Raw genomic sequence first — 57391 nt, 5'->3', positions numbered from 1 at the left:
CTGGGGGACGTCGTCGCCCTCCGTGCCCTCCGGCGCGAGACCCATCGACGCGCCCACCCCGTTGAAGTCCCCGCCCAGCTTCAGCGTGGCCGAGGCCAGCGTCACGGACCGGTCCGTGAACAGCTTCTCCCGCAGCAGGCCCGAGACGGACATGGGCGCGACGCGCAGGGAGGCCCCGAAGCGGTCGTGGCGCTCGTACCAGACGACGTCCCACTCGGAGCCGTTGCAGATGCGCTCCGCCACGTCGTGCACGGACTCGACGGAGGCCAGCGCCTGCTTGCGCACCGCGTCCTCGTCCTGGACGGACTTGTCACGGGTGGCGCCGATCGCGGAGATCACCGTCCGCGCGGCGTCACGCAGCGCCATCAGGGCGTAGCCGAGGTCCTCCGGGATCTCCTCCAGGCGGCCCGGAAGGGCCAGCTCCATGAGCCGCTCGAAGCCCTCCGCGGCGGTCTGCAGCTGGTCGGCCGCCTTCTCGTTGACGAGTTTGGCGGCCCGGCGCACGGCCCGGTTGACCTGGCCCGGGGTCAGCTCCCCGGTGGCGACGCCGGTGACGCGGGAGACCAGCTCATGCGCCTCGTCGACGATCAGCACCTCGTGCTGCGGCAGGACGGGGGCCCCCTCGATGGCGTCGATGGCCAGCAGCGCGTGGTTGGTGACGACGACGTCGGCCAGCTTGGCGCGCTCGCGGGCCATCTCGGCGAAGCACTCGGCTCCGTAGGCGCATTTCGTGGCGCCGAGGCACTCGCGGGAGGACACCGACACCTGGGCCCAGGCCCGGTCGGACACACCCGGAGTGAGGTCGTCGCGGTCCCCCGACTCGGTCTCGTCGGACCAGTCCCGCAGGCGCAGCAGGTCCTGGCCGAGCTTGCTGGTGGGCGCGGCCGCCTCGAACTGGTCGAAGAGGCCTTCCTCCTCGTCCTGCGGGACGCCCTCGTGGAGGCGGTGCAGGCACAGGTAGTTCGACCGGCCCTTGAGCATGGCGAACTCCGGCCGCCGGCGCAGCAGCGGGTGCAGCGCCTCGACCGTGCGCGGCAGGTCCCGCTCGACGAGCTGGCGCTGGAGGGCCAGCGTGGCCGTGGCCACCACCACGCGCTCCCCGTGGGCGAGCGCGGGCACGAGGTAGCCGAGGGACTTGCCGGTGCCGGTGCCGGCCTGGACCAGCAGGTGTGAGCCGTCGTCGATCGCCTCGGCGACGGCTTCGGCCATGGTCACCTGGCCGGTGCGCTCCGTGCCGCCGACGGCGGCGACGGCGGCGTGCAGGAGTTCGGGGAGTGAGGGCTTCGTCATAGCGCGACCACCCTACGGCGCGGCACTGACAATCGGATGCCCGAGGCGGGCGGCGGGGAGGGGATCAAGACCGTGGATTTCCTGGTGGCGGAGGGGCAGACGGGCGGGCAGTGGCAGAAGGTGACGGCTCCGGGGCGGGAAAGTGACCGGATCGGACCGATGGCCACCCACGGGGTTTCATCGACGATCGGATGTGTGACGTTCTCGGATCATCAGGGCCGCCCGCTTGGCGGGCAGATCCAGCTCCGCCGAGAACCGGAAGCCGGCGCTCAGGAAGGCGGCGACGGAGGGGACGTTGCGCAGGTCGGGTTCGGCGACGACGCGGTCGCACGCGGGCGATCCGTCGAGGACGAGTTCGGCGACGGCTTCGAGCAGCGGCCCGCCGAGCCCCCTCCCGCGGTCGGCCGCACCGCCGATGAGGAGGTGGACCCCGATGTCGTGGGGCCTGGCCGGGTAGTGCCGGGCCAGTGGGTCGAGGTCCGCCCGGTAGATCTCCCAGTAGCTCATGGGCCTCCCCTCCAGCACGCCCAGGCACGGAACGCTGTGACCGCCGGAGGCGCACTGTTGACGCAGGTGCCGCTCGGTCACGGAGGCCGGTCCCGCCAGGTCCCAGAACGCCGCGACGGCCGGGTCGTTCATCCACCGGACGATGAGCGGGAGGTCCCGCTCGATCCGCACGGGGACGAGCCGGAACGCGCCCACGCGCGTGACGACCTCTCCCCGGTCGCCGACGGCGACGGCAGGGCGCACACCGGGTCCGGCGTCCGTTCCGGCACCACGCACGGCGGTCTCCTCTCGGACGGTTCAGGACAGCAGTGGGTTGGCGACGGTGACGTAGACGGACTGGGTGTCCACCGGGCCGACGAGTTCGTCGAGCCCGTGCAGCCGGGTGAGCAGGTTGGCCTTGCAGCGCAGGACGGGTGAGTCGAGCAGCCGGGCGGGCAGGGAACTGCGGGCGGCCGCCCGCCGGGCACCCGGGACCCGGCGGGCCTCGGCGTCGGCGGAGGGGCGGTCGGCGTCGGCGAGGAAGCGCCGGAAGGCCGCGAGCAGCAGACGTTCGTCGGCGAGCCCTTGGGAGCCGAACGCGCCGATGAGTCCCAGTACGTTGTTGATGCCCAGGTAGTAGCAGAAGCGCTCGTCGGTGACGTCGTCGGAGACGAAGGTGTCGCTGCGCCCGCCGATCCCGGGGAGCCGGGCGTCGAGGTCGCTGCGGCGCGACTGGCGGAAGTAGTAGCCCTGGTTGTCGCGGTAGCGGCCGCCCTTGGGCCAGCCGTCCGGGTCCAGCAGGACGAGCGTGTTCTGCTGGTGCGCCTCCAGGGCGATCCCGGCGACGCCGTCGAGCCAGAGCACGGGCCGGACGACGTGCTTGAGGTAGCGCAGGAACCACTCCGCCGCCACCGCCCCCGGCGGTCTGCCGGTGCGCCCGGCGAGACGGGACACGATCACGGCCAGCCGCGAGCGCCGGACGGGACCGCCGTCCGCGGGGTCGCAGGGCGTCCCGGACGTGCGGCGGCCCGCATCGCGCGCGTGCGTCGCGGGGGACGCATCGCGCGCGTGCGGCCGGGGCGCGACGAGGCCGGCGAGGCAGCGGACGTCGTCCGCCGGGCTGAAGGGATTGTGGCGGATCATCACGTCGAGCCCGGTGAGCGGGCGGCCGTCCGGGCCGTCGACGGCCAGCCAGGCCGGATCGCGGACGATGTCGAAGCCGGGGTGCGCCGCGTGCCACTGCTCGGCCAGGCCGGACCGCAGCAGTCGGTGCACCTCCACACCCCGGTGCAGTTCCTTGCGGAGGTTCTCACGGCGCGAGTTGGTGATGCGCACGGCCAGCGACAGCTTCAGCATGGCCGGGGCGCCGGGCCGGTACACGGTGCGCACGGAGGAGGTGGGCTGCCACGGCGGGCCGTGCGTGCCCAGATCCCGCAGGAGACCGGCGTCGAACAGCGCCTCGGCCTCGGGGCGCCGGCGCATCTCGCCCAGTTGCCAGGGATGCACGGGCAGGGCGGCGAAACCGTCGGGCAGCGACAGCCCCGCGCCCGCCAGCCGCGCCGTCAGCCGGCCGGCGGGGACGGGACGGCCGCCCTCGGTCCAGGCGGAGTCCGTGGCGAGGGCGGAGGGAGCGACGCCGAGCCAGTGGAGCGGGAAGGATCCGCGCGATTCCGGCGAGTACCGCCGCGCCTCGTCGTCCGAGAGTCCTTCCCGGCTCTTGGGGGTCGGGTGCAGCGGGTGCCCCAGCAGCAGCGCCTGCTCGGCGGCCAGGAACAGATCGGCGCCGTCGGCGGGATGCTCGCCGCGCTCGGTGATGAACACGGCCGTACGGCGGACGGAATCGGCGACGCGCGCCACGAGGTCCACGCTCTCGCCGGTCACCCCGGCCGTACCGCCGGCGTCCTCGGCCGCACCGGCACCGCGCACACCGCCGGCACCGTCCGCGCCGCGCGCGGGCGTCTCACGGGCCAGAAGGGCGGCGACCGTGACGGCGTCAGCGGGCGGGGCCGGTTCGGGGGCGCCGGCCAGGCGGGGCAGGCCGAAGCGGTGCCAGCCCGTCGGGGACCAGTAACGGACCGGGACGAGCAGAGCGGCCCCGCTCGCGGGCAACGGCACGCGCAGGACGCCGTCGCCGGGGGCGTGCAGGCCGGTCTCGCGGACCCAGCAGCGCAGCAGGCCCTCCACGCCCGCGGCCTGGGCGGCGGTCTGCGGGTCGGGATGGTCCAGGAGGTCGTCGGTGACGGGGCTCGGCGGTTCGACGGGCGGACACGCCACCTCCCCGCGCGGCGTCGGCAGGGGGCGCGCGACGGGATCGGAGGACCCTGCGGAGGGGGCGGGGCCGGTGGACGCGGAAGAGGGGACGGGGGAGGCGGACGGCCGCTCGAGCGGGGCCACGGGTGGGCGCGCGGGGGGCGCGGAGTCGGCGTCGGTGGGCTGCGGGGAACTGGTCACGGTCGGTCCTCGGTCGGTCCTCATGGAATGCGGAGTGCGGTGCTGCCCGGCGGTGTCATCCCGTCCGCTCGGCACGGCCGCCCTGAGGCGGAACCTGCTCGGAGGGCCGGCGCGCCCGGCCCGTGCCGCGGGCGGCGCCCGCGGCCACCGCGGCCATCGCGTCCGCCAGCCGGTCCAGCACAGCGCTGGCCTGCTCGTCGGTGACGGTCAACGGCGGGAGCAGTCGTACGACGCCGGCATGGCGCCCTCCGAGTTCGACGATCAGGCCGCGCCGCAGGCACTCCCGCTGGAGGGCGAGGGCCAGCTCCGGGGCGGCGGGGAGGGGGCCACGCGCACCGCGGCCCCCAGGGATCCCGTCGGCCTCATGGATCTCCTCGCACTCGTGGGGTTGGCAGGCGCCACGGGTCAGGTGAGTCCCGTCAACGCCGTCAACCCCGTCAATGCCGTCAACCCTGTCGCCCCCTACGGTCCAGTCGGTCCTGTGCGCCTCGGCGTTCCCCGTGTGCCCGGGTCGCTCCCCCTCCGGGTCCACCATCTCGACCCCGATCATCAGCCCGCGCCCCCGGACGTCTCCCATGCACGGGAACTCCTCGGCGAGGCTGCGGAGACTGCCCAGCAGGCGGGCGCCCACGGCCGCGGCGCGTTCCGCGAGGCCGTTCTCGCGGACGAAGGCGAGGGTGGCCGTGCCGGCGGCCATGGCGAGCTGGTTGCCGCGGAAGGTGCCCGCGTGGGTGCCCGGCGGCCAGACGTCGAGGTCCTCCCGGTAGACGACGACGGCGAGCGGCAGGCCGCCGCCGATCGCCTTGGACAGGACCATCACGTCCGGGGTGACCCCGCTGTGCTGCACCGCCCAGAAGGCGCCGGTCCGCCCGACGCCCGTCTGGACCTCGTCGGCGATCAGCGGGATGGAGCGGTCCGCGGTGATCTGCCGCATCCGACGCAGCCAGGCGTCCGGCGCGGGGATGACGCCGCCCTCCCCTTGTACGGGTTCGAGGATCATCCCGGCGGGGGATCGCACCCCCGACTTGGGATCGTCGAGCACGGACTCGGTCCAGCGGGCGGCGAGTTCGGCGCCGTGTCCGCCGCCGACGCCGAACGGGCAGCGGTAGTCGTTCGGGTAGGGCAGCCGCGTCGCCCGGACGTCGCCCGCGCCTGAGGAGACCTCCAGTGATCCGGCGGTCATGCCGTGGTAGGCGCCGGTGAACGCCAGCATGCCCGTGCGTCCGGTGGCGGCCCGGACGAGTTTGAGCGCGGCCTCCACGGCGTCCGTGCCGGCCGGTCCGCAGAACTGCACGCGCGCGTGGCCGGCCAGACCGGGCGGCAGGGTGCGGAACAGCTCGGTGACGAAGGCGTCCTTGACGGGAGTCGCGAGGTCGAGGACCTGCAGGGGCGCGCCCGAGTCGAGCACGGTGCGGACGGCCTGCAGCACGACCGGATGGTTGTGCCCGAGGGCGAGAGCGCCGGCGCCGGAGAGGCAGTCGAGGTAACGGCGGCCGTCCGCGCCCTCGATGGTCATCCCGCGGGCCCGCACCGGAACGATCGGCAGAACGCGCGCGTAGGTGCGCGCCGCCGACTCACGCGCCGACTGACGCCTCAGAATGCCCTCGGGCACCGACTCGGTCACGGCCACGGCCCACCGTCCTCCCGCAGTTCAGGGGCCGGGCGCGGACAGCGGACCCCCCACCGCTACCAACCGCGGACCGTCTTCGCGGTTACGGGTCGCCTCAAGATCCCCGCTGTGACCGAACAGTTGCCGTTCCGTCGGAAGTCCCCCACAGCGAGCGCATATCGTGTGGTGGCATCGCACCAGGCCGTGCGGCCCGTCCGAACACGGGACGAGGCACCCGTGGATTCCGCCGCGGGGGAACGGCCGGTGTCCCAAGTTCGTTCACAGCAGGGGGAGTCAGACCATGCGATCCACACGGCCGTCGTTCAGCGTTCGCCGGAGGAGGAACGCGCGCCGCACCACTTCCCCCGTGCTGGGCGCCATGGCCCTCGTCTCGGTGCTCGCGCTCACCGCGACCGCGTGCGACTCGGGCGACACCGAGGCCGGCGGACGCACCGAAGCCTCCGCGTCGGCCACCGGCGACGGGAAGATCACGATCCCGGACGACATCAAGGACCGGCTCAAGGAACACGGGATCGATCTCGACAAGTGGAAGAACGGCGCCTGGAAGAACTGGGACCGGGACGACTGGCTGCGCGAGGCGAAGGACTACGTCAACCCGATCATCAAGGGCCTGTGGGACCCGGACCGGATGCGCGAGGCGGAGGACCCGGACCGCATCGTCGACGACAGCGACCTCTCCGGTGACCAGGGCGTGACCGACCCCGCGCCGCAGGCGGTGGAGGCCAAGGCCGTGCCGACGAAGTACCACGCCAACGCCCCCGAGGCGGGCAAGGTGTTCTTCGACTCGCCCGAGGGCACGATGGTCTGCTCGGCGACGGTCGTGCGGGACCCGGCCCACCCGGGCAAGTCCAACCTGGTGTGGACGGCGGGCCATTGCGTGCACGCCGGCAAGGGCGGCGGCTGGTACCGCAACATCGCGTTCGTGCCGTCGTACAACGATCAGGGCCTGTCGTCCGCGGAGTTGCAGACGGCCACCAAGGAGCAGGCCGCTCCCTACGGGGTCTGGTGGGGCGACTGGACGAAGACGTCGGATCAGTGGATCGCGCAGGGCGGTCAGACCGGCGGCGACGGCGCCTCCTACGACTACGCCGTGATCCATGTGACGCCGGAGGACGGCGGCACCGGCAAGTCCCTGGAAGAGACGGTCGGTTCGGCGCTGCCGGTGGACTTCGAGGCCCCCGCGGTCCCGAAGGCCGGCACCATCACCGCGACCGGGTACCCGGCGGCCAAGCCGTACGACGGTCAGAAGCTCTACCAGTGCCAGGACAGGCCGGGGCGGTTCTCGCTCAGCTCCGCCGACCCGACGATGTACCGCATCGGCTGCACGATGACCGGCGGTTCGTCGGGCGGCGGCTGGGTCGCGGCCGGCTCGGACGGCAAGCCGGCCCTGGTGTCCAACACCTCGATCGGCCCGGTGCGGTCGGGGTGGCTCGCCGGGCCGCGGCTCGGCGACGTCGCCAAGGGCGTCTATGACTCGGTGAGCGACAAGTTCGCCGGTCGCCGCTAGCCGACAGGACGAAGGCCTGTCCTCCCGCGCAATGAGCGGGAGGACAGGCCTTCGTCGTACGGCGCTGCGGGCCGGTCGCGGCCGTCAGGCGGCCGGCGCCGGAACGTACGGTGCGAGGTCCGCCGCGAGTTCCTCGTGCACCCGCACCTTCAGCAGGGTGCCCTCCGCGGTGTGCTCCTCGGAGATCACCTCGCCCTCGGTGTGGGCACGGGCGACCAGACCGCCGTGGGTGTAGGGCACGAGCGCCTCGATCTCGACCGACGGCCGCGGCAGCTCGTTGTCGATCAGCGCGAGCAGTTCGTCGATGCCCTGGCCGGTGCGGGCCGAGACCGCGATGGAGCGCTTCTCGATCCGCATGAGCCGCTGGAGCGTCAGCGGGTCGGCGGCGTCCGCCTTGTTGATCACGACGATCTCGGGCACGCCCGTGGCGCCGACGTCCCGGACGACCTCGCGCACGGCGGCCAGCTGCTCCTCCGGGTTCGGGTGCGAGCCGTCCACCACGTGGAGGATCAGGTCGGACTCGCCGACCTCCTCCATGGTGGAGCGGAACGCCTCGACCAGGTGGTGCGGCAGGTGCCGGACGAAACCGACGGTGTCGGCCAGCGTGTACAGACGGCCGCTCGGGGTCTCCGCCCGGCGCACGGTCGGGTCCAGGGTCGCGAACAGCGCGTTCTCGACCAGAACGCCCGCGCCGGTGAGACGGTTGAGCAGGGACGACTTGCCGGCGTTGGTGTAGCCCGCGATGGCGACGGACGGCACCTTGTGGCGCTTGCGCTCCTGCCGCTTGATCTCGCGGCCGGTCTTCATCTCCGCGATCTCCCGGCGCATCTTCGCCATCTTCTCGCGGATCCGTCGCCGGTCCGTCTCGATCTTGGTCTCACCGGGGCCTCGGGTGGCGAGACCGCCGCCCTTGCCGCCGCCCATCTGGCGGGACAGCGACTGACCCCAGCCGCGCAGCCTCGGCAGCATGTACTGCATCTGCGCGAGCGCGACCTGCGCCTTGCCCTCACGGGACTTGGCGTGCTGGGCGAAGATGTCCAGGATCAGGGCCGTACGGTCGATGACCTTGACCTTGACGACGTCCTCGAGGTGGATGAGCTGGCCGGGACTGAGCTCACCGTCGCAGATCACGGTGTCGGCGCCGGTCTCCAGGACGATGTCCCGGAGCTCGTTCGCCTTGCCGGAGCCGATGTAGGTGGCCGCGTCGGGCTTGTCGCGGCGCTGGATGACGCCGTCGAGCACGAGCGCGCCCGCCGTCTCCGCGAGGGCGGCCAGCTCCGCGAGGGAGTTGTCCGCGTCCTGGGGGGTTCCCGTGGTCCAGACGCCGACGAGCACGACTCGCTCCAGGCGGAGCTGCCGGTACTCGACCTCGGTGACGTCCTCGAGCTCGGTGGAGAGGCCTGCCACGCGGCGCAGGGCCGCGCGCTCGGAGCGGTCGAACTGCTCGCCGTCCCGGTCTCCGTCGATCTCGAGGCTCCAGGCGACGTCCTCTTCCATCAGGGCATCGGCCTTGAGACCTTCGGGATAGGCGTGCGCAATGCGCTTGGTGTCCTGGGAAGGGGAAGAAGAGGAGGTCATTGGGTCCTTACGTCGTTGGGAATGCCGGTTCCGCGGCCTTCATGACTCATAACGCACGGGTGTCCCGGGAGATTCCCGTACACCACGTGCGCCGCGCCGACCGCACGATGGTCGCACGGTACGGCCCGTCTCGTCATCGTCTTATTCCGACGCCCGCGGGGCGGACGGCCGTTGTCAGGACCGGGTCCGGGGCGCCGGCCGCAGCCTCGGGGCGGTCCTCGGTCCGGTGTGGGAGGCGCCCTTCGGCTCCGCCTTGGGTTCGGCCCTGGCGACCGGCGCGGCGGGCTTCCAGTCCGGGTGCCCGGGCATCGCCGGCGTCTTCTCGCCGTAGAGCCAGTCCTTGAAGAACCCGCTCAGGTCGCGCCCGGAGATCCCTTCGGCGAGGCGCTGGAAGTCCGCCGTGGTCGCGGTGGAGTCGCGGTGGTTGCGCACCCAGGCCCGTTCCAGGCGCTCGAAGGCGGGGGCGCCGATCTCCTGGCGCAGGGCGTACAGGACCAGGGCCGCGCCGTCGTAGACGTTGGGCCGGAAGATGCTGATCTTCTGCCCCGGGTGCGGGGCCTTGGGCAGCGCCGGGGGGCCGCCGGCGGCGCGCCAGCGGTCGGACGCGCCGTACGCGGCCTTCATCCGCGCCTCCAGGGTGCGGCCCGCCTTCTCCTGCGCGTACAGCGCCTCGTACCAGGTGGCGTGTCCTTCGTTGAGCCACAGGTCGGACCAGCTGCGCGGGCTGACGCTGTCGCCGAACCACTGGTGGGACAGCTCGTGCACCATGATCGACTCGACGTACCACTTCGGGTAGCCGGGCTCGGTGAAGAGGTCCTTCTCGAAGAGGGACAGGGTCTGCGTCTCCAGCTCGAACCCGGTCGAGGCGTCCGCCATGAGCAGGCCGTACGTCTCGAAGGGGTAGGGGCCGACCTTGCCCTCCATCCAGGCGATCTGTCCGGGGGTCTTCTTCAGCCACGGTTCCAGCGCCGTGCGGTCCTTGGTGGGCACCACGTCCCGCACGGGGAGGGCGTGGGGTCCCTCGCGGCGCACGACGGTGGAGCGGCCGATCGACACCTGGGCCAGCTCCGTCGCCATGGGGTGCTGGGTGTGGTAGGTCCACGTGGTCGCCGGGCCGACGCGCTCCACGCCGGCCGGCAGGCCGCCCGCGACGGCCGTGTAGTCGTTGGGGGCGGTGACGCGGATGGTGAACATCGCCTTGTCGGAGGGGTGGTCGTTGCACGGGAAGACCAGGTGGGCGGCGTCCGCCTGGTTGGCCATGGCGAGGCCGTCCGCGGTCCTGACCCAGCCGCCGTCCCGGCCGTCGGCGCTCACCGGGTCGCTGGTGTGCCGCACGGTGATCCGGACCCAGCTGTCCGGCGGCAGCGAGCTGCGCGGGGTGACCACCAGGTCGTCTTCCGCGCCGACGAAGGCAGCGGGCTCGCCGTCGACCTCGACCGAGTCGACCTTGCCGTGGGCGAAGTCGAGGTTGATCCGGTCCAGGGCGGCCGTCGTCCAGGCGTCGATGGTGGTGACCGCCTGGAGCGGCTTGGCGTTGTCGCCGGAGTAGGTGAAGGACAGGTCGTAGGAGGCGACGTCGTACCCGGGGTTGCCCAGGTACGGGAAGAGACGGTCGCCGACTCCGAGCGGGTCCGCGGGAGCGCTCGCGGCGACGAGGCAGACGGAGACGGCCGAGGCGAGCAGCGCGGACTTGAGCCGGACGCGGGGGGTGAGCAGCATGGACCACCGCTACCAGCGCGGGCGCGGGTGGCGTGGGCGACGCGCGCCCGGCCCACCCGAACGGATGGCTCCCGCGCGCGTGAGCGGGCGCGCGACGCGGTCCTGACGAACGGTGACGCTGCACGCGCCCCCACGCGCGGGGTGGGTTCTTCGCCGGTTACGCGGTTTCCGCCGAGGCCTGTGCGTGGTGCTGCGCGCGGTCCACGTCGTAGACGCCGGGCACGTTGCGCATGGCGCGCAGGAGGGCGGGCAGGTGGGCGGCGTCGGGCAGCTGGACGGTGTACGTGTGCCGCACCCGCTGCTGGCTCGGGGGCTCTACGGTCGCGGAGACGATCTCGGCGCCTTCGAGGGCCATCGCCTCGGTGAGGTCGGCCAGCAGATGGGGCCGGCCGAACGATTCCGCGACGAGGCTGACCCGGCAACCGGTGGTGTCGCCCCAGCTCACGTCGGCCTCTTCGCGGCCCGCGCTCGCCATGCGCGCCACGGCGGCGCACTCCGCGCGGTGCACGGTGACCACTCCCCCGCGTACGAGGAAGCCGGTGATGTCGTCGAGCGGTACGGGCGTGCAGCATCCGGCGAGCCGGACGGTGGCGTCGGGCCGGCCGACGACGGTGACGGCGGCTCCGGGGGGCGGGGCGGGCGTGTCGGCCGCGGAGGGGTCGGCCGTGGACCGGGCGGTCTCCTCCGCGGCCTTGGCGGCGCCCGGGTCCTGGGCGGGTGCGGAGTCCTGCGGCTCGGCCGGGGCGGGGTGGGTCGCCAGCCACCGCTGGATGGCGATCCGGGCGGCCGGGGTGTGGGCGTGGTCCAGCCACTCCCTGGACGGCTCGGAGGCGGGGTCCTGGCCCATGAGGAGCTGGACGGTGTCGCCGTCGCGCAGAACGGTGCTGAGAGTCGCCAGGCGGCCGTTCACGCGGGCGCCGATGCAGGCGTGGGCGTCCTCGCCGTACTGCGCGTACGCGGCGTCGACGCAGGTCGCGCCGTCGGGCAGGCCGAGCGTGCCGCCGTCCGGCCGGAAGACGGTGATCTCGCGGTCCTGCGCGAGGTCCTCGCGCAGGACGGACCAGAAGGTGTCGGGGTCGGGCGCGGCCTCCTGCCAGTCCAGGAGGCGGGAGAGCCAGCCGGGCCGGGTGGGGTCGACGCGCTCCTCGTCGGCGGCGGAGCGCTCCCCGGTCTGGTCCTCGGGGGGCGCGGGGTAGGGGTTGCCGAGCGCCACGACGCCGGCTTCCGCGACCTTGTGCATCTGGTGCGTGCGGATGAGGACTTCGGCGACCTGGCCGTCCTCGCGGGCGACCGCGGTGTGCAGCGACTGGTACAGGTTGAACTTGGGGACGGCGATGAAGTCCTTGAACTCCGAGACCACCGGCGTCATGCAGGTGTGCAGTTCGCCCAGGACGGCGTAGCAGTCGGCGTCCTCGTTCACCAGCACCAGCAGGCGGCCGAAGTCCGAGCCGCGCATCCGGCCGCGCTTGCGGGAGAAGCGGTGCACGGACACGAAGTGCCGTGGGCGGATGAGGACTTCGGCCTGGATGCCGGCGTCGCGCAGGATCGCGCGCATGGCGTCGGCGAACTCCGCCAGCGGGTCGTCCGCGCGGGAGGCGTTCTCGACGACCAGCTCGCGGGTGCGCTCGTACTCCTCGGGATGCAGGATCGCGAAGACGAGGTCTTCCAGTTCGGTCTTGAGGGCCTGGACGCCGAGGCGTTCGGCGAGCGGGATCAGGACGTCCCGGGTGACCTTGGCGATGCGCGCCTGTTTCTCGGGGCGCATCACGCCCAGGGTGCGCATGTTGTGCAGACGGTCGGCGAGCTTGATCGACATCACGCGTACGTCGTTGCCGGTGGCGACGAGCATCTTGCGGAAGGTCTCGGGCTCGGCGGCCGCGCCGTAGTCGACCTTCTCCAGCTTGGTGACGCCGTCGACGAGATAGCGCACCTCGGCGCCGAACTGCTCTCCCACCTGATCGAGCGTCACATCGGTGTCCTCGACGGTGTCGTGGAGCAGCGAGGCGGTCAGGGTCGTGGTCTCCGCGCCGAGTTCGGCGAGGATCAGGGTCACGGCGAGCGGGTGCGTGATGTAGGGCTCGCCGCTCTTGCGCGTCTGGCCGCGGTGCGAGGACTCGGCGAGGACGTAGGCGCGGCGCAGGGTCTCGAGGTCGGCGTCGGGGTGGTGGGCGCGGTGGACCTCGACGACGTGACCGATGGCGTCCGGGAGGCGGCCGCGGGAGGCGGGGCCGAGCAGCGCGGCCCCGACCAGGCGGCGCAGATCGATCCGGGGACGGCTGCGCCTGCGGGGTGTGGCCGGCGCCACCGGGCCTGGGGTCGCAGGGTTCGTGGCCTCCGCACTCATGGGCACCTCCGGCTGCGTGGACCGGCGGACGGGGTGTCCCAGGGCGGACACGGCTCAGGGGACTGGTGAACGGTCCCCCGTCCGGCCGGTGCTTGATGCTACCGAGCCCACCACGCAGGACCGACCGCCTCTCGCCGAGCGTGAAACGGATCACCCATTCGAGCGATGGACGGCAGGTTTACTTTTTCGAGCCACCCGTCCTGGCGCCGGTCGCGTTTTCGAACCCGCGGCCCGCCCCGCGGCGTTGATCATGTGCGCCGCCGGGCCGCCCCGGCCTCCGATGCCAAGCCGCGCCCAGCTCAGCGACTGACTGTTTCCAGCCACTCGGACTCGATCTCCCCTGTGGCGACGATCACTGCGGGGCCGGTCATCTCGATCTCACCGTCCGGCAGCTCGGTGATCACCAGGCGTCCGCCGGGCACGTCGACGGTGTACGTGGCCGGCGTCCCGGTGGCCGTCGGGTCGGCGCCGTCCCTGCGCGCGGCCGCCACGGCGACGGCGCACGCGCCCGTGCCGCACGAGCGGGTCTCGCCGGACCCGCGCTCGTGCACGCGCAGGGCGACGTGCCGCGGGCCGCGGTCGACGACGAACTCCACGTTGACCCCGTCCGGGTATGCGGAGGCCGGAGCGACGGGCGGCGGCGCGTTCAGGTCGCCGGCGTGCGCGAGGTCGTCGACGAAGGCGACGGCGTGCGGGTTGCCCATGTTGACGTTGCGTGCGGGCCAGCTGCGCCCGCCCACGCTCACCGTGACGTCTCCGGCGGGGAGGAGGGCCCTGCCCATGCCGACGGTGACGTCCCCGTCCTTGGCGAGGTGCACGCGCTTGACGCCCCCACGCGTGGCGACCGTCAGATCGCCCTCGGCGACGAGCCCGGCGTGCTGGAGGTAGCGGGCGAAGACGCGGACCCCGTTGCCGCACATCTCGGCGACCGAACCGTCGCCGTTGCGGTAGTCCATGAACCACTCCGCCCGGGCCGCCATGTCCTTCGCCTCGGGGTGCGCGGCCGACCGCACGACGTGCAGCAGACCGTCGCCGCCGATGCCCGCGCGCCGGTCGCACAGGGCCGCGACGGCGGCCGGGGGGAGGTCGACGGCATTGTCGGGGTCCGGAACGATCACGAAGTCGTTCTCGGTGCCGTGCCCCTTGAGGAAGGCGATCCGCGTGCTCATCCCCCGATCGTACGGGGTGGCCACGACACCGGTCCGGGGGCGGCGTTCCGCGCCCCGCGGTCCCGCCGGTCCCGGCCGCGGACCCTGAAGCGCGGCCTCTCACGCGCGCGTGGGCGGCTCAGCGGAGCCGGGCGACCCGCCAGACGGCCAGGGCAACGACCGCCGCGACCATCACGACGTAGGCGAGGGCGAACCGCCAGTCGGGCCGGCGGCCCGAGCCGCGCGCGGGCAGGCCGGGCCACGTGTAACCGACGCGGCGGGCGGCCATCATTCCCCAGCCGGCCGCGCAGGAGCAGATCAGCAGCCCGAGCATGGCGATCATGGCCCCGCTGTCGCCGAAGTCGAAGGCGAGCGGGAAGGCGAACATCAGGGAGCCGATCGCGGCCAGGGCCACGATGGGCGCGAGCTGCCAGATCCGCAGCCGGCGCTGCGGGCGCAGTTCGACCTCGACCTCGGGGCCGCTCGCGAACATCTCCTCGGGCTCGGGACCGTCGTCGGTCACACCGCCCTCGGTGTCGTCCTCGTCCGGCCCGTCCGGGCTCAGACGGCCTTCCTCGGGCTCCGGTTCACCGCTTCCGGCGGTGCGGTGCTCGATGCCTTGCGCGGTGTCGCGAGGGCCGGCCTCCATCGCCACGCGCCCTCCCAACTCGGACTCCACTTGGTCGATCGAAGCTCGATGATGGCACGCCGCCGCAGGCCCGGATGACGGCCTGGGCGTCCCGATGCCATGACGTGATCAGGCTGTGACCGGTCGCTCCACCAACGCCAGCGCGAGTTCAGGAAGTTCTGTGAGATCAGCCGCAGCCCCACTCAACCAGTGCACCCGCGGATCGCGCCTGAACCACGAATCCTGACGGCGCGCGAAGCGCTTGGTGGCACGCACGGTCTCGGCCCGCGCCTCGTCCTCGGTGCACTCTCCGGCCAGGGCGGCGAGGATCTGCTGGTAGCCGAGCGCGCGGGAGGCCGTGCGCCCCTCGCGCAGGCCCCGCGCCTCCAGCGCGCGGACCTCGTCCACGAGCCCCGCGTCCCACATCCGGTCGACGCGGCGGGCGATGCGCTCGTCGAGTTCGGGGCGCGCCACGTCGACCCCGATCTGGACGGTGTCGTAGACGGAGTCATGGCTGGGCAGATTCGCCGTGAAGGGCTTGCCGGTGATCTCGATGACCTCGAGGGCGCGGACGATGCGGCGGCCGTTGCCGGGCAGGATGGCCTGCGCGGCCTCGGGATCGGCGGCGGCCAGCCGGGCGTGCAGCGCGCCCGAGCCGCGCAGGGTCAGCTCCTCCTCCAGCCTGGCGCGCACCCCGGGGTCGGTGCCGGGGAACTCCAGGTTGTCGACCGCGCCGCGGACGTACAGACCGGAGCCGCCGACCAGGACCGGCCAGCGGCCCTCGGCGAGCAGTGCGTCGATCCGCTCGCGCGCCAGCCGCTGGTACTCGGCGACGGAGGCGGTGACGGTGACGTCCCAGACGTCCAGCAGGTGGTGCGGGACCCCGGCGCGCTCCTCGGGCGTCAGTTTGGCGGTGCCGATGTCCATCCCTCGGTAGAGCTGCATGGAGTCGGCGTTGACGACCTCGCCGCCGAGTCGCCGGGCCAGGAAAACGCCCAGATCGGACTTTCCGGCCGCAGTGGGGCCGACGACGGCGATGACGCGGGGGGCGGGGGGTGCGCTGCTCACGGCACCAGTCTCGCAAACCTCGCGGCCGCCCCCGAACGAGTTACGTGACGGCGCCGGTTCCGGGGTCGTTCCCCGTTGCGGGATGCCCGTCGCCCTGCGCAAGGGCGACGCCCCCCGGTGGCGCGAACGGACGCACCGGCCGACGCGGGATTTCGCCCGCACGAGTACCGTATGGAGTGGACATGGGCGTTTTGGCGCGACTTTTCCGGAGGTCGAAGTCCGTGGAGGAGCCGGCGACGGAGGAGGCGGCGACCACCGCCGACGGCGAGGCGCCGGCCGGTGAAACGCAGGACCGGGCCGAGGCGGAGACGGTCACGGAGGACTCGGCGGAGCCCGCCGGAACCGCGCCCGGCGTGACCGCGGACGGCCCGGAGCCTGCCACGGCCGCCGACGACGAAGCCGTCGACGGCGTCGGGATCCCCCGTCAGCAGTCCCCCGAGGAGACGGCCGACAGCGAGGCCGCCGACGACGGCGCCCGCACGTAAACGCACCGCGAGGGAAGGTGGCTCATGGGTCTCTTGGACAATTTGAAGGCCAGGCTCGCCCCGGCCAAGGGCAAGGTCACGGACCTCGCCCAGCAGCACGGGGACAAGGTGCATCACGGCATCGACAAGGCCGCCAGGGTCGTCGACGAGAAGACCAAGGGCAAGTACAGCGACAGGATCCACAGCGGCACCCACAAGGCCAAGGGCGCCATGGACCGGATCGCGCACAAGGACGGCCCCCCGACGGGCGGCGGCGACACGTTCGTCCCGCCGACCCCGCCGCCGCCGGCTTCCTGACCGGGCGTGGATCGGCGGACGGCCGCGCAGCGGACACGCTCGCGGCCGTCCGCCGATCCGCGCCCGGCGCCGCGTCGGGCCCCGCGGCTGACGTCGGCTACGACCAGGCCGCGACCACGTAGCCGACGCCGTAGGGCGCGTCCTCGTAGAGCAGCGCGCCGGACAGCCCGGCGCCCTCGGCGGCGCCCGCGAGCACCTGCCAGGGCGCCCGGCCGCAGGCCTTCAGTTCGTACGCCAGCTCCGGGTCCAGCGCCCTGAGCGCCGCCACGTCCACCGTGCCCAGCGCGCGGGCGACCTCCGCGTCGAAGGGCGCGGCGCGCTCGTCGAGGTACCCCGGGGCCTTCAGCGTGCGGCACGCGCTCGCGTCGCCCATCACCAGCAGGGCGACCCGTGCGGACGACGCGCCGATCTCCCGGCCCACCTCGACGCACCGCTCGGGCGCGAGCGGTTCCCCGACGCCGAGACCCTCGACCGGGGCGGCCGCCCATCCGGCCCGTTCCAGCAGCCATGCGCCCACGGCGAGGGACGGCGGCAGGTCCCCAGGGGACGACGCGTCCCGCGCGTGGGGCGTCTCGTTTCCCTCCGGCGTCCCCGACGTCCCCGATGCCCCCTGCTCGCGGGCGGTCCGCGGCGTCACGGGGGTGTTCACGAGGGTGTGCTCGCCGACGCGACCGAGGCGTACGCCGACGTCCACTCCGAACGCGCGGAACGAGCCCCGCGCCCCCTCCGGGTGGGAGCCCCGCCCCGCCTTCTCGGCGGGGCCGACGACCACGAGCCGGTCCGGCCGGGCGGCCGCCAGCACGGCCAGCGCGTCGGAGCAGGCGGTGCGCGCCGCGTCCAGCTCGGGCGCGGCACCCGAGGCGACCTCGGGCACGAGCAGAGGCGGACAGGGGCAGACTGAGGCGGCGACAAGCATGATCGGCAGCGTATCCCCGCAGACGTACCCGGGGGCACCCCACTGGGCTCCCCCGGTGGCATGCCGTGAGCCGGCCGCCGTCAGCCGCCGTCGCCCTCGGGCCACCGCCGGGGCGCCCCCGCGGCGGTCAGTCGCAGCCGCAGCCGCTGCCCGTGGCCACCGGAAGCGGCGCAGGCGCGCCGATCTTGGGCAGGCCGAGCAGGACACCGGCCGGCTTGGCCGACTTCTCGGCGGTGCGCTTCTCCCAGGCGTCGCCCGCGCGCGTGCGGCGCACGTCCAGGACGGCGCCCTCGGCCAGGAGGTGGTGCGGGGCGGCGTAGGTGATCTCGACCGTCACCACGTCGCCGGGGCGCACCTGCTGCTCCGGCTTGGTGAAGTGCACCAGACGGTTGTCGGGGGCGCGGCCGGACAGGCGGTGCGTGGCGCCGTCCTTGCGGCCCTCGCCCTCGGCCACCATCAGCTCCAGGGTGCGGCCGACCTGCTTCTTGTTCTCCTCCCAGGAGATCTCCTCCTGGAGGGCCACGAGGCGCTCGTAGCGCGCCTGGACGACCTCCTTGGGAATCTGGTCCTCCATGGTCGCGGCCGGGGTGCCGGGGCGCTTGGAGTACTGGAAGGTGAACGCCTGAGCGAAGCGGGCCTCGCGGACCGCGTGCAGGGTCTGCTCGAAGTCCTCCTCGGTCTCGCCGGGGAAGCCGACGATGATGTCGGTGGTGATGGCCGCGTGCGGGATGGCGGCGCGCACCTTCTCGATGATCCCGAGGTAGCGCTCCTGACGGTAGGAGCGGCGCATCGCCTTCAGGACCGTGTCCGAGCCGGACTGCATCGGCATGTGCAGCTGCGGCATCACGTTGGGCGTCTCGGCCATGGCGGCGATGACGTCGTCGGTGAAGTCGCGCGGGTGCGGGGAGGTGAAGCGGACGCGCTCCAGGCCCTCGATCGCACCGCACGCGCGCAGCAGCTTGCTGAAGGCCTCGCGGTCGCCGATGTCGGAGCCGTAGGCGTTGACGTTCTGGCCGAGCAGGGTGATCTCGGAGACCCCCTCGGCCACCAGCGCCTCGATCTCCGCGAGGATGTCGCCGGTACGGCGGTCCTTCTCCTTGCCGCGCAGCGCCGGGACGATGCAGAAGGTGCACGTGTTGTTGCAGCCGACCGAGATCGACACCCAGGCGGCGTAGGCGCTCTCGCGTCGCGTCGGCAGGGTGGACGGGAACGCCTCCAGCGACTCGGCGATCTCGACCTGGGCCTCCTCCTGCACGCGTGCGCGTTCCAGCAGGACCGGCAGCTTGCCGATGTTGTGCGTGCCGAAGACGACGTCCACCCAGGGGGCCTTCTTCACGATGGTCTCGCGGTCCTTCTGCGCGAGGCAGCCGCCGACCGCGATCTGCATCCCGGGCCGGCTCGCCTTGCGCGGCGCGAGGCGGCCGAGGTTGCCGTAGAGCCGGTTGTCGGCGTTCTCGCGCACGGCGCAGGTGTTGAAGACGACGACGTCCGCGTCGCCGTCCGACCCCTCGGGGGCGCGCACGTAGCCGGCCTCTTCGAGCAGCCCGGACAATCGCTCGGAGTCGTGGACGTTCATCTGGCACCCGTAGGTGCGGATCTCGTAGCTCTTGGGGGCTTGGACGTCCACTGCGAGGCTCCGGTCGCTGCTGCTGGTCATGGCTCAAGGGTAGGCGCTCGCCGGAGGACGCCCGCCGCCCCCGTCCTCGCGGGACGCGGCCGCGCTCAGGGGTCGATGAGACCCGCGCGGATCGCGTAGCGGGTGAGCTCCAGCCGGTCGCGCATGCCGAGCTTGTGCAGGAGGTTGGCGCGGTGCCGTTCGACCGTCTTGGCGCTGATGAAGAGCAGTGCGCCGATCTCCCTTGAGGTGTACCCCTCGGCCACGAGCTTGAGGATCTCCTCCTCGCGCTCGGTGATGGGCCGCTCGGGCAGGCCGTCGACGTCGGCGCCGCGGTGCAGCCGGTCCAGGTAGGAGCGCACGAGCGCCCGCTCCGCGCCCGGGTAGATGAACGGCTCGTCGCGCACGACCGCTCGGCACGCCTCGACCAGGTCCCGGTCGGCGACCGACTTCAGGACGTATCCCCCGGCCCCGGCCCGGAGGGCCTCGAAGAAGTACTGCTCGTTGTCGTACATCGTCAGGATGAGTATGGGCAGCGCCGGGAGTCTGCGGGACAGCTCGCGCGCGGCCTGCAGCCCGGTCATCCGGGGCATGGCCACATCCAGGACGGCCAGGTCGACGTCCCCCTCGCGCGCGCGTGCGACCGCCTCGGCCCCGTCGCCGGCCTCGGCCACCACCGTCAGGTCGGGCTCGCCGTCCAGTATGAGCCGCACGCCACGGCGTACGAGCGTGTGGTCGTCGGCGAGGAGCACCCGGATCGGCCCGGCGGACGCGGACGGTGCGGCCGGGGCCGACGACGTGGACAGCGCCGACGGCCCGGGCGACGGGGCTGAGGTCGTCGAGGAGGCGGGGTACGTCATCGCGGGCTCCCGTGGGCGGCCAGGCAGGCTGTCGCCGGGGCGGCGGCCGCCTTCGCCAGGAGCCGTACGTCTGTCCCCCCGCCGGTCCCGCCGTCGGCCCCGTCGCCCCCGCCGCCGTCCGCGCGCGAGGAGACGGTGAGAACGGCGCCGATCAGCAGCGCACGCTCGCGCATCCCGCGGATGCCGGCGCCCTCCCCGGCCCGCGCGCCCAGGCCGGTGCCGTTGTCCCGTACGAGGAGTTCGACGCCGTCGCCGGCGGGGCGCAGCCGGAGTTCCGCGCGGTCGGCGCCCGAGTGCCGGGCGGTGTTGGTGAGGGCCTCCTGAGCCACGCGGTAGAGCACCAGTTCCGTCTCCTCGGTCAGCGCGGGCAGCCCGGCACGAAGCTCGTGGCGCACCGTCAGCCCGTGGGTGGTGAACTCGGCGGCAAGGGAGCGCAGCGCGCTGAGCAGGCCCAGCTCGTCGAGGACGCCGGGGCGCAGCCGTCGGGCGATGCGGCGGATCTCGTCCAGGCCGGCCCGGGTGGCCTCTTGCGCCTGGCCCAGTTCCTCGCGCAGGTCCTCCGGGGCCCGGTCGGCGACACGCTTGAACTGCAGCAGTACGGCGGTCAGCGTCTGCCCGACCTCGTCGTGGAGCTCGCGGGCGATGCGGTGACGCTCCCGCTCCTGCGCGGACAGCGCCCCGGCGGCACTGGCGGCGCGCTCGGCCTCCAGCCGGTCCAGCATGGCGTTGTACGTGGTGATCAGCTCGGCCGTCTCCACCGGCCCCGCGACCACCGCCCGGGCCCCGGGACGCAGCAGGTCGGCGTCGGCCATGGCCCGGCCCAGCCGCCCCAGCGGCGCGAGGCCGACGCGCAGCACGACCGCGTTGACCGTCAGGAGCGCGGCCAGGCCGCCCAGCACGACGAGCACCTCGCCCGGCAGTACCGGCGTGGAGACGGTCACCGGCCCCAGGAGCAGCGCGGCCGCCACGACCAGGCCGGCGGCGTCGAGGACGAAGATCCGCCAGAACAACGACACGCGCGCGGCGCCTCCCCTTCTGCCTGGTGTGCCGGATCCGCCTGTCCCGTCCCGGCCGTGCGCACTGCCCCACCTGTCCCGTCCGGCGTGACTGCGATGACTTTCGCGATCGGGTTGACTGAGTCGATTACGCTGACTGCGTTGATTGTGTTGATTGTGTTGATTGTTGTGGTTGTCGCAGAGGTATCGGCTGTCACACCCATCTCGTCCGGCGGTATCGGGGTCGTCCCGGTCACGGCTCGATGGCACCGCCGTGACCAGCCTCTCCGTCGGTCGGCGGCCCTGTCCATCCGTCATGACACCCATGTCGTCACCGTACGGGCAGGTGGCAGCATGAAGACTCCGGGCACTCGTCAGAAGACGTCACGGCACCACCGCTCACGACCGCCTACACGACCACCTAGGGGAAGAAACGTGTCTGCTCCACGCCTGCGAACGACTCCGCTGCCAGGCATCGGCGTCCAGTACGACCTCGTGACGCGGGAGCAGCGCCATCTGTCCGTCGTGGCCCACCGCGACGGCGCGCGCACGGTGAACGTGTACCGGAACGACGACCCCGACTCCTGCGCCCAGTCGCTGCGGCTGACCGGCGCCGAGGCGGGCGCGCTGATCGACGCGCTGATGCCGTCCCATCACAGTGCGAGCCTGCTGTACACGACCGATCTGGGGCTGGTCGCCGAGCGCGTGGAGGTGGCGGCGACCTCCCGCTGGAACGGGCGGCTGCTGGGCGACACCAAGATGCGCACGGACACCGGCGCTTCGATCGTGGCGGTGCTGCGCCGGGCCGAGGCGATCCCCTCCCCGACCCCGGCCTTCCGTCTCGCGGGCGGCGACACGCTCATCGTGGTGGGCACCCGCGAGGGCGTGGACGCGGCCGCCGCGATCCTGGGCCGGGAGTGATCCGGTGCACTCCGCGGTCCTGCTGATCGAGTTCGGTTCCATCATTCTCGGCCTCGGCCTGCTCGGCCGGTTCGCGGCCCGCTTCCGGTTCTCGCCGATCCCGCTCTACCTGCTGGCCGGGCTGGCGTTCGGCGAGGGCGGGCTGCTGCCGCTCGGCGCGAGCGAGGAGTTCGTGGCCACCGGCGCCGAGATAGGCGTCATCCTGCTGCTGCTGATGCTCGGCCTGGAGTACACGGCGAGCGATCTGGTCTCCAACCTCAAGGCCCACTATCCGTCCGGTCTGGTCGACTGCGCCCTCAACGCCCTGCCCGGCGCGGCCGCCGCGCTTTTGCTGGGCTGGGGGCCGGTGGCGGCCGTCGTGCTCGCGGGGGTCACCTGGATCTCCTCCTCCGGAGTGATCGCCAAGGTGCTGGGCGACCTCGGGCGGGTCGGCAACCGGGAGACCCCGGTGATCCTCAGCGTGCTGGTGCTGGAGGACCTGGCGATGGCCGTCTACCTGCCGATCGTCACCGCTCTGGTGGCCGGGGTGGGGCTGGCGGCCGGCAGCGTGACCCTGGCGATCGCGCTGGGCGTCGCGGGGCTCGTGCTCTTCGCCGCGGTGCGCTACGGCCGGGTCATCTCGCGCTTCGTGTCGAGCGACGACCCGGAGAAGCTGCTCCTGGTCGTGCTGGGGCTGACGATCCTGGTCGCCGGCGTGGCACAGCAGTTGCAGGTGTCGGCGGCGGTCGGCGCGTTCCTGGTGGGCATCGCACTGTCGGGGGAGGTCGCCGAGGGCGCGCACACGCTGCTGAGCCCGCTGCGGGACCTGTTCGCCGCCGTGTTCTTCGTCTTCTTCGGGCTGCACACCGACCCGGCGAGCATCCCTCCCGTCCTGCTGCCCGCCCTCGCGCTGGCCGTCGTCACCGCCGCCACGAAGATCGCCACCGGCTACTGGGCGGCCCGGCGGGCCGGAATCTCGGTCAAGGGACGCTGGCGGGCCGGCGGTGCGCTGGTGGCCCGCGGGGAGTTCTCCATCGTCATCGCCGGGCTGGCGGTGACCGCCGGCATCGAGCCGTCCCTCGGACCGCTGGCCACGGCGTACGTGCTGATCCTGGTCGTGCTCGGCCCCGTCACCGCCCGCTTCACGGAGCCCCTCGCCACGTGGTGGACGCGCCGCCGGGAGCGTCGCGAGACGGCCGCCGTACCGGAGCGGCCGGTCGAGGCGCGGCAGCAGACATCGGTGGGCGACTGAGGCGAGCGCGCGCGGGACACGTCGGCATGCCATCAGGCGTGAACCCGATGGGAGACCTGCGAGGGCGGCCGGGAGACCTGCGGGGGCGGCCTGACGGGGGAGCCTGAGGGGACCGGGCTGAGTCACGGCGGGCCCGGGTCTGTGTCAGGGCGTGGCGGGCCTGGAACACGTTGGGCCCGCGGGTCTGCCCGGCGGACGGTTCAGCCGGGTGCGCTGAAGGGGCCGCCGTCGCATCCGACGCCGGCGCGCGGGGCTGCACGCCGTTCGTACGGGCGGCCCGGGCCGAACGCCGTGCTTGGCAGTCCGCGTCCCGAGGGCGCGCCCAGAGCCGTGCCGAGGGCCCTCCGGGGCTGGGGCCGAGACCGGGTGCGGGACCGGACGCGGAGGCCGTGTGCCCTGCCGGGCCGTGCGGCAGCCCGCCACCCAAGCCGTCGGCTGCGGGGCGCGGCCGCCGGGGTCAGGCGCCGTCGGGTCTCCACCCCTGGCGGCGCAGCACCTCGGAGACGTCCGGCGCGCGGTAGTGCTCGCCCTTGAGCACCTTGCCGTCCGCGCGGCGGGCGACCCGGCCGTCGGGGCCGAGCTTGGTCATGTTGGAGCGGTGGATCTCGGCGAGGACCGCATCGAGGTCGATCCCGTGCACCAGGGCCGTGCCGTAGGCGACGTAGACGACGTCGGCCAGTTCGTGCGCCAGCCGGTCCAGTGGGCCGCTCACCGCCACCTCGGCGACTTCCGCCGCCTCCTCGGCCAGCAGGTTTCCACGCTGTTCGGCAAGGCTCGGCGGCACCTCGGTCGGGGTGGTGCGGACGTCGAGCCCGAAGGCGCGGTGGAACTCACGGACCAGATCGGCGGGCGAGGAACTCATGCACCGACTGTATCGACGGCCACTGACAGACCCGACCCTCCCGGGCCCTGCGGGCCCCGCCCTGGTCAGCACCTCGTGAAGGCTGGCAGGATCGCGGGCATGTCCAAGGTGTTCTCCCGTCCCGGCAGGCGCGGCGTCCTCGGGGGCGCGGCCGCCGCCGTCCTCGTCGTCATGGGGCTGCTGCTGTGGTGGCTGCTGCCCCTGGGCGAGGAGCCGCCGAGCGGTTCGATCACCTTCAGCACGGGCACGACGAGCGGCGTCTACTACGAGTACAGCAGCCAGTTGCGCGACGCCCTGGCCAAGGACATGCCCGACCTGGACGTGAACCTGACGACCAGCAACGGGTCCCCGGAGAACGTCGAGCGGGTGGCGACGGGCGCGGCCGACTTCACCATCGCCGCGGCCGACGCCGTGCAGGCCTACGAGTCGCAGCACCCCGGCGGAGCCGCCAGGCTGCGCGGGGTGGCCCGGCTCTACGACGACTACGTCCAGCTCGTGGTGCCCCGCGACTCGCCCATCCGCTCCATCGCTGACCTGCGGGGCAAGACCGTGGCGACCGGTCTGCCCCGTTCCGGTGTGCGCCTGATCGCGGAGCGGGTGCTCAAGGCGGCGGGCCTGGATCCGGTGAAGGACATCAAGGCCAAGTCGGAGGGCATCGACACCGGCCCGGAGAAGCTGAGGCGGGGCGAGATCGACGCGTTCTTCTGGTCGGGCGGGGTGCCGACGGCAGGGCTGGAGAAGCTGGCCGACACCTTCACCTTCCGGTTCGTGCCGATCAGCTCCGAGCTGGTCGCCCAGATGCACGACCGGGACGACTCCACGGGCTACTACCGTGCCGCGAACATGCCCGAGTCGGCCTACCCGACCATCCAGAACGGCTCCACCGTCGCGACGATCGCGGTGTCCAACCTGCTCATCACGCGCACGGACATGGCGCCCCGGCTCACCGAGTGGCTGACCCGCACCGTGATCAGGAGCCGCGACGGCATCGGCGCACATGTGCACTCCGCCCAGCTGGTCGACCTGCGCACCGCCATCTACACGGACCCGCTCAAGCTGCACCGGGGCGCCCGGAGCTACTACCGCTCGGTCAAGCCTTGACCGCCGTAGTACATACGGCCCGTCAACACTGCACCGATCAACCCGGCACCCATCACCAATGCAGCCATCAACACCGCGGCGACTAGCCAGGACTGCGGGCCACCAGGACTACGCCCGTCAACACGGGGTCCCTCAACACCCAGTCCATCAATCCTGCGGCCGTCGGCACGGCAGTCCGTCAACCCCGTGACTCGCAGCCCAGCGGTTCAGCAATCCAGCAGTCCAGCCGTTCAGCAGCCCAGTGCCGATGTTCGCCCCGAGGACCAGTTCACCTCGACATGTCGCGCGGCGCGCTCACGTCGTCGGCGACCTGGGCACGGACACCGTCGCCGTCAGCCCGCTCGGCTCGTGGTGGGCGTACGTCAGGGAACCGCCGCCGGCCGCGAGCAGGGCCCTGGAGATCGACAGGCCCAGTCCTGAGCCCTTGACGTTCTGGTGGCGTCCGCTGCGCCAGAAACGGTCGCCCACACGCGTGAGCTCCTCGTCCGTCAGACCCGGCCCGTTGTCGGTCACGACGACGGTCGAGGTGTCGCCGTCGGCGGCCACGGCGACCTCGACGCTCTCGCCCCGCGGGGTGAACTTGATGGCATTGTCGATCACCGCGTCCAGCGCGCTGGAGAGCGTCACGGGGTCGGCCCAGGCCGTGGTGGGCGGGCAGTCGCCCACCAGCCGGACGCCCTTGGCCTCGGCGGTGGGCGCCCAGGCGGCCACCCGCTCGGCGGCCAGCGCACCGATGTCGGTGACCCTCAGGTCGGCCTCGGCGTGCTCGGCGAGGGCCAGGTCGAGGAGATCGTCCAGGACCTGGGCCAGGCGCTTTCCCTCGTTCTGGACGGACGCGATCTCCTCGTTGCCCTCGGGCAGCTCGTAGCCCAGCAGTTCGATGCGCAGCAGCAGGGCGGCGAGCGGGTTGCGCAGTTGGTGGGAGGCGTCGGCGACGAAGGCGCGTTGCTGTTCCAGCACGTTCTCGACGTTGTCCGCCATCTCGTTGAACGCTCCGGCCAGCCGTCGCAGCTCCGGCGGTCCGCCGGCCACCGCGACCCGGGACTTCAGCCGGCCGCTCGCGATCTCGTGGGTGGTGGCGTCCAGGACCCGCACGGGTCGCAGCACCCATCCGGTCAGCCGCAGGGCGGCCCCGATCGCCAGCAGCATCGCGGTGATCTCGCCGGCCCCGACGGCCAGCCAGCCGTGCAGGATCCTCGACCGCATGGGCCCGGTGGGCGAGTCGGTGACGACGACCGCGACGACGTCGCCGTCCCTGATGACCGGCGACGCCACGACGAGCCGGTTGCGCTGCCACGGCCACACCTGCCGGGGGTCGTGGCTGCGTCGGCTGAGCAGCGCCTCGTCGAAGGCGTCCCGCACCTCGCCCGATTCGGGGAGGTACCAGTCCCGGGGGGCATGAGCCATGGGGGTGTCGGTGCCGTAGAAGACGCCGGCGCGGATGCCGTAGACGTCGTAGTAGCTGGCGAGCTCCCGGCCGAGGGTCGCGCGGCGCTCGTTGGTGGACGCCGCCGTGGTGTCGCCCGCGCCGGACGAGGCGGTGACGAACTGGGCGAGCGCCGCGAACCGCGCGGTGTCGTCGATGCGGTCGACGACCACCCTCTGCTGCTGGGCGCCGGCCACGCTGATCGCCAGCGGCACCCCGAGGGCCAGCAGCACGGCCGCCATCAGGACGATGAGCAGCGGCAGGAGTCGAGTACGCAACCGCGGTCCCCGCTACGCGGCCGGGGCGACGAGCCGGTAACCCACGCCGCGCACGGTCTCGATCAGGGCGGGCATGCGCAGCTTGGCGCGCAGCGAGGCCACATGGACCTCCAGCGTGCGCCCGGTCCCCTCCCAGCTGGTGCGCCACACCTCGCTGATGATCTGCTCCCGGCGGAAGACCACGCCGGGGCGCTGGGCGAGCAGCGCCAGGAGATCGAACTCCTTGCGGGTCAGCTGGACGGCCGCGCCGTCCACCGTGACGCGCCGGGTGGGCAGCTCGATGTGGACCGTCCCCAGGCGCAGCACACTGTCCTGGCCGGTGGCCGGGTCGTCGGGCACGGTGCGGCGACTGACGGCATGGATCCGGGCGAGCAGTTCCCCGGTGTCGTACGGCTTCACCACGTAGTCGTCGGCGCCCAGGTTGAGGCCGTGGATGCGGGAGCGCACGTCGGAGCGGGCGGTCACCATGATCACCGGGGTGGCGGTGCGCTTGCGGATCTTGCCGCAGACCTCGTAGCCGTCCTGGTCGGGCAGCCCCAGGTCGAGCAGGACGACCCCGAAGCCGGGCCCCTCCGGGACGAGCGCCTGCAGGGCTTCCTCGCCGCTGCGCGCGTGGGTGACGTCGAAACCGTGCCTCTTGAGGACGGCGGACAGCGCGGCGGCGACGTGGTTGTCGTCCTCGACGAGCAGCAGTCTCATCCCGGCCTCCTCCGGTTCGGTTCCTCGCACATTCGGGTCTGACTCAGTCAGCTGTGCGCGTTCACGACGCCCCGACAGGACGCACGAGAAGAACGCACGGAAGACAGCGGCACACGCGTGTGTGCATCATGGCAGTCACGCTGATGGACGAGGACGCCGTCAAGCGGGTTCCGGTTGCAGGGGGCTTCCGTTATCCGGCCGATACGCCCGCAGGTCACAAGTGCTACGACATGTGTCCGATTGCTATCGGATCGTGATGCTCAGATTCCCCTCAGATGTAATGACGCTGGTCGCGGCGGGTCACTACTGTCCAGCGCAACCGAGGAGGACGGAGCACCAGAGCGATGACCGAAGTTTCGGTGACCAAGGAGGACGCGGTCGCGAGCGGTGACCTGGTCGTCCTGAAGAGCGTCAACAAGCACTTCGGCGCGTTGCACGTTCTCCAGGACATCGACCTGACGATCGCCCGCGGAGAGGTCGTCGTGGTGATCGGCCCCTCCGGGTCCGGGAAGTCGACGCTGTGCCGCACCATCAACCGCCTGGAGACGATCGACGAGGGCGCGATCGCGATCGACGGGAAGCCGCTGCCCCAGGAGGGCAAGGCGCTGGCGCGGCTGCGCGCCGACGTCGGCATGGTCTTCCAGTCGTTCAACCTGTTCGCGCACAAGACCGTGCTCGAGAACGTGATGCTCGGCCAGATCAAGGTCCGCAAGGTGGACAAGGCGAAGGCCGAGGAGAAGGCACGCGCGCTCCTCGACCGCGTCGGTGTGGGCACCCAGGCGGACAAGTACCCCGCGCAGCTGTCCGGCGGGCAGCAGCAGCGTGTGGCCATCGCCCGCGCGCTGGCGATGGACCCGAAGGTCATGCTCTTCGACGAGCCGACGTCGGCCCTGGACCCCGAGATGATCAACGAGGTCCTGGAGGTCATGCAGCAGCTGGCCCGGGACGGCATGACGATGATCGTCGTCACCCACGAGATGGGTTTCGCACGATCGGCTGCAAACCGCGTGGTGTTCATGGCGGACGGGCGCATCGTCGAAGAGGCTGCGCCCGACCAGTTCTTCAGCAACCCGCGCAGCGACCGTGCCAAGGACTTCCTGTCGAAGATCCTGCACCACTGACCCGCGCACCGATCTGCGGCCCTGACGGACCCCGCAACGCCCGCAGCAGTTCATCACTCTTCTAAGGACGTTCTCCATGAAGCTTCGCAAGGTCACCGCCGCTTCGGCCGCAGCCCTCGTCCTCGCCCTGACCGCGACGGCGTGCGGCGGCGACAACAAGGACGACGCCGGCAGCGGCTCCAGCGCCGGCAGCGGTGGCGGCGGCAAGATCAAGGTCGGCATCAAGTACGACCAGCCCGGCCTCGGCCTCAAGAAGCCCGACGGGTCCTTCGCCGGCTTCGACGTGGACGTCGCCAAGTACGTCGCCAAGCAGCTCGGCTACGAGCCCGACCAGATCGAGTTCATCGAGACCAAGAGCGCCGACCGTGAGAACGCCCTCGCGCGCGGCGACGTCAAGTTCATCGCGGCCACGTACTCGATCAACGACGAGCGCAAGAAGAAGGTCGACTTCGCCGGCCCGTACCTGCTGGCCCACCAGGACCTGCTGGTCAAGGCCGACTCGGACATCTCCAAGGGCACGGACCTCAACGGCAAGAAGCTGTGTTCCGTGACCGGCTCGACGTCGGCGCAGAACGTCAAGAAGACGATCGCCCCCGACGCGAACCTCAAGAAGGTGAGCTCCTACTCGGAGTGCATCGCCGGCCTGCAGAGCGGCGCCGTGGACGCGGTCACCACGGACGACTCGATCCTCGCCGGCTTCGCGGCGCAGGACCAGTACAAGGGCAAGTTCAAGCTCGCGGGCCTCAAGCTCAGCAACGAGAACTACGGCATCGGCGTCAAGAAGGGCGACACCGCGACCGTGGACAAGATCAACAAGGCGCTTGAGCAGATGGTCAAGGACAACTCGTGGCAGAAGGCGGTCGACGCCAACTTCGGCCCGGCCAACTACAAGAACGAGCCCGCTCCGAAGATCGGCGTCATCGTCAAGTAGTCCGGGCCACGGCCCACCCTGCGGGGTACCTGCGGTGCGCCGCCGTCCGTCGCGATCCCGGCGGCGGCGCACCGCACCCTTCCCATACGCCACCCAGCCGGAAGCGCGGGAGATCGTGTTCGACTTTCTTGATGGTTACGACGTCCTAGGGGCGTTCTGGTTGACGGTGAAACTCACCGCCGTCTCCGCCGTGGGCTCCCTGGTCTGGGGCACCCTGTTGGCCGCCATGCGGGTCAGCCCGGTCCCGTTGATGCGCGGGTTCGGCACCGTCTACGTCAACATCGTCCGGAACATCCCCCTGACGGTCATCATCCTGTTCAGCTCGCTCGGTCTCGCCGACATCTTCGGCATGACCATGGGAAGCAACGACTTCGACGTCCAGGGGTTCCGGCTGGCCGTGCTCAGCCTGGTCGCCTACACCGCCGCCTTCGTCTGTGAGGCGATCCGCTCCGGCATCAACACCGTGCCGATGGGCCAGGCGGAGGCGGCACGGGCCATCGGCCTGAGCTTCACGCAGACCTTGAGGCTGGTGATTCTCCCCCAGGCCTTCCGCTCGGTCATCGGCCCGCTGGCCAACGTGCTGATCGCGCTGACCAAGAACACCACGGTGGCGGCCGCCATCGGCGTCGCCGAGGCCGCCTCCCTGATGAAGACGATGATCGAGAACGAGGCGCAGACGCTGCTCATCGGCGCGGTCTTCGCCTTCGGATTCGTGGTTCTGACCCTGCCGACCGGCCTCATCCTGGGCTGGCTCGGCAAGCGACTGGCGGTGAAGCGATGAGCACGGTCCTCTACGACACTCCCGGGCCTCGCGCCAAGCGGCGCAACGTCCTGTTCTCGGTGGTCTTCACCGTCGTCCTCGCCCTCCTCCTGTGGTGGATGTGGCAGAAGATGGACGACAAGAACCAGCTCGAATCCGCGCTCTGGAAGCCGTTCGTCGAGTCCGAGGCCTGGACGACGTACCTGCTGCCCGGTCTCGCCAACACGCTGAAGGCCGCGGCGCTCGCCATGGTCATCGCCCTTCCGCTGGGGGCCGTCTTCGGCATCGCCCGGCTCTCCGACCACCGCTGGGTGCGCGCCGTGTCCGGCACGGTGGTCGAGTTCTTCCGGGCCATCCCCGTGCTGTTGCTGATGCTGTTCGCGAACGAGTTCTACGCCCGCTCCACGAACGTGGGCAGCGCGGACCGGCCGCTCTACGCCGTCGTCACCGGTCTGGTGCTCTACAACGCGGCCGTCCTCGCCGAGGTCGTCCGGGCCGGCATCCTCTCCCTGCCAAAGGGGCAGACGGAGGCGGCGTACGCCATCGGTCTGCGCAAGGGGCAGACCATGAGCAGCATCCTGCTCCCGCAGGCCGTCACCGCGATGCTTCCGGCGATCGTCAGCCAGCTGGTCGTCATCGTGAAGGACACCGCACTCGGCGGTGTGATGATCGGATTCGCGGAGCTGCTCAACTCCCGCGGCACCCTGGCGGCCAACTACGCCAACGTGGTCCCGAGCTTCATCGTCGTCGCGATCATCTTCATCGTGCTCAACTTCCTCCTGACCAGCTTCGCGAGCTGGCTGGAGCAGCGACTGCGGCGGAGCAAGCGCAGCACCGGCGCCGTCCTCGGCGTCGACAAGGTCGACGACCTGAACGCCGCGGAGGTCGGCGGAACCTACGGCACCGGCGCGGGCGGCAGCATCTGACGCCCACTCAAGCAGGGCGACCCCTACGGAAGGCAGTGGCCGGCTCGCCACTGCCTTCCGTCGCTTGACGCAAACAACGACAATGGGTTGCATACGTTCTGTGATCGTGCACCCTGCTCCAAACCGTTGTTCACCTCATCCCGCGAGGACACCGTCGAAGGCAGGGGGCCGCACGCCGTGGACCCGGTGATCATCGTCGGAGCCGGGCCGGTGGGGCTCACGCTCGCCCTGGCTCTGGCACGGCAGCAGGTGCCTTCCGTAGTGCTCGACGAGAGCCCCGGCAAGGACGAACCGCGACTCGCGCGCACCGTCGTGCTGCGCGAGGACACCGCCGCCCTCGTCCAGCGGCTGACCGGAGCCGACCTCGACCGCGCAGGACTCCGTTGGGCCGGATGGCGCTCCATGCGGCGCAAGCAGGTGATCCGCGAGGTCGTTTTCGACGACGTCTCCACCCCGGCCCCCGTGCACGACGGCGACCCCGCCGAGCCCGCGCCGCTGCACATCGCCCAGCACGTCCTGACGGCCACGCTGCGTGCCGCGCTGGAGGGCGAGCCGCTGGTGAAGATCGCCGCGGACAGCCGGCTGGACGGTCTGGAACAGGAAGCCGCCGGCGTCACGGCCCACACCCGCGGCCCCCGGGGCACCTGGTGGCGCGGCAGCCATGTGGTCGGCTGCGACGGTCCGCGCTCGACCGTCCGCAAGCTCCTCGACGTCCGCTTCCCCGGCCGCACGGCGGTGGAACGACACGCCGTGGCCGCCCTGCGCGTGGAACTTCCCTGGACCGACGAAGCGTTGCTCCACCGGACGCCGCCATGGCGCACGTCCGGCCCCTCCGCCGGGGAGGTCACCGGACGCCCGCTGCCCGACGGCGTCTGGCGACTGGACTGGCTGCTGCCGCCCGGCAAGGACCTCGTCACGCCCGAACTGCTCGTCGCGCGCATCCGCGAGACCCTGGCCGGCTGGAGCGGCGGGTCGACGCCCGCCTACGAGCTCCTGGACACCGGCGTCCACACCGTGCACCACCGGCTGGCCCGCCGCTGGCGCGTGGGGCGGGCCTTCCTCGCCGGGGACGCCGCGCACCTGCTCGGCGCGCTCGGCGCCCAGGGCCTCGACGAGGGGCTGCGCGACGCCGACAACCTGGCCTGGAAGCTCGCCCTGGCCTGGCACCACGGACATCACGAGGCGCTGCTCGACAGCTACCAGGAGGAGCGCCGCGCGCTCGTCTCCGCCCGCCTGCGCGCCGCCGACCAGGCATTGCCCCTGCTGCGGGGCGGAGGCGGCATAAGGGCGTACGTGCCCGGTTCGGCCCGCGGGCAGGATGCGCTGCTCACCGACGCCCACCTGGGACGCGGACCGCTGGGCGCGGCCGGCGGCTACGAGGGCTCTCCCCTCGCACCCCGGCACCTGGAGGCGGAGGTCCCGGTGGGCACCCCGCCGGGCGCGCAGGTCCAGGACGTCCGCGTGACGGCGGAGGACGGCTCCTTCGTCCAGCTTCGGGACCGGCTCGGGCGGGGCGCGCTGCTCGTCCTCCTGATCGCTCCGGGCACCGGCGTGTGGGAGCGCCGACACTGGGTGAGCGCCGGGATCATGCCCCGCCTGGCCGCCGCGGTCACCGCCCTGCCGAGCCCGGCCGAGCTGCTGGTGGCGGAGAGCTACCCGGGCGCGGCCGCCCACACCGTCCTGCTGATCCGGCCCGACGGCCATCTGGTCGCCGCGCTCAACGGGGTGCGTCCCGCAGACCTGTACGCGGCGGCGGAGGCGGCTCTGGGCGGTCCGGCGGCGGCGCAGGGCCCACAGGAGGCTCTGGGCGCCGACGGCGGGACGAAGGCACAGAGGAGGGGCAAGGGAGCCACGGGGACCGCCGCGGCTCAGGAGGCGTCCGCGGCAGGCGCCGCGGCGGGCAGCGCGGTCAAGTAGCAGCCACACGAGTCCGCCGCCGGGACCCGACGCGGGTTCCTTTGCGGGGCCCGGCGCGAACTCCCCTGTGGGGCCAGGCGGCCTCCCCGCGGGGCCTGGTCCGAGTCCTGGCCCTGGATCTCCGCGCTTCTTGCCGGGTCGCTGAGCTTCTTCCTCGCCGCCGGTCCGCGCTGTCGGTGATCCGGGCGGTCCCGGCCATCCCGACCGACTGCGGCACACTGCGGCAACTGCAGTGACAGCTCACAGAGCAGTAGCAGCGACTCCCGCGATCCCGGCGCCCGCATGTCCGTCGGCACTCATCGTCACGTTGAGGTCCACATCGTGACAATGAGTTGACCAGGTTGAGCCGTCATGGTCTACTCCGGATCGTGACCGACACCAATGTGCGCCTGTGGCGGAGGGTCCATATGGACCTCGTCCGCTATGCGGGCTGCGTGTGTCGTCCGTCCTGCTGAATTCGCATTCTCTCTTCCATCGGCGCCCCCGTCGTAGCGCACTCGCGTACGTGCGCCCGGGCGCGCGCCTCCCCGCGAACCATCACAGGACGGTACCCGTGTCTGTCTCCCCTGTTTCCTCAGTCCCTCCTTCCCCCTCCGCCATCGCCGCTGACACCTCCGCCGCAGCGCCCACGCAGGCGGATCTCCTCGACTTCGTCCGGCGCACCGCTGCGGACGCCGAACTGATCTCCTCGCTCCCCCTCGACCCCGAGGGCCGCACATGGGTGCGTCTGGAAGGCCCCGGCGGCAGCGAGGCCTGGCTGATCGGCTGGCCTCCCGGCACGGGCACCGGATGGCACGACCACGCCGACTCGGTGGGCGCCTTCCTGACCGCCCGGGGCACGCTCAAGGAGTACTCCCTCGCCGCACGGCTGCCCACCGACGGCTGGAAGACCCTGGAACTGGCCGACGGCGTCGACCGCGAACGCTCCCTCGCCGCCGGCCACGGCCGCGCCTTCGGCCGGCACCACGTCCACGAGGTGCTCAACGAGTCACCCGAGGAACATGCCGTATCCATCCACGCCTACTACCCGCCGCTGCCCGGCATCCGCCGCTACAGCCGCACCGGGCGCGTGCTGCGGCTGGAGCAGGTCGAGCGTCCGGAGGACTGGCAGTGAGCGGCTCGAACGTCCCAGTCGCCCCACAGGGCGGACCGCCGCACGGGCAGTGGGACGGACAGGCGCACGCGCCCTCGGACGTCCAGCCGAACGACAGCACCGACGACCACAACGACAACAACCCTGGCGGCCACATTGGCGGCTACGTTGACGACGGCCGTCTTGAAGGGCACGTTGACGGCTCCCTTGACGACCAGGTTGACGGCTACCTTGACAGCGGCCTCGACGGTGACCGCATTGCCCACCGCCCTGACAGTCGCCCTGGCAGTCGGGTTGACGGTCCTGCTGACAGCCCGACCTCGGACCGACAGCCGCCCAGTGTTGACGAGTTGCTTGAACGCGTACGTTCCCGGTACGCGCGTGTGGAGGCGCGGGAGGCCTACGAAGCCGCCCGCGCGGGCGAGGCGCTGCTCGTCGACATCAGGTACGCGGCCCTGCGCGAGCGGGACGGGCTGATCCCCGGCGCGCTGGTCGTCGAGCGCAACGAGCTGGAGTGGCGTCTGGATCCCCGGGGCAGCCACCGGCTCCCCGAGGCCGTCAGCCATGACGTGCGTGCGGTCGTGATCTGCAACGAGGGTTACGCGTCGAGCCTCGCCGCGGCGTCGCTGCACCAATTGGGGCTGCACCGGGCGACCGACCTTGTGGGCGGTTTCCAGGCCTGGAAGGCGGCAGGGCTGCCGTTGACGTCGTAGACGGGACCGCGCCGACCACCGACGGCGCGGTCCCGTCTCCCAACCGTCCGCACAGTCGGGGTTTTCAGACTTTCCACGCTTCCGATACTTCCCCGGGTTTCACAGGGGAAGGCGTCGCTCCAGGGGTCGCCGTCCGGCGCGTCTCGCTGAAGCCGTTCGAAGAGTTCGGCGTCCGAGGCGTAGACATGATGGTTCAGCTCGTCCATCACCTGACGCATCGCGGGACTTTGGCGGCTGCGCGGCGGGAAACGGTGGTCACCGGGGACGGCCCGCCACCAGCCGGCGCTGAGCGGACGGCTCCGGGCAGCCGCCTGGTCACAGCCCGCCGCCGGTCTGCGCAGCCGTCTGCGCAGGCGTCTCAGCAGCCGTCTCCTCGGCAGCTTCTTCGACCGTCGCCTCGGTCGTCTCCTCGACGAAGCCGTATCTGGCCAGTTCCCGCAGGTGGTAGCTGGCGGAGCCGGTGTTCAGGCCGAGGGCTCGGGCGAGCGTCGCCGAGGTGGCGGGCCCGTGCAGCGTGAGGTGTTCGAGCATCCGCCTGCGGCGAGGCTGCGCGAGCGCCTTGAGCGTGGCGAGGTCGCTTGGTTCGATGGGCGCAGCGGGCTCGGAGGCGCCGGGTTCCGTGGGCCAGCCGGACCGGACCGGTGTCGGGAGCACCGACGGCCACGGGCGGCTGGGCCGGCCGGCGTTGGAGACATCCGCACACAGTCGCCTGTGCACAGACACCTGTGCACTGCGGCGATCCGGCGTCTTCGAAGGGGAATACCCCCACCCTGGGGCTCACGATCCGCGATCCACGGTCGCGGTTCGCGTTCACGGGTTCGTTGTTCCCTCTCCCCCTCCCCCTCCCCCTCCCCACCCCGCCCTCACAGGTTCAGAACCCGTCGTTCTCCAGGAACTCCGTGTCCTCGCCCTCTTCTTCCAACGCCTGCCGGACCACCCGCAGGGCCATGCCCTCGGGGTAACCCTTGCGTGCGAGCATGCCGGCCAGACGACGCAGCCGTCTGTCGCGGTCGAGTCCGCGCGTAGATCGCAGTTTGCGGGCGACGAGCTCGCGCGCCGTCTCCTCCTCCTGTTCGGAGTCGAGGCGGCCGACGGCCTCGTCGATCAGCCCCGAGTCGACGCCCTTGGTCCGTAGCTCCCGGGCGAGGGCACGCCGGGCCAGGCCTCTGCCATGGTGGCGGGACTCCACCCAGGCGTCCGCGAAGGCGCTGTCGTTGATCAGCCCGACCTCCTCGAACCGCGAGAGCACCTCCTCCGCAACGTCGTCCGGGATCTCTCGTTTGCGCAGCGCGTCCGCGAGTTGTTTTCGTGTGCGCGGGGTCCCGGTGAGCAGGCGCAGGCAGATCGCCCGTGCCCGCTCAGCCGGGTCCGCGGAAGACGCCCCCTGCTCGGCCCTCGACGAGGAGGAGTCGCCTTCGTCCTTGGCGGACGGTTCTCCGAAGCCACCCAGACGACGCCCACGGCCCCCGCGTGGACCTCCTTCGGCGCTGCGGCGCCCCGCCCGGCCGCCCCGGGGCCGGGCGTCGTCGCCGTCCCGGGCCCCCTCGTTCCGACGCCGGTCGTGTTGCGGCCGGTCGTCGCCGTCCTGGGCAGGGCCGTCGTCGACCCCGCTCTCCTCCTCGCGAGGGGTGTCGGGGTGGACGTACTCGGCCCAGTCGGTTCGTCGTGTCACGGATCAGCTCTTGGCAGCCGCGGCCTTGGTCTTGGCGGTCTTCGCGGCGGTGGCCGGCACCGCCTTCGCGGCGTCGTCCGACGTGCCGGCAGCCGCCGCGGCGTCCGGGCCCGGTTCGGCGGCGGGCTCTTCGGGACGCACGCCGACGCCCAGCTTCTCCTTGATCTTCTTCTCGATCTCGTTGGCGAGATCGGGGTTGTCCTTCAGGAAGTTGCGGGCGTTCTCCTTGCCCTGGCCGAGCTGGTCGCCCTCGTACGTGTACCAGGCGCCGGCCTTGCGGACGAAGCCGTTCTCCACGCCCATGTCGATCAGACCGCCCTCGCGGCTGATGCCCTGGCCGTAGAGGATGTCGAACTCGGCCTGCTTGAAGGGAGGCGCGACCTTGTTCTTGACGACCTTGACGCGGGTGCGGTTGCCGACCGCGTCCGTGCCGTCCTTCAGGGTCTCGATACGGCGGATGTCGAGTCGCACCGAGGCGTAGAACTTCAGCGCCCGGCCACCGGTCGTGGTCTCCGGGGAGCCGAACATGACGCCGATCTTCTCGCGGAGCTGGTTGATGAAGATCGCGGTGGTCTTGGACTGGTTGAGCGCGCTGGTGATCTTCCGCAGCGCCTGGCTCATCAGACGGGCCTGGAGGCCGACGTGACTGTCGCCCATCTCGCCCTCGATCTCCGCGCGCGGCACGAGTGCGGCGACGGAGTCGATGACGATCAGGTCGAGTGCGCCGGAGCGGACCAGCATGTCCACGATCTCGAGGGCCTGCTCGCCGTTGTCGGGCTGGGAGAGGATCAGGTTGTCGATGTCGACGCCGAGCTTCTTGGCGTACTCGGGGTCGAGGGCGTGCTCCGCGTCCACGAACGCGACCTGGCCGCCGGCCTTCTGCGCGTTCGCCACGGCGTGCAGCGTCAGCGTCGTCTTACCGGAGGACTCCGGGCCGTACACCTCGACCACGCGGCCGCGCGGCAGACCGCCGACGCCGAGGGCGACGTCGAGGGCGGTCGATCCGGTGGGGATGACCTCGATGGGCTCGTTCGGCCGCTCGCCGAGCCGCATCACGGCGCCCTTGCCGAATTGCCGTTCAATCTGTGCGAGTGCGGCGTCCAGGGCCTTCTCGCGGTCGGTTCCTGCCATGGGTTCCACCCGATTTGCTTGAGTCGATCGCTTCACGTCAAAGACGCTAACGCCTGCCACTGACAATGCGCCTCGACGCCCGTTCGGCCTGTGGATAACTCGTGTGCTTACTGCCCCATACCGGGACAGAACACCCACAGAGAGCCTTGCCGAAGCCTCCATCAGAATGGATGTTCGATTTTGGTGTCAAGCGCACCACGCGGCACCTCCGAGGCTACGTTCCCGAGCCCGTGAGGCTCCGGACCCACCGCTTGCTCCCACCGCTTGCTCCCCAGGGTGTACAACGCGTGCCTCCACCCGGACGACGACGGGCCACGGCGCGTCCGGGAGGCTCGGGGCATGGACCTGGACGAGCAGAAGAGCAGGGCATCCCTCGCCGGTGCCGGCCCGGCGATCATGAACCCGTCACCGGACCCCGCGTACGGGCACGCCCGCTCGCCCGAAGGCTTCTACCGGGCGATCGCGCTCCTGCTGGTCCTCTCCGGCCTGTTCCACCTCATGGTGTTCGCCGTGGACGGCGGTCCGTGGAACGGCCCCCTCTCCTGGCGCAAGCCCGTCACCTTCGGCCTCTCCTTCGGCGTGACCCTCCTGGCGGTCGTCGAGGTCACCTCGTATCTGCGGACGGGGCGGCGGCTGCGTACCGCGCTGCTCGGGGTCTTCGCCGCCGACTGCGTCGTGGAGGTCGCGGGCATCACCCTCCAGGCGTGGCGCGGAGTGCCCTCGCACCTGGACATGGAGACGCCCTTCGACACGGCGGTGTCCATGACACTCGCGGTCGGCGGCGGCGTCCTGGTGGTGCTGCTCACCGTGTGCGCCGCGATCTCCTTCCGGCGTCGGCCCACGGGCCCCGCCGGGATGGCGCTCGCGGTGCGCTCCGGCTTCGCGATCCTGCTCGTCGCGCTCGCCTCGGGCGCGGCGATGATCGCGCGCGGTGTGGTGCTCACCCGCACGGGACACCAGGAGGCCGCGTACAGCTCGACGGCGTCGCTCAAGCCTTTGCACGGGGTCAGCCTGCACGCCGTCCTGGTGCTGCCCGCGCTGGCCTGGCTGCTGTCGCGCACGTCCTGGAGCGAGAGGGCACGGCGGGGGATCGTGGCCGCGGCGGTGGGCTGCTACGCGGTCGCGGTCGCCGCGGCCGCGGCATGGGCCGTCCTCACGTACTGAGTCGCGGGCGTCGTCACGCGCGCGCTCCGGCCGCGGGCGGCCCGTTCGTGAGGGAGGCCCCGCCTTCCGGCGTGCCTCGGCCGGTCCTGTCGGAAAGGAACCCGGGACCGGCCACAGGCCCTGCCGTATCTCTCAGCCGTACTCCTCAGCCCGGTCCGCCGGATCTCCGGCGCGGGCCTCGCGTCCGGTCCCGGCCGCGTGCCCACAGCCCGCGCGCGCGGGAGAGCGCTCCCGGCCCCTCGCCGCGGTCACGGTGTCCGTGGACGCGAGGATCGTCCGTGACGGCGTAGCGCTTGACGTAGGCGCCCAGGAACGCCTGGAGGGTGGCCACCGCCGGAATGGAGATCAACGCCCCTATGGCGCCCAGGAGCGCGGTGCCGGCGATGACGGAGCCGAAGGCGACGGCGGGGTGGATGTCCACGGTCTTCGACGTCAGCTTGGGCTGCACCATGTAGTTCTCGAACTGCTGGTAGACCACGACGAAGATCAGCACCCACAGCGCGTACAGGGGCGAGACCGTGAAGGCGATCAGCATGGGCAGGGCGCCGGCGAGATAGGTGCCGATGGTGGGGATGAACTGCGAGACCACGCCCACCCATACGGCGAGCACGGGCGCGTAGGGGATGCCGAGGGCCTCCAGCAGCACGTAGTGCGCCACACCGGAGATCAGCGCCATCAGACCGCGCGAGTAGAGGTAGCCGCCGGTCTTGTCGACGGCGATCTCCCAGGCCCTCAGCACCTCCGCCTGTCTGGCCGGCGGGAGGACGGAGCACAGTGCGCGGCGCAGCCGCGGTCCGTCGGCGGCGAAGTAGAACGAGAACAGGGCGATCGTCAGCAACTGGAAGAGGCCGCCGAGGACCTGGGTGGAGACGTCCAGGACGCCCGCGGCGCTGTTCTGGGCGTACTTCTTCAGCCAGTTGGAGTGGAGCAGGCCCTCCTGGATGTCCACGCGCCTGAGTTCGGTGTGGAACGTGGTGTTGACCCAGTTGATCACCGAGTCCAGGTAGTCGGGGAAGCCCTCGATCATCTTGATGATCTGTCCGGCGAGCATCGAACCGAGCAGGGCGAAGAACCCCGCCACGACGATCAGCAGGCCGAAGAAGACAAGGAAGGTGGCGAGCCCCCTGCGCATCCCCCGGGCGGACATCCGGCTGACCGCCGGTTCTATCGCGAGGGCCAGGAAGAACGCGATGAGGATGTTGAGCAGCAGGCCGATGAGCTGGTGGAAGGCCCAGGTGCCCAGTTGGAACGCGCCGACGAGCGCGAGAGCGAGCACCATGGCGCGCGGGAGCCAGCGCGGCATGCGCGCCGCGTGCCCGGCCTCGCCCTGGTCCGGGGGCTGCTGCGGGGGCGGCGTCGTGCCGGGCGGGGATGCGTTCCGGGCCGTCTGCCCGGTCTCGTCAGTGGGTGCCACGCAGCAAGTCTCGCCTACGCCACCGACAACCGGGGAGCCGCGTGCGGTCTTCGCCCGAGGTCAGCGCATCTCCTGGGGAACGTTCATCACCAGGCACACCACGCGCCACACGTCCTTGGCGTCCCAGCCGTCCGCCAGCGCCTGGTGCACCGTTTTCCCGCCGAGCTCCGCCATCACGTGATCGCGCGCGAAGGTTTCGGCGTATCCCGTGCCGAAGTGCTCGTCCATCCGCTGCCAGAAGACCGTCAACCGCATGCCACCAGTATCCCGCGCGCGGGGGTGGCCCCTGCCGGGACCGCCTGCCGAGACCGCTTTCCGCCCTACGGTCTGACCATGGCCGAAACCGGAGCATCCCCACTCCCCCCGACTCCCCCGGCGCACTCCCCGCTCTTCCGCGCCGAGCACTTCGTCTGGCTGACCGCGCGCGTGCTGGAACAGCGCATCTTCGCGCACGACTTCCTCCACGGCGCCGCCGATCCCGTCGAGACCGCCCTCGACGCCTACCGCAACGAGGACGGTGGATACGGCCATGCGCTGGAACCCGATCTGCGCGGCCCTGTCAGCCAGCCGCTGCACACCGCGCGCGCACTGGGGGTCCTGGACAACATCGGGCGGCTGAACGGGCGGCGCGTGGAGCGGGTGTGCCGCTATCTCACGTCCGTCTCCACACGCGACGGCGCGTTGCCCGCGATCCATCCCAGCCAGCGCGGCTACCCGGCCGCGCCTTTCATCCCGATCGTGGACGACCCGCCCAGCGAGCTCCTGTCCACCGGGCCGGTGGTGGGCCTGCTGCACCGCAACGAGGTGTGGCACGCCTGGCTCTTCAGGGCGACGGACTTCTGCTGGCAGGCGGTGGACTCCCTCGAGCGGTCCCACCCCTACGAGGTCCGGGCCGCCGTGGCCTTCCTGGACTCCGCTCCCGACCGCCCGCGCGCGGAAGCGGCAGCCGACCGCCTGGGCCGACTGGTGCGCGACGAGCGGCTCGTCGCCCTGGACCCGGACCACCTCGACCTGTATCCGGTCGCCCCCGGCTACGCCCCGGGCGAGCACCACTTCCCGTACGACTTCGCGCGGACGCCGCAGTCGCTCGCGCGCGCGTGGTTCACCGACGAGGAGATGGCACGCTCCCTGGACCACCTCGCGGACGCGCAGCAGGAGGACGGCGGCTGGCCCGTCCGCTGGCGTCGCTGGGCGCCCGGCACGGCGCTGGAGGCACGTCCCATGGTGACGATCGAGGCGCTTCGCACCCTGCGGGCCTACGGCCGCGGCGTCGGCTGACCGCCGGCCCGGCCCGCCGGCACCCGTTCACCGCGCCACGCCGCGCCACGCCACGCCACCCGCCGCGCCACGCGCGCCACGCCGACGGCTCCTACCGCCCTCTCCTCCGCGCCCCTCCCGCCGCTTCGACCGAACTCGCCGCGTTCATCACTCTCGCCGTTCTCAGGGTCGTGCCCCCTGCCGGCGCCGCTTCCGCTCACCGGCGGACAGCGCGCCCCGCCGACGACCCGCCCCGCCGACGACCCGCTCACCCCCCGATGGCCCGGACGCCCGCCGTGACCACCACGGCGGCCGCGACCACCAGCAGGAAGGGCGCCCGCAGCACGAGGGCGACGACGGCCGCGGCGAGCCCCGCGGCCCGCGCGTCCAGGACGAGGGCGCGGCCGTCCGCGAAGGTCTGCTGGGCCGTGAGGGCGGCGAGCAGGGCGACGGGGAGGAGGGCCGCGAAGCGTCTGACGAGAGGCCGCTCCAGGACCCCCTCGGGAACGAGCAGTCCGGCGAGTTTGACGGCATAGCAGCCGAGTGCGGTCGCACCGATCGCGATCCAGGTGTTCACCGTTCCTCCTCCTGTCCTGAGTCGCCCCGGCCGGCGGCCGGTTTCCCGCGGGAGGCCTCCCGGCCGGCCGCGCGGCGGCCCTCGGCGTACAGCACGGCCGGCGCGGCGAGCGCGGCCGCCAGGACGGGCACTCCGGCGGGCAGAACCGGCAGCAGGCCGAGTCCCAGGAGCACCGCGAGTCCGGCGACGGCGCGCTCGACGGCTGATGTCAGCATGGGCGCGAGCAGCGCCAAGAAGACGGCGGGTCCGGCCACGTCGAGTCCCCACGCGTCGGTGTCGCCGAGGGCCTCGGCGCCGAGCGCGCCGAGCAGCGTGGTGAGGTTCCACAAGACGTAGAGGGTCAGTCCGGTGACGGCGAAGCCGAGGCGTGCGGCCCTGCGCCCCGGCTGGGCCAGCGAGACCGCCGTCGTCTCGTCGATCACCCAGTGGGCGGCGAACGGGCGCACCGCGCGCGGGAGGGCCAGCGACTGCGACAGACGCAGGCCGTAGAACGCGTTGCGCACGCCCAGGAAGAAGGCGCCCGCGGCCGCCGTCAACGGGTTGCCGCCCGCCGCCAGGGCTCCGACCAGCGCGAACTGGGACGCGCCGGTGAACACCAGGAGGCTGAGCGCACAGGTCTGCCACACCGTGAGTCCGCTGCCCGCCGAGGTCACGCCGAAGGCGAACCCGGAGAGTCCCACGGCGACCCCTACGGCGAGGGCGTCCCGTACGACGGCGCCGTCCGGTTTTCCCCCGGCGTCCGCATGGGTGCCCGGGTGGGCTGCGTCGCCGCCTGCTGCGTCGGTGTGAGCTGGGTCCATGTGAGCTGTGTCCGTGTGAGCTGTGTGTTCTGCCACGCCCCGGACGCTAGGGGCGCCGGTCCTGCCGAGTCTTGTACGTTCTTGCGCTCCCGCTGGTAGGCGCCCGGCGGGACTCCCACGATGCGGGCGAAGTGGCGGTTGAGGTGGGGCTGGTCGGTGAAGCCGACGGCGACGGCCGCCTCGGCGGGCACCGTGCCCGCGTCCAGCAGCCGCCGTGCCCGCCGTACCCGCGCGTCGGTCAGCCAGGCGTGGGGCGGCAGCCCGTAGGTGTCCCGGAAGGCCCGCAGCAGCGCGAACGAGCCGGTGCCCAGGTCCTCGGCCAGCTGCTCCAGCGTCGGCGGATCGACCAGCCGGTCCTCCAGCGCGGCACGCGCGCGTGCGGCGATCCGGGCCCCCGCCGACCGGATCTCCCGTTGCGGCAGCGGTCCGCCGTTGAGCCGCAGCAACCGTGTCACCGCCACCCTCAGCAGGGTGTCGGCGGCCAGTGCGTTGCCCTCCTCTGCGGCCCGGAGCACCCGATGCACGAGCGTGGCGGCATACGGGTCGTCGAGCACGGGACGGACGAAGCCCGCGGCTCCGCGCAGGGTCGTCGTCTCGGCCGCGATGCCGGCCACGACGTCCGGCGAGGGGTACACGGCCCCGTAGCGCCAGCCCTCCGGGACGCCGGCCCGCCCGGTGTGCGGGGTGTCCGGGTTGACCAGCGCGAGGGCTCCCGCCCCGGCGTACTGGTCGGCCCCGCGGTGGGCGAAGACCTCCACCCCTTCGGCTATGGCGGCGATCACGAAGTGCTCATGCGTGTGCCGCACGAACGTCTTGCGGACGTAACGGGCACGCAGCAGGTCGACGCCGGGCAGCTCGGCATACCGCCAGTGCCGTGCCAGCTCACCCGAATCCGCCATGACCCCATTCTCCGCGACGCCCGGAGTTTGCCCACTCGCCTCTCCTCCCTCCCTTCCTCCCTCCTCTCCGTCCGGCCTCCTCCGACCGCGCCCGCCGCGCCGCACCTCCGCCCCGCCGTGCACCCCACCTCACGCCGCTCCCACCTCACGCCGCTCCCGCCCCAGGCCGCCCCGCCGTACGTCCCACGCCGCCCACGCCGCACGCCGCCCCGTGCCGAGGGGTCGCGCCACGTCGGCGGTGAAGCCGCAGGTCAGGGCCATTGTCAGTGGTCGGGTGCAGGATGGACGCATGGTCAGCTCCGCACACCGAGCCCTCGACGGCTTCTCCCCCGCGACCCGCGGCTGGTTCACGGGGGCGTTCTCCGCGCCCACCGCGGCCCAGGCGGGCGCGTGGCAGGCCATCGGTGAGGGCTCGGACGTGCTGGTCGTGGCCCCGACCGGCTCCGGCAAGACCCTGGCCGCCTTCCTCGCCGCGCTGGACCAGCTCGCCTCGACGCCCCCGCCCGCCGACCCGAAGAAGCGCTGTCGCGTTCTCTACGTCTCCCCCCTCAAGGCCCTGGCGGTCGACGTCGAGCGCAACCTGCGCAGCCCGCTGACGGGCATCCGCCAGGAGTCCGTGCGTCTGGGGCTGACCGAGCCCGAGGTCAGGGTGGGCATCCGGTCCGGCGACACCCCGCCGGCCGAGCGCCGGGCGCTGTCCACCCGCCCGCCGGACATCCTGATCACGACCCCCGAGTCGCTGTTCCTGATGCTGACGTCGGCCGCCCGTGACGCGCTGACGGGCATCGAGACGGTGATCCTGGACGAGGTGCACGCCGTGGCGGGCACCAAGCGCGGCGCTCACCTCGCGCTGTCCCTGGAGCGGCTCGACGAGCTGCTTCCGAGGCCGGCCCGCCGCATCGGCCTGTCGGCCACGGTCCGCCCGGTCGACGAGGTGGCGCGCTACCTGTCCCCGCACCGCAAGGTGGAGATCGTCCAGCCGAAGTCCGGCAAGGAGTTCGACCTCTCGGTCGTGGTCCCCGTGGAGGATCTGGCCGAACTGGGCGGCTCGCCCGTCGCCGACGGCTCCGAGGGCGCGGAACGCCCGTCTATCTGGCCGCACGTCGAGGAGCGGATCACCGACCTCGTCCAGGCTCATCGCTCCACGATCGTGTTCGCCAACTCCCGTCGCCTCGCCGAGCGCCTGTGCAACCGGCTCAACGAGATCGCCTACGAACGGGCGACCGGCGAGCCCCTGGACGAGCACCACTCCCCCGCACAGCTCATGGGCGGCTCGGGCGCGGCCCAGGGCGCTCCGGTCGTCATCGCGCGCGCCCACCACGGCTCCGTCTCCAAGGAACAGCGCGCGCTCGTCGAGGAGGACCTGAAGGCGGGCAGGCTCCCCGCCGTGGTGGCCACCTCCAGCCTCGAACTCGGCATCGACATGGGCGCGGTCGACCTGGTCATCCAGGTGGAGTCGCCGCCTTCGGTGGCGTCCGGCCTGCAACGGGTGGGACGGGCGGGGCACCAGGTGGGCGCGGTGTCGACCGGCGTGGTCTTCCCGAAGTACCGCGGCGACCTCGTCCAGGCGGCCGTGGTCACCGAACGGATGCGCACCGGCTCCATCGAGTCGCTGCGGGTCCCCGCCAATCCGCTGGACGTCCTGGCGCAGCAGCTCGTCGCGATGACGTCGCTCGACACCTGGCAGGTGGACGACCTGCTGACGACGGTCCGCCGCGCGGCGCCCTTCGCCTCGCTCCCGGAGTCGGCGTTCACGGCCGTCCTGGACATGCTGGCCGGCCGATATCCGTCCGACGCGTTCGCGGAGCTGCGCCCGCGCGTGGTGTGGGACCGGGTCGCCGGCACGGTCACCGGTCGTCCCGGCGCCCAGCGCCTGGCCGTCACCTCCGGGGGCACGATCCCCGACCGGGGCCTGTTCGGCGTGTTCCTCGCGGGCTCCGACCCCAAGAAGGGCGGCGGCCGGGTCGGCGAGCTGGACGAGGAGATGGTCTACGAGTCCCGCGTGGGCGACGTCTTCACGCTCGGCACCAGCTCCTGGCGGATCGAGGACATCACCCGCGACCGCGTCCTGGTCTCCCCCGCCCCCGGCGTCCCTGGCCGGCTGCCCTTCTGGAAGGGCGACCAGCTGGGGCGGCCGCTGGAACTGGGCCGGGCGGTGGGCGCGTTCCTGCGCGAGGTGGGCTCCCTGCCCAAGGACGACGCCCGGCTCCGGCTGCTCACCGCCGGGCTGGACGCGTGGGCGGCCGACAACGTGCTGTCCTACCTGGAGGAGCAGCGCCAGGCGTGCGGGCACGTCCCGGACGACCGCACGATCGTCGTGGAGCGTTTCCGGGACGAACTGGGCGACTGGCGGGTCGTCGTCCACTCCCCGTTCGGCGCCCAGGTCCACGCCCCGTGGGCGCTCGCCCTCGGCGCCAAGCTCTCCGAGCGGTACGGCATGGACGCCCAGGTCATGCACGCCGACGACGGCATCGTGCTGCGGTTGCCCGACGCCGACCTCATGAGCCTGGACCTCCTCGACCACGAGCCGGTGAAGGCGGGCGCCGAGTACGACGCTGAGCAGGCGCCCGTCGGCGCGGCGGACGTCGTCTTCGACAAGGGCGAGGTCGACCAGATCGTCACCGACCAGGTCGGCGGTTCGGCGCTGTTCGCAGCCCGCTTCCGCGAGTGCGCGGCCCGCGCGCTCCTGCTGCCGCGCCGCAACCCCGGCCGGCGCACACCGCTGTGGCAACAGCGCCAGCGCGCCGCTCAACTGCTCCAGGTGGCGAGCGAGTTCGGCTCGTTCCCGATCGTTCTGGAGGCGGTCCGCGAGTGCCTCCAGGACGTCTTCGACGTGCCCGGCCTCGTGGAGCTGATGGGCGACCTCGAGTCGCGCAAGGTGCGCCTGGTCGAGGTCACCACCCCGGAGCCCTCCCCCTTCGCCCGCTCCCTGCTGTTCGGCTATGTCGCCCAGTTCCTCTACGAGGGGGACTCCCCGCTCGCCGAACGGCGGGCCGCCGCCCTCTCCCTGGACTCCCGGCTGCTCGCCGAGCTGCTCGGCCAGGCCGAACTGCGCGAGCTGCTGGACGCCGACGTCCTGGCCGAGCTGGAACAGGAACTGAGGTGGCTCACCGAGGACCGCCGCGTGAAGGACGTCGAGGGCGTCGCCGACCTTCTGCGCCTCCTCGGTCCGCTCACCGACGCCGAACTCGCCGAGCGAGGCGCCGAACCGCACTGGGCGCAGGAATTGGCCGTCGCCCGCCGCGCCATCCGGGTCCGCGTCGCCGGCGCCGAGCACTGGGCCGCGATCGAGGACGCGGGCCGCCTGCGCGACGCGCTCGGCACGGCCCTGCCGGTCGGCGTGCCGGAAGCGTTCACGGAACCCGTCAAGGACCCCCTGGGCGATCTCCTCGCCCGGTACGCCCGCACCCACGGCCCCTTCACCTCCACCGCGGCGGCCGCCCGCTTCGGCCTCGGCGTGGCGGTCACCGAGGGCGCCCTCCAGCGGCTCGCGGCGGGCGGGCGCGTCGTCCAGGGCGAGTTCCACCCGGCGGGCATCGGCCAGGAATGGTGCGACGCGACGGTCCTGCGCCGGCTGCGCCGCCGCTCCCTGGCGGCCCTGCGGCACGAACTGGAGCCCGTGCCGCCGCCCGCGCTCGCCCAGTTCCTGCCCCAGTGGCAGCACATCGGCCGGGGGCACTCACTGCGCGGCGTCGACGGCCTGGTGCGTGCCGTGGAACAGCTTCAGGGAGCGTCGGTGCCCGCCTCGGCGCTGGAGAAGCTCGTCCTGCCGTCCCGCGTACGCGACTACACCCCGGCGATGCTCGACGAACTGACCGCGGCCGGAGAGATCGTCTGGTCCGGGGCCGGCGCCCTCCCCGGCAAGGACGGCTGGGTCTCGCTGTACGTGGCCGACGCCGCGCCCCTGCTGCTCCCCCCGCCGCACCCTCTGGAGCTGACGGCGCTGCACCAGTCCGTCCTGGACGCGCTGTCCGGCGGTTACGGCCTGTTCTTCCGTCAGATCGCCGACCGGGTCCGCGCCACCACCCATCCCGAGGCCACCGATCCCCAACTCGCGGACGCGGTCTGGGACCTGGCCTGGTCCGGCCGGCTCACCAACGACACGCTCGCCCCGATGCGCTCCCTGCTGGGCTCGGGCCGCACGGCCGGTTCCACCGCCCACCGCGCCAAGCGCACCGTCCCGCGCGGGCGCTACGGCTCCCTGACGGCCGCGGCCCGACCGGCCTCCCGCAGCGGCCCTCCGACGGTCGCGGGCCGTTGGTCGCTCCTGCCCGTCCTCGAGCCCGACCCCACGGTCCGCGCTCATGCGCTCGCCCGCACCCTCCTGGACCGGCACGGCGTGGTCACCCGCGGCGCCGTCGCCGCCGAGGGCGTCGAGGGCGGCTTCTCGGCGACGTACCGCATCCTGTCCGTCTTCGAGGAGAGCGGTCAGGCCCGGCGCGGTTACGTCGTCGAGGGCCTGGGCGCCGCGCAGTTCGCCATGGACGGCGCGGTGGACCGGCTGCGCGCGGTGGCCAACGCCCGGGACCGCGGCGAGCCCCTGCCCTCCGCGAGCCCTGCGGCGGGCGGCCCGGACGACTTCGTCTTCCCCGACGGCTCCCCGTCGGACGACGTCTGGGACACCGCCGACCCCGACACCCCGTTCGCATCGCCCTTCGGCGCCCGGCCGGCCGCCGGCTCGCGCGACGGATACGTCTCGCCCCGCGACTTCGCCTCTCCGGGCGCCGGCGGCCCACGCGGCGGCGGCTTCTCCGACGGCGGCCCGCCGGAGCGTTCCCGCCGCGGCCAGGTCCAGAGCCGCGGCGCAGGCGCCCACGCCGCACGGGCCGTCGTCCTCGCGGCCGCAGACCCGGCCAACGCCTACGGCGCGGCCCTGGGCTGGCCCGAGCCGCCCAGCGGCGCCGGTCACAAGCCGGGCCGCAAGGCAGGCTCCCTGGTGGTCCTCGTCGACGGGGAGTTGACGCTCTACATGGAGCGTGGCGGCAAGACGCTGCTGGCCTGGCCGTCCGCCCCGGACACCGAGGAAGCACCCGGCGACGACCCACGCCTGCGCGCCGCGGCCGAGGCCCTGGCCGAGGCGGCACGCGCGGGCTCCCTCGGCACGGTCACCGTGGAGCGCGTCAACGGCGCCTCCGCCCTCACCTCCCCCATCGGCAGCCTCCTGGAAGGAGCCGGCTTCATCGCGACCCCCCGAGGCCTGCGCCTACGCGCCTGACAACCTCATGCCCCTGCCCCTGCCCCCGCCCCCGCCCCTGCCTCGGTCCTTGCCCTCGGTCCCGGTCCCGGCCGAGTTTCCTGGCTCCTGCCCACGTCCCCGGAGCCCACGGCACCCATGCACCGCATGCACCGCCTCGCCCCGCACCTCAGCACCCAACCCTGCCCTCCTTCGCACCTCATCGACCCAAGCCCAAGCGAACCCCACCACGCCCATACCCCCAGCCGCGACGGCTCGGCCCCGGCACCCCTCGCCGCGACACCCCGTCCGGCCCCTGGCCGCCCGCCCCACCCGGCCTCGGTCCCCGGACGGCCCCGCTCCGGGCCCCAGGGCGATCGCCGCGCCCTCCCGTTCCCTCGCTCGTGTCACCCTTGACCCATGCCCGAAGGTGACACGATCTGGCAGGCCGCGAAGCGTCTGCACGACGCCCTCGCGGGAAAGGTGCTGACCCGCTCCGACCTGCGCGTGCCCAAGTACGCGACAGCCGACCTCACCGGCCGCGCCGTTCTCGACGTCACCGCGCGCGGCAAACATCTCCTCACGCGCGTGGAGGGCGGCCTGACGCTCCACTCGCATCTGAGGATGGACGGCGCCTGGAAGATCTACGCGAGCGACGAGCGCTGGACCGGCGGCCCGGTCCACCAGATCCGGGCGATCCTCGGCGTCCACGACCGCAACGCCGTCGGCTACCGCCTCCCCGTCCTCGAACTGCTGCGCACCGCCGACGAACAACAGGCCGTCGGCCACCTCGGCCCCGACCTGCTGGGTCCCGACTGGGACGCCGAGCGGGCGCTGGCCAACCTCGCCGCGGCCCCCGACCGCCCGCTGGGCGAGGCACTCCTCGACCAGCGCAATCTGGCCGGCATCGGCAACGTCTACAAGAGCGAGCTCTGTTTCCTCCTGGGCGTCACGCCCTGGCTTCCGGTCGGCGCGCTCCCCGCCGACCGCACCGCGAAGCTGCCCGTGCTGGCGAAGAAGCTGCTGGAGGCCAACCGAGACCGCCCGGTCCGCAACACCACGGGACGCCGCGCCCCGGACCTGTTCGTCTACGGCCGCACACCGCGCCCCTGCCTGCGCTGCGGAACCCGGATCCGGGTCGCCGACCAGGGCGACGGCTCCCGCGAGCGCCCGACCTACTGGTGCCCCACCTGCCAGACGGGCCCCGCCCCGGCGCCGGGCTCCGCACCGACGCACCGCTTCCGTTCCCGCACACTCCCGTAAGTGCACCCTCCCGTCCCCGCACCCGGCCTCGTCGGCGCACCCCAGCCCCCACCGTCGCGCCGACAGCGCACGGGGACCGACCACCCGTCTGCCCGTCTGCCCGTCCACCCGACGTCACGACAATTGACGGGCCGTCAGAAACACTCGTACCGTCGCTTCATGGCCGTGAAGGCGTACGACCTCACCGGACGCACCGCGTTCGTCACCGGCGCCGCGAGCGGGATCGGCCGCGCCTGCGCCGTGCTGCTCGCCCAGGCGGGCGCCACCGTGCACGGAGCCGACCGCGACGCGCAGGGCCTGCACGAGACGGCGGCCCTGATCAAGGAGCACGGCGGTACCGCCCGCACCCACCACCTCGATGTCACCGACCGGGGCGAGGTCCGCCAGGCGGTGGAGTCCTGCGGACGGCTGGACGTCATGGCGGCGGTGGCGGGGATCATGCACAGCAGCCCGGTGCTGGAGACCCTGGACGAGGATCTGGACCGGGTCTGGGCCGTCAATTTCAAGGGCGTGCTCTACGCCTGCCAGGAGGCGGCCCGCCTGATGCTGGCGCGCGGCTCCGGCGGCAGCATCGTCACCATGGCCTCGGGCGCCGTGGACACCGGCGGCCCCGGCCTCCTCTGCTATGGCGTGGCCAAGGCGGCGGTGGTCCAGTTGACGAAGACGCTGGCCACGGAGGTCGGTCGGCACGGCATCCGGGTCAACGCGGTCGCGCCGGGCTGGATCCGCACTCCGATGACCGATCGCCACGACGCGGGCGCGCAGGCGCACACCGAGGCGCTCATGGCGCGCATGTCACCGCTCGGCCGGGTCGGCGAACCGCAGGACATCGCCCACGCGGTCCTCCACCTGGCCTCGGACGCGTCGGCGTTCACCACGGGCCAGATTCTCCGCCCGAACGGCGGCGTGGCCATGCCCTGGTGACCGTGCGGCCCATCACCCCCAGCCGCACCACTCACCCCGACACCGACAGCCGCCACCCGGCGCCCGGCATGCCCCATCCCCCTCTCCCCTCTCGGCCCCTCACATTCCCGCCGTCCTCACCCCCGCGGTCGCTCAGCCCTCCGCCACGCGGTCCTCCACCGTCCCTGCGCGACGACGCCCGCCGCTCGCGCCTTGGCCACGCAGTGCACCGGCAGCAGGCTCAGCCCCCAGCCTCCCGCGGCCACCGCCCCCTCCAGCGGCCCGGCGTCGTGCGTGACGGCGAGTCGCACCACGGCCCACCACCACAGTGCGCCCAGAGCCAGGCTCAGGACCGTGCCCAGTCCGGAGACGGTCCCGCGCCCCGCTATGCGCGCCGCCATGGCCGTCACCACCTCCAGCTGAGCCCTCCCGGGGTCACGCGCTCTCCGCCTGGAACATCCAGTGGTGCTTCTCCAGATCGCCGGTGATGCCGATGAAGATGTCCTGGCTCACGGGGTCGGCGTCGCCCGTCGCGGCCACCCGTTCCCGCATTCGGGTGATGACGGCCCCGAGCGCGGCGACGAGTGTCCCGACGGCGTCGGAGTCCTTGACCCAGCCGGCCGACACGGCGGTGATCCCGCTGCCCGCGGCCACCGTCGACGCGCGTCCGTCCGGTGAGACGCCGAGCGCGGAGGCGCGTTCCGCCACCGTGTCGGAGTGGGTGCGGGCGACGTCGACGACCTCGTCGAGCTGGAGGTGGACGGAGCGGAAGCGGGGCCCGACGACGTTCCAGTGGACCTGCTTGGCGACGAGCGACAGGTCGACGAGGTCGACGAGCGCCCCCTGCAGCGCCTCGGACACGGTCCGCAGGTCGGTGTCGGACAAGGGACTCTTCACGACGTTCATCGGTACCTCCGGTGTCTTCGGCTCCCGCGGTGCCCCTCCACGATGACCTCGGCCTCCGGCACCGGCAAACGGACCCCCGGCCGGTCGGGCCGCTTCCGCCCGCACCCCGAACACACCGGGACCGCCCCCGCAGGCTCGCTGTCCTGCCCGGAGCGCGCCCCCGGAGCGTGCCCCCGGAGCGCGCCCCGCAGGGCGCGGGCGAGCCGTGTCCGCGACTCCGTCCCGGGACGCGAAAAACCCCGACCGCACCTTCTCCGGTTCCCTCCGGAGAAGCCCCGGCCGGGGCCCCACACTGCCTGTGCACGTACCGTGCGAACGTCGTACCTGTCCGGGCCTCAGCGGCCCGGGCGCACTGATCTCACGCGGCGACCACGTCCACCGCCTCGGCGGGCGCCTTGATGGTCACCCGCTCCGGTGGCACACCGGTCACCGACACGGAACCCAGCATCGGACGGACCGACGTGGGGACAGGCTGGCTGGGAGTGGCCGCTGCCGACTGTGCCAGCTCGGCGAGGGCGAGCTCGTCGCTCACTTCCCGCATGAGCTCGGACATCCGTACGTCCAACGCGTCGCAGATGGCGGAGAGCAGTTCGGAGGAAGCCTCCTTCTGCCCCCGCTCCACCTCGGAGAGATAGCCGAGTGAGACTCGGGCGGACGAGGAGACTTCGCGCAGAGTACGGCCCTGGCGCTGGCGCTGCCGACGCAGCACGTCACCCAGCAGGCGACGGAGCAGAATCATCGGTGGCTCCCTCCTCGGACCGCGTAGCCGCATCCTTCACGCCCCACCGTACCGCCTTGCGCTGCGGCCGTGCGGGGAGCGATGTCGTGTTCACTCAGGGCTGCAAACATCAAAACCCCCCGTTCTGTTCCGTATCCTGTGCCCGCTCATTCCCGGCGTGTTCGCCCGCAAGCTCTCTCAGAAGCAGTGCGAGTACGCTCCGTACACTCTCTCTACGAATTTCCGCCCGGTCGCCGTTCAACCGCAGGGCTTCCACTTTTCCGCCGCCGGCGGAACCGCGATCCGTCCCGCACGGTCCGTCGACCGCCACGAAGACCGTCCCCACGGGCTGTCCGTCCTGAGGGTCCGGGCCGGCCACGCCGGTGGTCGCGACGGCCCAGTCGGCGTCGAGCGCCGTGCGGGCTCCGGCCGCCATCTGGGCCGCGACCTGCGCGTCCACGGCGCCGCGGGCCGCCAGCAGGCCGGGGTCGACACCGAGCAGCCGGTGCTTGAGCTCGGTGGCGTACGCCGTGACCGAGCCCCGGAAGACCTTGGACGCGCCGGGGACCGACGTGATCTCCGCCGCGACCAGGCCACCGGTGAGCGACTCGGCCACAGCGAGCGTCTCACCTCTCACTGTCAGTAGTCGCACCACATCGGCGGCCGGGGAGTTCACGCTCGGGTCTCCTCCGAGGCGGCCTTGCGTTCCGCGATTCCCTGCCGGCGCAGCACGATGGCCTGTCTCACATAGTCGAGCCCGGTCGCCACGGTCAGCACGACGGCCGCGCCCATCACCCAGAACCTGAGGGTGGCCAGCCATCCCGTGAGCGCGAGGACGTACATGCCGACGGCGATGCCCTGGGTGAGCGTCTTCAGCTTGCCGCCCCGGCTGGCCGGGATGACGCCGTACCGGATGACGAGAAAACGCAGCAGGGTGATGCCGAGTTCCCGGCCGAGGATGACGATCGTCACCCACCACGGCAGGTCGCCGAGCGAGGAGAGGCAGATCAGCGCCGCGCCCATGATCGCCTTGTCGGCGATGGGGTCGGCGATCTTCCCGAAGTCGGTGACGAGGTTGTACGTCCGCGCCAGGTGCCCGTCGAACAGGTCGGTGATCATGGCGATGGCGAAGGCGGCCCACGCGAACGAGCGCCACGCGGGGTCGTAGCCGCCGTCGGCCAGCATCAGCGCGACGAAGCCCGGCACGAGGATCAGCCGCAGCATCGTCAGGAAGTTGGCGATGTTCCACACGCTCGCCTGGTTGACGGCGGCGGCCGCGATCTTCGCGCCCCGCGGCGGCCGTGCGGACTCCTGCTCCCCGGCGGTCCCCGGCACGTCCCCGACGGCGGTGCCCTCGACGTCCGTGACCGCGGTCGCGCCCACGGGCTCGGCCGCGATCGCCTCGGCCTGCGCGGACCGGGGGGCCTGCGCGGGCTGGACGGCCTCGGGCTGCGTGGCCGGGGCACGGGAGGAGCCGTCGGCGGCCGACGCCGGAACACCCGTCATCTGCCCGCCTCCTCACTACACCCGAACGAGCCCGGCAGAGGCTCGGCGACCAGGTCGACGCCTTCCGTGCCGACCACCTTCGCCTCGACCATACGGCCGACGTCCAGGCCCTCGCCCGGCGTGAGCAGCACCTGGCCGTCGGTCTCCGGCGCCTGGTGGGCGCCGCGGCCGTGCACGCCCTCGTCGTCCACCGACTCCACGAGGACGTGGACGGTCTCGCCGACGCGCTCCTCGGCCCGCTGCGAGACGAGTTCCTCGGCGAGCCGGGAGACGCGGGCGAGGCGCTCGGCCACCACGTCGGGGTCGAGCTTGCCGTCGTAGGTGGCGGCCTCGGTGCCGTCCTCGTCGGAGTAGCCGAAGACGCCGATCGCGTCCAGCCTCGCGCCGTCGAGGAAGCGCTCCAGCTCGGCCAGGTCGGCCTCGGACTCGCCGGGGAAGCCCACGATGAAGTTGGAGCGCACGCCTGCCTGGGGTGCCTTGCTCCGGATGGTGTCGAGCAGTTCGAGGAAGCGGTCGGTGTCGCCGAAGCGGCGCATGGCGCGCAGCACGCCGGGCGCGGAGTGCTGGAAGGACAGGTCGAAGTAGGGCGCGATCTTCGGCGTCGAGGTGAGCACGTCGATGAGGCCGGGCCGCATCTCGGCCGGCTGGAGGTAGCTGACGCGCACCCGCTCCAGGCCGTCGACCTCGGCGAGCTCGGGCAGCAGCGACTCCAGCAGGCGGATGTCGCCCAGGTCCTTGCCGTAGGAGGTGTTGTTCTCGGAGACCAGCATGATCTCCTTCACGCCCTGCTCGGCGAGCCAGCGCGTCTCGTTCAGCACGTCGCTGGGCCGGCGGGAGATGAAGGAGCCGCGGAAGGACGGGATGGCGCAGAAGGAGCAGCGCCGGTCGCACCCGGAGGCGAGCTTGACGGAGGCGACCGGTGCGCCGTCCAGGCGGCGGCGCAGGGGCGCGCGGGGGCCGGACTGCGGGGCGACGCCCTCGGGCAGGTCGGTGGGCGCACCGTGCCCGGGCAGGGCCACGTCGCCCGCCGACTGGCGCTCGGCGGGGCTGACCGGCAGCAGCTTGCGCCGGTCGCGCGGGGTGTGCGAGGCGTGGATGCCGCCGTTGAGGATGGTCTGGAGGCGGTCGGAGATGTCGGCGTAGTCGTCGAAGCCGAGCACGCCGTCCGCCTCGGGCAGGGCCTCGGCGAGTTCCTTGCCGTACCGCTCGGCCATGCAGCCCACGGCGACGACGGCCTGGGTTCTGCCGTGGCTCTTGAGGTCGTTGGCCTCCAGCAGGGCGTCGACGGAGTCCTTCTTGGCGGCGTCGACGAAGCCACAGGTGTTGACGACGGCGACGTCGGCTTTCTCGGCGTCCTCCACGAGCTGCCAGCCGTCCGCCTCCAAACGGCCTGCGAGCTCCTCCGAGTCCACCTCGTTACGGGCGCAGCCAAGGGTGACGAGTGCGACGGTACGGCGTTCAGGCATGGGCTCAAGACTACTTCGTCTCACGGACAGCCCACGTCGACGGGGTTGACGATCTTCGTCGGCCCCGTCGCGTGCGGGTACTGCGGGCTCATCCCGCCTGCGGGTCGCCCTTGGTGTACGTCAGCCGCTCCACCGCTCCGGGGCGGAAGTCGTCGTTGAGCTTCTTGCCGTTGACGAAGAGATCGATCGCGCCGGCGTCGCCGAGCACGAGGTTGATCTTCTCGCTGTCCTGGAAGGTCTTGGAGTCGCCCTTCTTGAGCAGGCCGTCGAAGAGCAGCCTGCCGTTGTGGTCCTTGGCCGCGACCCAGCTGCGGCCGTCCGCGGCGCTGACCTGGACGGTCACCTTGTCCTGCGGGGCGGCGGCGATGGCGCTGTCGGACGGCGCGGGCTTGCGGTCGACGGGCTTGTCGGTCTTCGGCGTGGGCGAGGCGGTCTTCCCCGCGGTGGGGGTGGCGCCCTCGGCGGCCTGTTCCTTCGCTCCGCCGTCGTCGCCGCCCTTGAAGGCGGTGAAGCCGACGAAGCCGACGACGGCGACGATCGCGGCGACCATGGCCGCGGTCCAGTTCGGCCCGCGGCGCTCGGGGCGGATGCGTTCCGCCTCGAAGAGGGGCGCGGCCGGGGTCGGGGCGGGGCGGCCGCCGTGGGTGGCGTCGTAGCGCTCGATGAGCGGGGCAGGGTCGAGGCGGACGGCCCTGGCCAGCGTCCGGATGTGCCCGCGCGCGTAGACGTCCCCGCCGCAGGGGGCGAAGTCGTCCGCCTCGATGGCGTGGATGATGGCGATGCGGACGCGGGTGGCGGTGCTGACGTCGTCGACCGTCAGCCCGGCCTCGATGCGCGCCTGTCGCAGGGCGCGACCGATCGAGACGGGGGCTTCTTCGGACGGGTCTTCGAACGGACGCTCGTCTTCGGGGGAGTTGCCGATGGACACGGGGGCGCCTTTCGAGCGTGTAGCCACCTGTGCTGGAGGTTCAGTCTAGGGGGGGTGCCGAACGGAGGGGCAACCGGGCGGTACGACTTTGTACGCCATCGGTATGGCCGGTCATACCGATGACGGGCCGGTTACGGCCCCGGCGGGGAGCCGCACCTGTCCTCTCGCTCAACTGGACGTATGCCAAAGGGAAACGGTTGCCCACTGCTCTCTAACGGGTGAGTCACGGCCGGGCGCCCCTTTCCCTCGACGGACGTCTACCCCTCAGACTGCCCCCGGATCACGGCGAGGACGCCGTCCAACTCGTCCGGCTTCACGAGAACGTCACGCGCCTTGGAGCCCTCGCTCGGGCCGACGATGTTGCGGGACTCCATGAGGTCCATGAGCCGGCCGGCCTTGGCGAAGCCCACGCGCAGCTTGCGCTGGAGCATGGACGTGGAGCCGAACTGGGTGGAGACGACCAGCTCGGCCGCCTGGCACAGCAGGTCCAGGTCGTCGCCGATGTCCTCGTCGATCTCCTTCTTCTGCTTGGCGCCGACGGTGACGTCGTCCCGGAAGACGGGCGCCATCTGGTCCTTGCAGTGCTGGACGACCGCCGCGACCTCGGCCTCGGTCACG

General features: G+C 72.4%; 52 protein-coding genes (2 of these 52 running past the window's edge). 19 read left to right on the top strand and 33 right to left on the bottom strand.

What is annotated here, in order from left to right:
• The 4 genes from OG802_RS26565 to OG802_RS26550 form a co-directional block, all read right to left on the bottom strand.
• Positions 1-1290: the 5' portion of an ATP-dependent DNA helicase gene (locus OG802_RS26565; RefSeq protein ID WP_329414332.1), read on the bottom strand. 774 nt of this gene lie to the left of the window's left edge; only the first 1290 of its 2064 coding nucleotides appear in the window; its start codon is at positions 1288-1290; the stop codon falls past the left edge of the window.
• Between the two features lie 177 nt (positions 1291-1467).
• Positions 1468-2073 (bottom strand): GNAT family N-acetyltransferase, encoded by a 606-nt coding sequence (locus OG802_RS26560; protein WP_443055353.1) that lies wholly within the window; start codon positions 2071-2073, stop codon positions 1468-1470.
• A gap of 21 nt (positions 2074-2094) precedes the next feature.
• Positions 2095-4251 (bottom strand): IucA/IucC family protein, encoded by a 2157-nt coding sequence (locus OG802_RS26555; protein ID WP_443055352.1) that lies wholly within the window; start codon positions 4249-4251, stop codon positions 2095-2097.
• Between the two features lie 31 nt (positions 4252-4282).
• Complete coding sequence (locus OG802_RS26550; RefSeq protein WP_329414331.1) at positions 4283-5857, bottom strand: diaminobutyrate--2-oxoglutarate transaminase family protein; 1575 nt, start codon at positions 5855-5857, stop codon at positions 4283-4285.
• 280 nt (positions 5858-6137) lie between these two features.
• Between OG802_RS26550 and OG802_RS26545 the strand changes: the two genes are divergently transcribed.
• Positions 6138-7364 (top strand): trypsin-like serine peptidase, encoded by a 1227-nt coding sequence (locus OG802_RS26545; protein ID WP_329414329.1) that lies wholly within the window; start codon positions 6138-6140, stop codon positions 7362-7364.
• Between the two features lie 84 nt (positions 7365-7448).
• Here OG802_RS26545 and hflX read toward each other — a convergent pair whose 3' ends face one another.
• The 6 genes from hflX to miaA form a co-directional block, all read right to left on the bottom strand.
• Positions 7449-8942, bottom strand: coding sequence for a GTPase HflX (gene hflX, locus OG802_RS26540; RefSeq protein WP_329414328.1), 1494 nt, complete (start codon positions 8940-8942; stop codon positions 7449-7451).
• A gap of 174 nt (positions 8943-9116) precedes the next feature.
• A complete protein-coding gene (locus OG802_RS26535; RefSeq protein ID WP_329414327.1) occupies positions 9117-10661 on the bottom strand; it encodes a M1 family metallopeptidase in 1545 nt (514 codons plus the stop codon).
• Between the two features lie 157 nt (positions 10662-10818).
• Positions 10819-13005, bottom strand: a complete 2187-nt coding sequence (locus OG802_RS26530) for a RelA/SpoT family protein (protein WP_329414326.1) — start codon at positions 13003-13005, stop codon at positions 10819-10821.
• A 299-nt stretch (positions 13006-13304) separates the two neighbouring features.
• Entirely contained in the window at positions 13305-14174 is an 870-nt protein-coding gene (gene dapF, locus OG802_RS26525; protein ID WP_329414325.1) for a diaminopimelate epimerase, read from the bottom strand.
• A gap of 118 nt (positions 14175-14292) precedes the next feature.
• Positions 14293-14802 carry a hypothetical protein gene (locus OG802_RS26520; protein ID WP_329417409.1) on the bottom strand — a complete coding sequence of 170 codons (510 nt, stop codon included), beginning with the start codon at positions 14800-14802 and terminating at the stop codon, positions 14293-14295.
• 108 nt (positions 14803-14910) lie between these two features.
• Complete coding sequence (miaA, locus tag OG802_RS26515; protein ID WP_329414323.1) at positions 14911-15849, bottom strand: tRNA (adenosine(37)-N6)-dimethylallyltransferase MiaA; 939 nt, start codon at positions 15847-15849, stop codon at positions 14911-14913.
• A 221-nt stretch (positions 15850-16070) separates the two neighbouring features.
• Here miaA and OG802_RS26510 point away from each other — a divergent pair, with 221 nt between their 5' ends.
• Positions 16071-16334 carry a hypothetical protein gene (locus tag OG802_RS26510; protein WP_329414322.1) on the top strand — a complete coding sequence of 88 codons (264 nt, stop codon included), beginning with the start codon at positions 16071-16073 and terminating at the stop codon, positions 16332-16334.
• Between the two features lie 24 nt (positions 16335-16358).
• Entirely contained in the window at positions 16359-16631 is a 273-nt protein-coding gene (locus tag OG802_RS26505; protein ID WP_329414320.1) for an antitoxin, read from the top strand.
• 97 nt (positions 16632-16728) lie between these two features.
• Here OG802_RS26505 and OG802_RS26500 read toward each other — a convergent pair whose 3' ends face one another.
• From OG802_RS26500 to OG802_RS26485, 4 genes are all read right to left on the bottom strand, one after another.
• Entirely contained in the window at positions 16729-17547 is an 819-nt protein-coding gene (locus tag OG802_RS26500) for a class III extradiol dioxygenase subunit B-like domain-containing protein (protein ID WP_329414319.1), read from the bottom strand.
• A gap of 127 nt (positions 17548-17674) precedes the next feature.
• Positions 17675-19204 (bottom strand): tRNA (N6-isopentenyl adenosine(37)-C2)-methylthiotransferase MiaB, encoded by a 1530-nt coding sequence (gene miaB, locus OG802_RS26495; RefSeq protein ID WP_329414317.1) that lies wholly within the window; start codon positions 19202-19204, stop codon positions 17675-17677.
• A gap of 65 nt (positions 19205-19269) precedes the next feature.
• The gene (locus OG802_RS26490; RefSeq protein WP_329414314.1) at positions 19270-20022 is read right to left on the bottom strand and encodes a response regulator transcription factor; all 753 of its coding nucleotides are present in this window, start codon (positions 20020-20022) and stop codon (positions 19270-19272) included.
• Positions 20019-21038: a sensor histidine kinase gene (locus OG802_RS26485; RefSeq protein ID WP_329414312.1), complete on the bottom strand. Its 1020-nt coding sequence runs from the start codon at positions 21036-21038 to the stop codon at positions 20019-20021. The genes OG802_RS26490 and OG802_RS26485 overlap by 4 nt, the downstream gene beginning before the upstream one ends.
• Before the next feature lie 414 nt (positions 21039-21452).
• Here OG802_RS26485 and OG802_RS26480 point away from each other — a divergent pair, with 414 nt between their 5' ends.
• Both OG802_RS26480 and OG802_RS26475 read left to right on the top strand, forming a co-directional pair.
• Positions 21453-21938 (top strand): cation:proton antiporter regulatory subunit, encoded by a 486-nt coding sequence (locus OG802_RS26480; RefSeq protein ID WP_329414310.1) that lies wholly within the window; start codon positions 21453-21455, stop codon positions 21936-21938.
• Between the two features lie 4 nt (positions 21939-21942).
• Positions 21943-23169 carry a cation:proton antiporter gene (locus OG802_RS26475; protein ID WP_329414309.1) on the top strand — a complete coding sequence of 409 codons (1227 nt, stop codon included), beginning with the start codon at positions 21943-21945 and terminating at the stop codon, positions 23167-23169.
• Between the two features lie 457 nt (positions 23170-23626).
• Here the strand turns inward: OG802_RS26475 and OG802_RS26470 are convergent, their stop codons facing one another.
• Positions 23627-24031, bottom strand: a complete 405-nt coding sequence (locus OG802_RS26470; protein ID WP_329414307.1) for a MazG nucleotide pyrophosphohydrolase domain-containing protein — start codon at positions 24029-24031, stop codon at positions 23627-23629.
• Between the two features lie 99 nt (positions 24032-24130).
• Here OG802_RS26470 and OG802_RS26465 point away from each other — a divergent pair, with 99 nt between their 5' ends.
• Positions 24131-25132, top strand: a complete 1002-nt coding sequence (locus OG802_RS26465) for a TAXI family TRAP transporter solute-binding subunit (RefSeq protein WP_329414305.1) — start codon at positions 24131-24133, stop codon at positions 25130-25132.
• 294 nt (positions 25133-25426) lie between these two features.
• On the opposite strand, the gene OG802_RS26460 is transcribed toward OG802_RS26465, so the two are convergent.
• Both OG802_RS26460 and OG802_RS26455 read right to left on the bottom strand, forming a co-directional pair.
• The gene (locus tag OG802_RS26460; protein WP_329414303.1) at positions 25427-26836 is read right to left on the bottom strand and encodes a sensor histidine kinase; all 1410 of its coding nucleotides are present in this window, start codon (positions 26834-26836) and stop codon (positions 25427-25429) included.
• A gap of 12 nt (positions 26837-26848) precedes the next feature.
• Complete coding sequence (locus tag OG802_RS26455) at positions 26849-27535, bottom strand: response regulator transcription factor (protein WP_329414302.1); 687 nt, start codon at positions 27533-27535, stop codon at positions 26849-26851.
• 344 nt (positions 27536-27879) lie between these two features.
• Here OG802_RS26455 and OG802_RS26450 point away from each other — a divergent pair, with 344 nt between their 5' ends.
• The 8 genes from OG802_RS26450 (at position 27880) to OG802_RS26420 (ending at position 34996) form a co-directional block, all read left to right on the top strand.
• Positions 27880-28656 (top strand): amino acid ABC transporter ATP-binding protein, encoded by a 777-nt coding sequence (locus tag OG802_RS26450; protein WP_329414301.1) that lies wholly within the window; start codon positions 27880-27882, stop codon positions 28654-28656.
• Between the two features lie 76 nt (positions 28657-28732).
• Entirely contained in the window at positions 28733-29587 is an 855-nt protein-coding gene (locus OG802_RS26445) for a glutamate ABC transporter substrate-binding protein (protein ID WP_329414300.1), read from the top strand.
• A gap of 115 nt (positions 29588-29702) precedes the next feature.
• On the top strand, positions 29703-30368 hold the full coding sequence (locus OG802_RS26440) for an amino acid ABC transporter permease (RefSeq protein WP_329414298.1): 666 nt from the start codon (positions 29703-29705) through the stop codon (positions 30366-30368).
• Positions 30365-31273, top strand: coding sequence for an amino acid ABC transporter permease (locus OG802_RS26435; RefSeq protein ID WP_329414297.1), 909 nt, complete (start codon positions 30365-30367; stop codon positions 31271-31273). The genes OG802_RS26440 and OG802_RS26435 overlap by 4 nt, the downstream gene beginning before the upstream one ends.
• Positions 31274-31450: 177 nt before the next feature.
• Complete coding sequence (locus tag OG802_RS26430) at positions 31451-33190, top strand: FAD-dependent monooxygenase (RefSeq protein WP_329417407.1); 1740 nt, start codon at positions 31451-31453, stop codon at positions 33188-33190.
• 368 nt (positions 33191-33558) lie between these two features.
• Positions 33559-33645 (top strand): putative leader peptide, encoded by an 87-nt coding sequence (locus OG802_RS35990; RefSeq protein ID WP_319285218.1) that lies wholly within the window; start codon positions 33559-33561, stop codon positions 33643-33645.
• A 98-nt stretch (positions 33646-33743) separates the two neighbouring features.
• On the top strand, positions 33744-34304 hold the full coding sequence (locus OG802_RS26425) for a cysteine dioxygenase (RefSeq protein ID WP_443055347.1): 561 nt from the start codon (positions 33744-33746) through the stop codon (positions 34302-34304).
• A 329-nt stretch (positions 34305-34633) separates the two neighbouring features.
• Positions 34634-34996 carry a rhodanese-like domain-containing protein gene (locus OG802_RS26420; protein WP_329414295.1) on the top strand — a complete coding sequence of 121 codons (363 nt, stop codon included), beginning with the start codon at positions 34634-34636 and terminating at the stop codon, positions 34994-34996.
• Between the two features lie 315 nt (positions 34997-35311).
• On the opposite strand, the gene OG802_RS26415 is transcribed toward OG802_RS26420, so the two are convergent.
• The 3 genes from OG802_RS26415 to recA all read right to left on the bottom strand — a co-directional run bounded on the left by OG802_RS26415 (position 35312) and on the right by recA (position 37799).
• Positions 35312-35527: a helix-turn-helix domain-containing protein gene (locus OG802_RS26415; protein WP_329414293.1), complete on the bottom strand. Its 216-nt coding sequence runs from the start codon at positions 35525-35527 to the stop codon at positions 35312-35314.
• 340 nt (positions 35528-35867) lie between these two features.
• On the bottom strand, positions 35868-36668 hold the full coding sequence (gene recX, locus OG802_RS26410; protein ID WP_329414291.1) for a recombination regulator RecX: 801 nt from the start codon (positions 36666-36668) through the stop codon (positions 35868-35870).
• A gap of 3 nt (positions 36669-36671) precedes the next feature.
• A complete protein-coding gene (recA, locus tag OG802_RS26405; protein ID WP_256920849.1) occupies positions 36672-37799 on the bottom strand; it encodes a recombinase RecA in 1128 nt (375 codons plus the stop codon).
• A 396-nt stretch (positions 37800-38195) separates the two neighbouring features.
• Here recA and OG802_RS26400 point away from each other — a divergent pair, with 396 nt between their 5' ends.
• Complete coding sequence (locus OG802_RS26400) at positions 38196-38963, top strand: hypothetical protein (RefSeq protein WP_443055460.1); 768 nt, start codon at positions 38196-38198, stop codon at positions 38961-38963.
• A gap of 145 nt (positions 38964-39108) precedes the next feature.
• Here OG802_RS26400 and OG802_RS26395 read toward each other — a convergent pair whose 3' ends face one another.
• Both OG802_RS26395 and OG802_RS26390 read right to left on the bottom strand, forming a co-directional pair.
• Entirely contained in the window at positions 39109-40377 is a 1269-nt protein-coding gene (locus tag OG802_RS26395; protein ID WP_329414286.1) for an AI-2E family transporter, read from the bottom strand.
• A gap of 60 nt (positions 40378-40437) precedes the next feature.
• Complete coding sequence (locus tag OG802_RS26390; protein WP_329414284.1) at positions 40438-40632, bottom strand: DUF3046 domain-containing protein; 195 nt, start codon at positions 40630-40632, stop codon at positions 40438-40440.
• A gap of 78 nt (positions 40633-40710) precedes the next feature.
• Between OG802_RS26390 and OG802_RS26385 the strand changes: the two genes are divergently transcribed.
• On the top strand, positions 40711-41655 hold the full coding sequence (locus OG802_RS26385; RefSeq protein WP_329414282.1) for a hypothetical protein: 945 nt from the start codon (positions 40711-40713) through the stop codon (positions 41653-41655).
• Positions 41656-41902: 247 nt separating this feature from the next.
• Here OG802_RS26385 and OG802_RS26380 read toward each other — a convergent pair whose 3' ends face one another.
• Genes OG802_RS26380 through OG802_RS26370 form a run of 3 tightly spaced genes read right to left on the bottom strand, consistent with a single transcriptional unit; the run spans position 41903 to position 43910 of the window.
• The gene (locus OG802_RS26380) at positions 41903-42211 is read right to left on the bottom strand and encodes an AzlD domain-containing protein (RefSeq protein ID WP_329414280.1); all 309 of its coding nucleotides are present in this window, start codon (positions 42209-42211) and stop codon (positions 41903-41905) included.
• Entirely contained in the window at positions 42208-43011 is an 804-nt protein-coding gene (locus OG802_RS26375; protein WP_329414278.1) for an AzlC family ABC transporter permease, read from the bottom strand. Before OG802_RS26375 ends, OG802_RS26380 begins: the two co-directional genes overlap by 4 nt.
• Positions 42900-43910 carry an AraC family transcriptional regulator gene (locus tag OG802_RS26370; RefSeq protein ID WP_329414276.1) on the bottom strand — a complete coding sequence of 337 codons (1011 nt, stop codon included), beginning with the start codon at positions 43908-43910 and terminating at the stop codon, positions 42900-42902. The genes OG802_RS26375 and OG802_RS26370 overlap by 112 nt, the downstream gene beginning before the upstream one ends.
• A gap of 289 nt (positions 43911-44199) precedes the next feature.
• Between OG802_RS26370 and OG802_RS26365 the strand changes: the two genes are divergently transcribed.
• The 3 genes from OG802_RS26365 to OG802_RS26355 all read left to right on the top strand — a co-directional run bounded on the left by OG802_RS26365 (position 44200) and on the right by OG802_RS26355 (position 51270).
• Positions 44200-49125 carry an ATP-dependent helicase gene (locus OG802_RS26365; protein ID WP_329414274.1) on the top strand — a complete coding sequence of 1642 codons (4926 nt, stop codon included), beginning with the start codon at positions 44200-44202 and terminating at the stop codon, positions 49123-49125.
• 378 nt (positions 49126-49503) lie between these two features.
• Entirely contained in the window at positions 49504-50346 is an 843-nt protein-coding gene (locus OG802_RS26360; RefSeq protein ID WP_329414273.1) for an Fpg/Nei family DNA glycosylase, read from the top strand.
• Positions 50347-50505: 159 nt separating this feature from the next.
• Positions 50506-51270 (top strand): SDR family NAD(P)-dependent oxidoreductase, encoded by a 765-nt coding sequence (locus OG802_RS26355; protein ID WP_329414272.1) that lies wholly within the window; start codon positions 50506-50508, stop codon positions 51268-51270.
• A gap of 116 nt (positions 51271-51386) precedes the next feature.
• Here the strand turns inward: OG802_RS26355 and OG802_RS26350 are convergent, their stop codons facing one another.
• From OG802_RS26350 to OG802_RS26315, 8 genes are all read right to left on the bottom strand, one after another.
• Positions 51387-51650: a hypothetical protein gene (locus OG802_RS26350; RefSeq protein ID WP_329414270.1), complete on the bottom strand. Its 264-nt coding sequence runs from the start codon at positions 51648-51650 to the stop codon at positions 51387-51389.
• Between the two features lie 34 nt (positions 51651-51684).
• A complete protein-coding gene (locus tag OG802_RS26345) occupies positions 51685-52155 on the bottom strand; it encodes a Dps family protein (protein WP_329414268.1) in 471 nt (156 codons plus the stop codon).
• Between the two features lie 358 nt (positions 52156-52513).
• Complete coding sequence (locus OG802_RS26340; RefSeq protein WP_057575292.1) at positions 52514-52894, bottom strand: helix-turn-helix domain-containing protein; 381 nt, start codon at positions 52892-52894, stop codon at positions 52514-52516.
• Between the two features lie 109 nt (positions 52895-53003).
• On the bottom strand, positions 53004-53549 hold the full coding sequence (locus OG802_RS26335; protein WP_329414264.1) for a CinA family protein: 546 nt from the start codon (positions 53547-53549) through the stop codon (positions 53004-53006).
• Entirely contained in the window at positions 53546-54379 is an 834-nt protein-coding gene (pgsA, locus tag OG802_RS26330; RefSeq protein ID WP_329414263.1) for a CDP-diacylglycerol--glycerol-3-phosphate 3-phosphatidyltransferase, read from the bottom strand. The genes OG802_RS26335 and pgsA overlap by 4 nt, the downstream gene beginning before the upstream one ends.
• Entirely contained in the window at positions 54376-55845 is a 1470-nt protein-coding gene (rimO, locus tag OG802_RS26325) for a 30S ribosomal protein S12 methylthiotransferase RimO (protein ID WP_329414261.1), read from the bottom strand. Before rimO ends, pgsA begins: the two co-directional genes overlap by 4 nt.
• Positions 55846-55933: 88 nt before the next feature.
• Positions 55934-56773: a helix-turn-helix domain-containing protein gene (locus OG802_RS26320; RefSeq protein ID WP_329414259.1), complete on the bottom strand. Its 840-nt coding sequence runs from the start codon at positions 56771-56773 to the stop codon at positions 55934-55936.
• Between the two features lie 257 nt (positions 56774-57030).
• Positions 57031-57391: the 3' portion of a DNA translocase FtsK gene (locus tag OG802_RS26315; RefSeq protein WP_329414258.1), read on the bottom strand. Its footprint extends 2387 nt past the window's final position; 361 of the gene's 2748 nt are visible here — the last part of the coding sequence; its start codon lies off the right edge, out of view — the gene reads right to left on this strand; it ends in the stop codon at positions 57031-57033.

Source organism: Streptomyces sp. NBC_00704, assembly GCF_036226605.1.
Lineage (GTDB): Bacteria > Actinomycetota > Actinomycetes > Streptomycetales > Streptomycetaceae > Streptomyces.
Note: the sequence above shows the minus strand (reverse complement) of the source record. Positions and strands in the feature narration are given on the sequence as shown.

Bases quoted from the DNA above. Each gene is read 5' to 3' on its own strand.
- OG802_RS26555 (WP_443055352.1), bottom strand. From the start codon at position 4,251: ATGAGGACCGACCGAGGACCGACCGTGACCAGTTCCCCGCAGCCCACC.
- OG802_RS26545 (WP_329414329.1), top strand. From the start codon at position 6,138: ATGCGATCCACACGGCCGTCGTTCAGCGTTCGCCGGAGGAGGAACGCG.
- hflX (WP_329414328.1), bottom strand. From the start codon at position 8,942: ATGACCTCCTCTTCTTCCCCTTCCCAGGACACCAAGCGCATTGCGCAC.
- OG802_RS26535 (WP_329414327.1), bottom strand. From the start codon at position 10,661: ATGCTGCTCACCCCCCGCGTCCGGCTCAAGTCCGCGCTGCTCGCCTCG.
- OG802_RS26530 (WP_329414326.1), bottom strand. From the start codon at position 13,005: ATGAGTGCGGAGGCCACGAACCCTGCGACCCCAGGCCCGGTGGCGCCG.
- dapF (WP_329414325.1), bottom strand. From the start codon at position 14,174: ATGAGCACGCGGATCGCCTTCCTCAAGGGGCACGGCACCGAGAACGAC.
- OG802_RS26520 (WP_329417409.1), bottom strand. From the start codon at position 14,802: ATGGAGGCCGGCCCTCGCGACACCGCGCAAGGCATCGAGCACCGCACC.
- OG802_RS26505 (WP_329414320.1), top strand. From the start codon at position 16,359: ATGGGTCTCTTGGACAATTTGAAGGCCAGGCTCGCCCCGGCCAAGGGC.
- OG802_RS26500 (WP_329414319.1), bottom strand. From the start codon at position 17,547: ATGCTTGTCGCCGCCTCAGTCTGCCCCTGTCCGCCTCTGCTCGTGCCC.
- miaB (WP_329414317.1), bottom strand. From the start codon at position 19,204: ATGACCAGCAGCAGCGACCGGAGCCTCGCAGTGGACGTCCAAGCCCCC.
- OG802_RS26490 (WP_329414314.1), bottom strand. From the start codon at position 20,022: ATGACGTACCCCGCCTCCTCGACGACCTCAGCCCCGTCGCCCGGGCCG.
- OG802_RS26470 (WP_329414307.1), bottom strand. From the start codon at position 24,031: ATGAGTTCCTCGCCCGCCGATCTGGTCCGTGAGTTCCACCGCGCCTTC.
- OG802_RS26465 (WP_329414305.1), top strand. From the start codon at position 24,131: ATGTCCAAGGTGTTCTCCCGTCCCGGCAGGCGCGGCGTCCTCGGGGGC.
- OG802_RS26455 (WP_329414302.1), bottom strand. From the start codon at position 27,535: ATGAGACTGCTGCTCGTCGAGGACGACAACCACGTCGCCGCCGCGCTG.
- OG802_RS26450 (WP_329414301.1), top strand. From the start codon at position 27,880: ATGACCGAAGTTTCGGTGACCAAGGAGGACGCGGTCGCGAGCGGTGAC.
- OG802_RS26445 (WP_329414300.1), top strand. From the start codon at position 28,733: ATGAAGCTTCGCAAGGTCACCGCCGCTTCGGCCGCAGCCCTCGTCCTC.
- OG802_RS26435 (WP_329414297.1), top strand. From the start codon at position 30,365: ATGAGCACGGTCCTCTACGACACTCCCGGGCCTCGCGCCAAGCGGCGC.
- OG802_RS26415 (WP_329414293.1), bottom strand. From the start codon at position 35,527: ATGCTCGAACACCTCACGCTGCACGGGCCCGCCACCTCGGCGACGCTC.
- recA (WP_256920849.1), bottom strand. From the start codon at position 37,799: ATGGCAGGAACCGACCGCGAGAAGGCCCTGGACGCCGCACTCGCACAG.
- OG802_RS26400 (WP_443055460.1), top strand. From the start codon at position 38,196: ATGAACCCGTCACCGGACCCCGCGTACGGGCACGCCCGCTCGCCCGAA.
- OG802_RS26390 (WP_329414284.1), bottom strand. From the start codon at position 40,632: ATGCGGTTGACGGTCTTCTGGCAGCGGATGGACGAGCACTTCGGCACG.
- OG802_RS26385 (WP_329414282.1), top strand. From the start codon at position 40,711: ATGGCCGAAACCGGAGCATCCCCACTCCCCCCGACTCCCCCGGCGCAC.
- OG802_RS26375 (WP_329414278.1), bottom strand. From the start codon at position 43,011: ATGGACCCAGCTCACACCGACGCAGCAGGCGGCGACGCAGCCCACCCG.
- OG802_RS26370 (WP_329414276.1), bottom strand. From the start codon at position 43,910: ATGGCGGATTCGGGTGAGCTGGCACGGCACTGGCGGTATGCCGAGCTG.
- OG802_RS26365 (WP_329414274.1), top strand. From the start codon at position 44,200: ATGGTCAGCTCCGCACACCGAGCCCTCGACGGCTTCTCCCCCGCGACC.
- OG802_RS26360 (WP_329414273.1), top strand. From the start codon at position 49,504: ATGCCCGAAGGTGACACGATCTGGCAGGCCGCGAAGCGTCTGCACGAC.
- OG802_RS26355 (WP_329414272.1), top strand. From the start codon at position 50,506: ATGGCCGTGAAGGCGTACGACCTCACCGGACGCACCGCGTTCGTCACC.
- OG802_RS26350 (WP_329414270.1), bottom strand. From the start codon at position 51,650: ATGGCGGCGCGCATAGCGGGGCGCGGGACCGTCTCCGGACTGGGCACG.
- OG802_RS26345 (WP_329414268.1), bottom strand. From the start codon at position 52,155: ATGAACGTCGTGAAGAGTCCCTTGTCCGACACCGACCTGCGGACCGTG.
- OG802_RS26340 (WP_057575292.1), bottom strand. From the start codon at position 52,894: ATGATTCTGCTCCGTCGCCTGCTGGGTGACGTGCTGCGTCGGCAGCGC.
- pgsA (WP_329414263.1), bottom strand. From the start codon at position 54,379: ATGACGGGTGTTCCGGCGTCGGCCGCCGACGGCTCCTCCCGTGCCCCG.
- rimO (WP_329414261.1), bottom strand. From the start codon at position 55,845: ATGCCTGAACGCCGTACCGTCGCACTCGTCACCCTTGGCTGCGCCCGT.